The 55,976-nt window shown below is 67.7% G+C and carries 52 protein-coding genes and 1 riboswitch (2 of these 53 only partly in view); of the genes, 32 read left to right on the top strand and 20 right to left on the bottom strand.

Annotated elements, in window-relative coordinates:
- Window positions 1-1,084, bottom strand: partial view of a YjgN family protein gene (locus BM115_RS03950; protein ID WP_092290756.1) — the 5' portion only. The gene continues 5 nt to the left of window position 1, outside the view; 1,084 of the gene's 1,089 nt are visible here — the first part of the coding sequence; the start codon lies at window positions 1,082-1,084; the stop codon falls past the left edge of the window.
- Window positions 1,085-1,854: 770 nt separating this feature from the next.
- Between BM115_RS03950 and BM115_RS03945 the strand changes: the two genes are divergently transcribed.
- The 5 genes from BM115_RS03945 (at window position 1,855) to BM115_RS03925 (ending at window position 7,561) form a co-directional block, all read left to right on the top strand.
- Window positions 1,855-2,580: a GntR family transcriptional regulator gene (locus BM115_RS03945; protein WP_255370682.1), complete on the top strand. Its 726-nt coding sequence runs from the start codon at window positions 1,855-1,857 to the stop codon at window positions 2,578-2,580.
- Window positions 2,577-4,028, top strand: a complete 1,452-nt coding sequence (locus tag BM115_RS03940; protein ID WP_092290754.1) for a malonyl-CoA decarboxylase domain-containing protein — start codon at window positions 2,577-2,579, stop codon at window positions 4,026-4,028. Before BM115_RS03945 ends, BM115_RS03940 begins: the two co-directional genes overlap by 4 nt.
- A gap of 96 nt (window positions 4,029-4,124) precedes the next feature.
- Window positions 4,125-5,135: a Bug family tripartite tricarboxylate transporter substrate binding protein gene (locus BM115_RS03935; protein WP_092290752.1), complete on the top strand. Its 1,011-nt coding sequence runs from the start codon at window positions 4,125-4,127 to the stop codon at window positions 5,133-5,135.
- Entirely contained in the window at window positions 5,135-5,917 is a 783-nt protein-coding gene (locus BM115_RS03930; RefSeq protein ID WP_092290750.1) for an enoyl-CoA hydratase/isomerase family protein, read from the top strand. Before BM115_RS03935 ends, BM115_RS03930 begins: the two co-directional genes overlap by 1 nt.
- A 90-nt stretch (window positions 5,918-6,007) precedes the next feature.
- Window positions 6,008-7,561 (top strand): malonate--CoA ligase, encoded by a 1,554-nt coding sequence (locus BM115_RS03925; protein ID WP_092290748.1) that lies wholly within the window; start codon window positions 6,008-6,010, stop codon window positions 7,559-7,561.
- A gap of 54 nt (window positions 7,562-7,615) precedes the next feature.
- On the opposite strand, the gene BM115_RS03920 is transcribed toward BM115_RS03925, so the two are convergent.
- The 5 genes from BM115_RS03920 to BM115_RS03900 form a co-directional block, all read right to left on the bottom strand.
- On the bottom strand, window positions 7,616-8,308 hold the full coding sequence (locus tag BM115_RS03920; RefSeq protein ID WP_092290746.1) for an SIMPL domain-containing protein: 693 nt from the start codon (window positions 8,306-8,308) through the stop codon (window positions 7,616-7,618).
- Between the two features lie 119 nt (window positions 8,309-8,427).
- Window positions 8,428-9,240 (bottom strand): sulfite exporter TauE/SafE family protein, encoded by an 813-nt coding sequence (locus BM115_RS03915; protein WP_092290744.1) that lies wholly within the window; start codon window positions 9,238-9,240, stop codon window positions 8,428-8,430.
- Window positions 9,241-9,250: 10 nt separating this feature from the next.
- Window positions 9,251-9,691: an EVE domain-containing protein gene (locus BM115_RS03910; protein ID WP_092290742.1), complete on the bottom strand. Its 441-nt coding sequence runs from the start codon at window positions 9,689-9,691 to the stop codon at window positions 9,251-9,253.
- 653 nt (window positions 9,692-10,344) lie between these two features.
- Window positions 10,345-10,683: a cell division protein ZapA gene (locus tag BM115_RS03905; protein ID WP_092290740.1), complete on the bottom strand. Its 339-nt coding sequence runs from the start codon at window positions 10,681-10,683 to the stop codon at window positions 10,345-10,347.
- Window positions 10,680-11,015, bottom strand: a complete 336-nt coding sequence (locus BM115_RS03900; protein ID WP_092290738.1) for a hypothetical protein — start codon at window positions 11,013-11,015, stop codon at window positions 10,680-10,682. Before BM115_RS03900 ends, BM115_RS03905 begins: the two co-directional genes overlap by 4 nt.
- Before the next feature lie 202 nt (window positions 11,016-11,217).
- A riboswitch (cobalamin riboswitch) is annotated at window positions 11,218-11,481 on the top strand.
- Between the two features lie 73 nt (window positions 11,482-11,554).
- On the opposite strand from BM115_RS03900, the gene BM115_RS03895 reads away from it, so the two are divergent.
- Genes BM115_RS03895 through cobC form a run of 7 tightly spaced genes read left to right on the top strand, consistent with a single transcriptional unit; the run spans window position 11,555 to window position 18,493 of the window.
- Entirely contained in the window at window positions 11,555-13,513 is a 1,959-nt protein-coding gene (locus tag BM115_RS03895; protein ID WP_092290736.1) for a TonB-dependent receptor plug domain-containing protein, read from the top strand.
- A 36-nt stretch (window positions 13,514-13,549) separates the two neighbouring features.
- Window positions 13,550-14,557, top strand: coding sequence for a FecCD family ABC transporter permease (locus BM115_RS03890; RefSeq protein ID WP_092290734.1), 1,008 nt, complete (start codon window positions 13,550-13,552; stop codon window positions 14,555-14,557).
- The gene (locus BM115_RS03885; protein ID WP_092290732.1) at window positions 14,554-15,369 is read left to right on the top strand and encodes an ABC transporter ATP-binding protein; all 816 of its coding nucleotides are present in this window, start codon (window positions 14,554-14,556) and stop codon (window positions 15,367-15,369) included. Before BM115_RS03890 ends, BM115_RS03885 begins: the two co-directional genes overlap by 4 nt.
- The gene (gene cobO / locus BM115_RS03880) at window positions 15,370-16,029 is read left to right on the top strand and encodes a cob(I)yrinic acid a,c-diamide adenosyltransferase (protein WP_092290730.1); all 660 of its coding nucleotides are present in this window, start codon (window positions 15,370-15,372) and stop codon (window positions 16,027-16,029) included. It abuts the gene before it with no gap.
- 19 nt (window positions 16,030-16,048) lie between these two features.
- Entirely contained in the window at window positions 16,049-17,113 is a 1,065-nt protein-coding gene (cobT, locus tag BM115_RS03875; RefSeq protein ID WP_092290728.1) for a nicotinate-nucleotide--dimethylbenzimidazole phosphoribosyltransferase, read from the top strand.
- A 22-nt stretch (window positions 17,114-17,135) separates the two neighbouring features.
- Window positions 17,136-17,912 carry an adenosylcobinamide-GDP ribazoletransferase gene (locus tag BM115_RS03870; protein ID WP_092290727.1) on the top strand — a complete coding sequence of 259 codons (777 nt, stop codon included), beginning with the start codon at window positions 17,136-17,138 and terminating at the stop codon, window positions 17,910-17,912.
- Window positions 17,897-18,493: an alpha-ribazole phosphatase family protein gene (gene cobC, locus BM115_RS03865; RefSeq protein ID WP_092290725.1), complete on the top strand. Its 597-nt coding sequence runs from the start codon at window positions 17,897-17,899 to the stop codon at window positions 18,491-18,493. The genes BM115_RS03870 and cobC overlap by 16 nt, the downstream gene beginning before the upstream one ends.
- A gap of 32 nt (window positions 18,494-18,525) precedes the next feature.
- Here cobC and BM115_RS03860 read toward each other — a convergent pair whose 3' ends face one another.
- Genes BM115_RS03860 through cobU form a run of 4 tightly spaced genes read right to left on the bottom strand, consistent with a single transcriptional unit; the run spans window position 18,526 to window position 22,147 of the window.
- Entirely contained in the window at window positions 18,526-19,425 is a 900-nt protein-coding gene (locus BM115_RS03860; RefSeq protein ID WP_092290723.1) for a cobalamin-binding protein, read from the bottom strand.
- 1 nt (window position 19,426) lies between these two features.
- Window positions 19,427-20,455: a threonine-phosphate decarboxylase CobD gene (gene cobD / locus BM115_RS03855; RefSeq protein ID WP_092290721.1), complete on the bottom strand. Its 1,029-nt coding sequence runs from the start codon at window positions 20,453-20,455 to the stop codon at window positions 19,427-19,429.
- On the bottom strand, window positions 20,452-21,420 hold the full coding sequence (gene cbiB / locus BM115_RS03850; protein WP_092290719.1) for an adenosylcobinamide-phosphate synthase CbiB: 969 nt from the start codon (window positions 21,418-21,420) through the stop codon (window positions 20,452-20,454). The genes cobD and cbiB overlap by 4 nt, the downstream gene beginning before the upstream one ends.
- Before the next feature lie 10 nt (window positions 21,421-21,430).
- Complete coding sequence (cobU, locus tag BM115_RS03845; RefSeq protein WP_092290717.1) at window positions 21,431-22,147, bottom strand: bifunctional adenosylcobinamide kinase/adenosylcobinamide-phosphate guanylyltransferase; 717 nt, start codon at window positions 22,145-22,147, stop codon at window positions 21,431-21,433.
- Window positions 22,148-22,316: 169 nt separating this feature from the next.
- Here cobU and BM115_RS03840 point away from each other — a divergent pair, with 169 nt between their 5' ends.
- Together BM115_RS03840 and BM115_RS03835 are read left to right on the top strand one after the other, a co-directional pair.
- Window positions 22,317-23,789 carry a cobyric acid synthase gene (locus tag BM115_RS03840; protein ID WP_092290911.1) on the top strand — a complete coding sequence of 491 codons (1,473 nt, stop codon included), beginning with the start codon at window positions 22,317-22,319 and terminating at the stop codon, window positions 23,787-23,789.
- Window positions 23,790-23,850: 61 nt separating this feature from the next.
- Window positions 23,851-24,516 (top strand): ParA family protein, encoded by a 666-nt coding sequence (locus BM115_RS03835; RefSeq protein ID WP_092290715.1) that lies wholly within the window; start codon window positions 23,851-23,853, stop codon window positions 24,514-24,516.
- Here the strand turns inward: BM115_RS03835 and BM115_RS03830 are convergent.
- Window positions 24,505-25,065, bottom strand: a complete 561-nt coding sequence (locus tag BM115_RS03830; RefSeq protein ID WP_092290713.1) for a GNAT family N-acetyltransferase — start codon at window positions 25,063-25,065, stop codon at window positions 24,505-24,507. The two genes, BM115_RS03835 and BM115_RS03830, sit on opposite strands and share 12 nt — an antisense overlap.
- Window positions 25,066-25,271: 206 nt before the next feature.
- Here BM115_RS03830 and BM115_RS03825 point away from each other — a divergent pair, with 206 nt between their 5' ends.
- Window positions 25,272-26,468 (top strand): PepSY-associated TM helix domain-containing protein, encoded by a 1,197-nt coding sequence (locus tag BM115_RS03825; RefSeq protein ID WP_092290711.1) that lies wholly within the window; start codon window positions 25,272-25,274, stop codon window positions 26,466-26,468.
- Between the two features lie 8 nt (window positions 26,469-26,476).
- Here the strand turns inward: BM115_RS03825 and BM115_RS03820 are convergent, their stop codons facing one another.
- The 5 genes from BM115_RS03820 to BM115_RS03800 all read right to left on the bottom strand — a co-directional run bounded on the left by BM115_RS03820 (window position 26,477) and on the right by BM115_RS03800 (window position 29,625).
- Window positions 26,477-26,995 carry a type II toxin-antitoxin system YhaV family toxin gene (locus BM115_RS03820; protein WP_092290709.1) on the bottom strand — a complete coding sequence of 173 codons (519 nt, stop codon included), beginning with the start codon at window positions 26,993-26,995 and terminating at the stop codon, window positions 26,477-26,479.
- The gene (locus BM115_RS03815; protein ID WP_092290707.1) at window positions 26,995-27,348 is read right to left on the bottom strand and encodes a type II toxin-antitoxin system PrlF family antitoxin; all 354 of its coding nucleotides are present in this window, start codon (window positions 27,346-27,348) and stop codon (window positions 26,995-26,997) included. Before BM115_RS03815 ends, BM115_RS03820 begins: the two co-directional genes overlap by 1 nt.
- A 130-nt stretch (window positions 27,349-27,478) precedes the next feature.
- Window positions 27,479-28,321 carry a pantoate--beta-alanine ligase gene (panC, locus tag BM115_RS03810; RefSeq protein ID WP_092290705.1) on the bottom strand — a complete coding sequence of 281 codons (843 nt, stop codon included), beginning with the start codon at window positions 28,319-28,321 and terminating at the stop codon, window positions 27,479-27,481.
- 156 nt (window positions 28,322-28,477) lie between these two features.
- On the bottom strand, window positions 28,478-29,380 hold the full coding sequence (locus tag BM115_RS03805) for a segregation and condensation protein A (RefSeq protein WP_092290703.1): 903 nt from the start codon (window positions 29,378-29,380) through the stop codon (window positions 28,478-28,480).
- A gap of 53 nt (window positions 29,381-29,433) precedes the next feature.
- Window positions 29,434-29,625 carry a DUF3460 family protein gene (locus tag BM115_RS03800; RefSeq protein ID WP_092290701.1) on the bottom strand — a complete coding sequence of 64 codons (192 nt, stop codon included), beginning with the start codon at window positions 29,623-29,625 and terminating at the stop codon, window positions 29,434-29,436.
- Window positions 29,626-29,967: 342 nt separating this feature from the next.
- On the opposite strand from BM115_RS03800, the gene BM115_RS03795 reads away from it, so the two are divergent.
- Genes BM115_RS03795 through bamE form a run of 3 tightly spaced genes read left to right on the top strand, consistent with a single transcriptional unit; the run spans window position 29,968 to window position 36,469 of the window.
- Window positions 29,968-31,731: an autotransporter assembly complex protein TamA gene (locus BM115_RS03795; protein ID WP_092290699.1), complete on the top strand. Its 1,764-nt coding sequence runs from the start codon at window positions 29,968-29,970 to the stop codon at window positions 31,729-31,731.
- Window positions 31,731-35,879: a translocation/assembly module TamB domain-containing protein gene (locus BM115_RS03790; RefSeq protein ID WP_369823369.1), complete on the top strand. Its 4,149-nt coding sequence runs from the start codon at window positions 31,731-31,733 to the stop codon at window positions 35,877-35,879. The genes BM115_RS03795 and BM115_RS03790 overlap by 1 nt, the downstream gene beginning before the upstream one ends.
- A gap of 44 nt (window positions 35,880-35,923) precedes the next feature.
- A complete protein-coding gene (gene bamE / locus BM115_RS03785; RefSeq protein WP_092290907.1) occupies window positions 35,924-36,469 on the top strand; it encodes an outer membrane protein assembly factor BamE domain-containing protein in 546 nt (181 codons plus the stop codon).
- Window positions 36,470-36,524: 55 nt separating this feature from the next.
- On the opposite strand, the gene metG is transcribed toward bamE, so the two are convergent.
- Both metG and BM115_RS03775 read right to left on the bottom strand, forming a co-directional pair.
- Complete coding sequence (metG, locus tag BM115_RS03780) at window positions 36,525-38,603, bottom strand: methionine--tRNA ligase (RefSeq protein ID WP_092290697.1); 2,079 nt, start codon at window positions 38,601-38,603, stop codon at window positions 36,525-36,527.
- Between the two features lie 262 nt (window positions 38,604-38,865).
- A complete protein-coding gene (locus BM115_RS03775; RefSeq protein ID WP_092290695.1) occupies window positions 38,866-39,501 on the bottom strand; it encodes a YiaD family glycine zipper/OmpA-like lipoprotein in 636 nt (211 codons plus the stop codon).
- A 375-nt stretch (window positions 39,502-39,876) separates the two neighbouring features.
- On the opposite strand from BM115_RS03775, the gene apbC reads away from it, so the two are divergent.
- The 14 genes from apbC to BM115_RS03705 all read left to right on the top strand — a co-directional run bounded on the left by apbC (window position 39,877) and on the right by BM115_RS03705 (window position 55,483).
- Entirely contained in the window at window positions 39,877-40,965 is a 1,089-nt protein-coding gene (gene apbC, locus BM115_RS03770) for an iron-sulfur cluster carrier protein ApbC (protein ID WP_092290693.1), read from the top strand.
- A 14-nt stretch (window positions 40,966-40,979) separates the two neighbouring features.
- Window positions 40,980-41,525 (top strand): DUF3305 domain-containing protein, encoded by a 546-nt coding sequence (locus BM115_RS03765; RefSeq protein ID WP_092290691.1) that lies wholly within the window; start codon window positions 40,980-40,982, stop codon window positions 41,523-41,525.
- 18 nt (window positions 41,526-41,543) lie between these two features.
- Window positions 41,544-42,167 (top strand): DUF3306 domain-containing protein, encoded by a 624-nt coding sequence (locus tag BM115_RS03760; RefSeq protein WP_092290689.1) that lies wholly within the window; start codon window positions 41,544-41,546, stop codon window positions 42,165-42,167.
- Window positions 42,168-42,270: 103 nt separating this feature from the next.
- A complete protein-coding gene (locus BM115_RS03755) occupies window positions 42,271-44,412 on the top strand; it encodes a 4Fe-4S binding protein (protein WP_092290687.1) in 2,142 nt (713 codons plus the stop codon).
- A gap of 44 nt (window positions 44,413-44,456) precedes the next feature.
- On the top strand, window positions 44,457-45,098 hold the full coding sequence (locus BM115_RS03750; RefSeq protein WP_092290685.1) for a TorD/DmsD family molecular chaperone: 642 nt from the start codon (window positions 44,457-44,459) through the stop codon (window positions 45,096-45,098).
- Window positions 45,099-45,272: 174 nt separating this feature from the next.
- Window positions 45,273-45,494 carry a formate dehydrogenase gene (locus tag BM115_RS03745; protein ID WP_092290683.1) on the top strand — a complete coding sequence of 74 codons (222 nt, stop codon included), beginning with the start codon at window positions 45,273-45,275 and terminating at the stop codon, window positions 45,492-45,494.
- Window positions 45,495-45,566: 72 nt separating this feature from the next.
- Window positions 45,567-48,635 (top strand): molybdopterin-dependent oxidoreductase, encoded by a 3,069-nt coding sequence (locus tag BM115_RS03740; protein WP_092290681.1) that lies wholly within the window; start codon window positions 45,567-45,569, stop codon window positions 48,633-48,635.
- Between the two features lie 21 nt (window positions 48,636-48,656).
- Window positions 48,657-49,334: a formate dehydrogenase FDH3 subunit beta gene (fdh3B, locus tag BM115_RS03735; protein ID WP_092290679.1), complete on the top strand. Its 678-nt coding sequence runs from the start codon at window positions 48,657-48,659 to the stop codon at window positions 49,332-49,334.
- Entirely contained in the window at window positions 49,331-49,567 is a 237-nt protein-coding gene (locus tag BM115_RS03730) for an EexN family lipoprotein (protein ID WP_092290677.1), read from the top strand. The genes fdh3B and BM115_RS03730 overlap by 4 nt, the downstream gene beginning before the upstream one ends.
- A gap of 14 nt (window positions 49,568-49,581) precedes the next feature.
- Window positions 49,582-50,784 (top strand): formate dehydrogenase subunit gamma, encoded by a 1,203-nt coding sequence (locus BM115_RS03725; RefSeq protein WP_092290675.1) that lies wholly within the window; start codon window positions 49,582-49,584, stop codon window positions 50,782-50,784.
- Window positions 50,785-50,865: 81 nt separating this feature from the next.
- Complete coding sequence (locus tag BM115_RS03720; protein WP_092290673.1) at window positions 50,866-51,456, top strand: superoxide dismutase family protein; 591 nt, start codon at window positions 50,866-50,868, stop codon at window positions 51,454-51,456.
- A 109-nt stretch (window positions 51,457-51,565) separates the two neighbouring features.
- Window positions 51,566-52,399 (top strand): formate dehydrogenase accessory sulfurtransferase FdhD, encoded by an 834-nt coding sequence (locus BM115_RS03715; protein ID WP_092290671.1) that lies wholly within the window; start codon window positions 51,566-51,568, stop codon window positions 52,397-52,399.
- A 117-nt stretch (window positions 52,400-52,516) separates the two neighbouring features.
- Complete coding sequence (dcd, locus tag BM115_RS03710; RefSeq protein ID WP_092290905.1) at window positions 52,517-53,083, top strand: dCTP deaminase; 567 nt, start codon at window positions 52,517-52,519, stop codon at window positions 53,081-53,083.
- Between the two features lie 135 nt (window positions 53,084-53,218).
- Window positions 53,219-55,483 (top strand): arginine/lysine/ornithine decarboxylase, encoded by a 2,265-nt coding sequence (locus BM115_RS03705; protein ID WP_092290669.1) that lies wholly within the window; start codon window positions 53,219-53,221, stop codon window positions 55,481-55,483.
- An 83-nt stretch (window positions 55,484-55,566) separates the two neighbouring features.
- Here BM115_RS03705 and BM115_RS03700 read toward each other — a convergent pair whose 3' ends face one another.
- Together BM115_RS03700 and BM115_RS03695 are read right to left on the bottom strand one after the other, a co-directional pair.
- The gene (locus BM115_RS03700; protein WP_092290667.1) at window positions 55,567-55,971 is read right to left on the bottom strand and encodes a hypothetical protein; all 405 of its coding nucleotides are present in this window, start codon (window positions 55,969-55,971) and stop codon (window positions 55,567-55,569) included.
- On the bottom strand, window positions 55,965-55,976 hold the end of the coding sequence (locus tag BM115_RS03695; RefSeq protein WP_092290665.1) for a peptidoglycan recognition protein family protein. The gene runs 579 nt beyond the window's last position; only the last 12 of its 591 coding nucleotides appear in the window; its start codon lies beyond the right edge, outside the window — the gene reads right to left on this strand; its stop codon occupies window positions 55,965-55,967. The genes BM115_RS03700 and BM115_RS03695 overlap by 7 nt, the downstream gene beginning before the upstream one ends.

The following is a 55,976-nucleotide window of genomic DNA, read 5'->3' as shown; positions in this document are numbered from 1 at the left end:
GCGCGATGTCGATGTCGTACCAGTCCACGGTGGCGTCGCCCAGCGCGCTGACCTGCTCGGCTTCGCCGGCCACGAAGGCGTCCAGCGGACCGGCGGCGAACATCGTCACCGATTCCACGCGGTAGCGGGTGGAGCGGACTTTCGCGAACGGCAGGAACAGGCCGCAGGTGAGGGCGATGGCGATCCAGTTGGTAATCGTGATGAAGATCATGCGGCCCGCGCCCACGCGGCTCTCGAAGCGGTGCGGGGCCAGCGTGGTGTGGCTCCAGACCAGGTTCTGGAGCTTGGCCGTGAAGTAGGGGCCGGTCAGCATGATGCCGAAGTAGGTGAACGCGACCGTCCCACCGAGCACGATGGCCACGCCGCCCTTGGTATCGGCCCCGGCCGGGATGGCGATGGCGCTGAGCACGGCGCCGACGATCATGAACAGCGCCGTCACCATGCCGGTACGCAGGTACACGCCATAGAAGTCACCAGACGTGGCATCGAACGCGAACGGTGCCGTGCCAAAGCGCGTGTGGTTGTGCTGGTACTGCTTGAAGCGCTGGTGCGCCAGCGGCGCCAGCAGGCCGAGCGTCAGCGTCGACAGGATCGGCCACAGCAGGAACACCTTGTAGGCTTCCTTGTCGCCGCCGGTGAAGGCAAAGCGCAGTCCGCGATAGCTCGAATTGGCCATGCGGAAGCGCAGCGAGCGCACCAGCAGGTACGGCCACACGGCGGCAAAGACCACCGCGAACACCAGCGGCAGCACCGGGCTCACCACGCCGCTGAACTGGACCACCATGGCCAGCACCAGCACGATGGCGCGGCCCTTGAGGATGGCGCCCGGTTTGCCGTGATAGTCGAACGCGGCGTCATCGAGCCGTGTGTTGCGATAGAAATACTGGAGCGTGCGGACCTTGGCCCACGCGGAGTAGATGCCGAGCGTGACCACCGTGAGCAGCGCGTTGACGATCCAGATACGGAAGTATTCCGAGCCCGATCCGGTAAACGAGAGCTGAAGCGGTGCCGGCGGCGGGGGCGTATGCCCAAAATCCGATGATCCCGCACCGATGAAGTGCTCGCCCTTGTGATCCCATGCCATGTTTTGACCTCCCTGGTCGTCGGGGCGTCGTGGGTCGGCATTCTGGCGCCAACCGCCCTCGTTTCATATTTGCAACCGATTTGCCCGGGCCTTTCGTGCGCCGGGCGACACATTGTGGCACTGCGCTGACGGCTGTCCATCACAAAACGCCGGAATAGACGAGTCAGAGAGTGTTGGCGCGTCGAGGTCAGTCGTAACGACGGAGAAACATCCTGTTACATGCTCCATGAAATGTAACAAGTCGTCAATCGTCCACCTCAATAAAATCAATGACTTAAGTAGGATGGCACGGTATTCGCTTTATGACTTGTTACAAAAAGACGGGTGGCATGGCGAAGCTGCCCGCGGCGATGGACCGAGGGAGGACATCGACCGGGATGACGCCACGCAGCAGAAAAGCAACGGGAAAGTCCGCGTCCCAACGGGACGCTTCAGCGGGGGCAGGCGCGGGCCAGCGCCAGGTAATCACTCTGGTCCACGCACGTCGGCAACGAGCGCCGGCAAGCGATGAGATGTCCGACGGCGGTTCTTTCAGGCGCGGACGATTTCCCCGGCAGGGAGGCCTGGGGAAGTCGTCCGCTGCACCTATTTGTACTCCCCGAATGTCTCCGAAACGGCTGGCGAGGTTTGCGCGCCACGCCTTTTGTCGCTTTCCGCATTGCAGCATCGAAACCGCTTGCCACGCTGCCGGCGCTCCCCATAATTATGAATTATTGCGGCGCATACGCCGCGTGGGCAGTCTTCCCCGGCATCCCGGGACCGGAGGCATCGTGCGAATCATCCGGCAGGCGCTGTACCTCGAAGTGGCAGACCGTTTGCGGGCGATGATCGACGATCACACGCTGATGCCCGGCGCATGGATCGACGAAGTGGCGCTGGCCGCCTCGCTCGGCACCTCGCGCACGCCGTTGCGTGAGGCGCTCAAGGTGCTCGCGGCCGAAGGGCTGGTGCGGCTGGAGCCCCGGCGCGGCTGCTTCGTCAACGCGCTGACCGAGCAGGATCTCGATGAGATCTTCCCGCTGATGGCGCTGCTCGAAGGCCGCTGCGCCTACGAGGCCGCGCGCAACGTCACGCAGGCCGATCTCGACGCGCTGGAGGGCCTGCACGCCGACCTCGCGCGCTACGCCCAGGCTGGCGACATCGACGCCTATTACGAAACCAACTATCAGATCCACGAGGCGCTCCAGCGCCTGGCCGGCAACCGCTGGCTGTCCGGCGTGGTCAGCGACCTGCGCAAGGTGCTGCGCCTGTCGCGCCACAAGAGCCTGAAGCTGCCGGGCCGGATTCACGAATCGTGCGCCGAGCACATGTCGGTGTTTTCCGCGCTCAAGGCGCACGACCCGGAAGGGGCCGAGGCGCTGATGAAGACCCACGTGCTGCGCCAGCGCGGCGCGCTGCGGGCGCTGGATCGTGCCGATCCGGCCCCGGAGCCTGCCGAGTCCGCAGCCGCCGCCTCACCCGTTCTCCGCAACGTTCTCGCCGCAGGAGTCTCATGAGCGCCCTCGATCCCGCCGAACAGAAAGTCAGCGCCCCGCTGGAAGCCACGGAACCGGTCGGCGATACCTTGTTGTCGCGCTTCGGCCGCTGGTGGAGCCGCAAGGGCGAAGGGGAAACCGCCCCGGCCAAGCGTGCCAAGGCGGAGGAGGCTGACGCCCCGGCGCTGTCCACGCGCGCGATGAAGCGCCAGCGCGAGCAGCTTCGCCCCTGTTTCGATGCCCGGCTGACCGATGGCGCCGCCAATGCCGCCGCGCAGGCCTGGCAGGCCGAGTACGAGGCCGCGCCGGAGCCGGTGCGCCAGGCGATGCTGACGGTGCTGGCCGAAGTGGCGGCGGGTGCCGATGGTGCTGGCGCGAAGTCGGGCAGCGCGCAATCGGCCTCCCAATCTGGCGCGGCGTCCGGCCTGTCGCAGGCGCTGTCCAACGCACGCATCCGCTTCTTCAAGCGGCTGGCCGCGCACCATGGCAAGAGCGACAACAGCGCGTGCGGCCTGCACTTCCTGATCCAACTGCGCGCGGACATGCTCCGCTGGCACAAGCGCGTGCCGGGCCTGCGTGTGCTCGACGAAGATCTGGAAGCGCTGTTTTCGAACTGGTTCGATGTCGGCCTGCTCGAGTTGCAGCCCATCACCTGGGACTCGCCCGCCTCGCTGCTGGAAAAGCTGATCCGCTACGAGGCCGTGCACGAAATCGCCTCCTGGACCGACCTGCGCAACCGGCTCGATTCGGACCGCCGCTGCTACGCGTTCTTCCATCCGCGCATGCCGCGCGAGCCGCTGATCTTCGTCGAGGTGGCCTTCGTGCCCGAGATGGCGGCCAACGTGCAGGCGCTGCTTGACGAGGCCGCGCCGCTGGAAGACCTGCGCCGGGTCAAGTGGGCTATCTTCTATTCGATCTCCAACACGCAGGCCGGGCTGCGCGGCGTGAGCTTCGGCAATTTCCTCTTGAAGCGTGTCATCGAGGAATTGCAGCGCGAGTTCCCCAAGCTGAAACAGTTCGCCACGCTGTCTCCGCTGCCCGGGTTTGCCGACTGGCTGCGCAAGCAGCACGGCGACGCCATCGTGACGATCCTGGGCGAGAAGCGCCTGGCGCGCTGGACCGAGCGCCAGGGCACGCCGCCCACGGATGGCGCCGGCTGGCTGGCCGCGCTGCCCGCCGACGCGCCGGACCCCGTGGTGCGCGATACCGCGCTGACGCTGGCCGCCCACTACCTCGTGCGCGAGGGCGCGCCGGGGCAGCCGGCGGACCCCGTGGCGCGCTTCCACCTGGGCAATGGCGCCTGCGTGGAGCGGCTGAACTGGGCTGCCGACCTGTCGCGAAAAGGCCGCGCCCAGTCGTGCGGCATGATGGTGAATTATCTTTACGTGCCGGAGGCGCTGGATGACAATCTGGCACGCCTTGGCGATGGCAATCCCCGCATGAGCCGTGCGGTGGGCAAGCTGCTGTGACCCCTGGGTCGGGCACGGATGACGCCAGGCATTTTTGTCGGGTGAATGTAGTACTTCGATTGACTTTCCGCAGCAAGTAGAGAGAGGAGACAGTACATGAAACGTCGTCAGTTCCATCTGACCGCGTGCGCGCGTGCGTTCGCGGTCGTGGCGGGTGTAGCCGCCGCGTCGGCAGGGTCGATGTATGCGCCGGCCGCGCTGGCCGATACGTGGCCGAGCAAGCCGGTCACCGTGATCGTGCCGTTCCCCGCCGGCGGCGGCACCGACGCCTTCGCGCGTCCGCTGACCGCCCAGTTGTCCAAGCAGCTCGGCAAGCAGTTCGTGATCGACAACCGCGGTGGCGCGGGCGGCACCGTGGGCGCCAGCATCGCCGCCAAGGCCGCGCCGGACGGCTACACCATCTTCATCGGCGGGGCGCACCACGCCATCGCCCCGTCGTTCTACAAGAAGCTCGATTACGACATCGAGAAGGACTTCATCCCCGTCACCGTGATTGCCCAGCCGCCGCAGGTGGTGGTGGTGAATCCGACCAAGGTGCAGGCCAACACGCTCAAGGAGCTGATTGCCTACGCCAAGGCCAATCCGGGCAAGCTGAACTATGGTTCGGCCGGCAATGGCTCGTCGCACCATCTGGCGGGCGAGCTGTTCAAGCTGCAGACGCAGACCTTCATCACGCACATCCCCTACAAGGGCGCCGGCCCGGCGCTGTCGGATTTGATCGCCGGCCAGGTGGACATGCTGTTCGACGGCCTGGGCTCGTCGGCGCAACACATCCGCGCGGGCCGTATCAAGGCGCTGGCGGTGGCGGCGAACAAGCGCTCGCCGGCCTTCCCGAACGTGCCGACGGCGGCCGAGGCGGGCGTGCCAAACTACGAGGTGTCGACGTGGTACGCGCTCTGGGCGCCGAAGGGCACGCCGAAGGAAGTGATCGACCGGCTCTACACCGAGACCACCAAGGCACTGAACTCGCCGGAAATGAAGCAGATCTGGCTCCAGAACGGCTCGGAAACGCCGGCGTTCACGCCTGACCAGTTCGCCACGTTCCAGCATGCCGAAATCAAGCGCTGGGCCGAGGTGGTGCAGCGCTCCGGCGCCAAGATCGACTGATGGGCGGCACCGTCACGTTCGCGCGGGACGGCGCCGTGGCCACGGTCACGCTGTCGCATCCGGGCAAGCTCAACGCGATCTCGACCAGCATGTGGCAGGCGCTGACCACGGGCTTCGCGGAGCTGGCGGCGGATACGTCGCTGCGCTGCGTGGTGGTGCGGGGCGCCGAAGGCAATTTTGCCGCCGGCGCCGACATCGCCGAGTTTCCGGTCGTGCGGGGCGACGAGGCGTCGGTGCGCCGCTACCACACGGAGATCCTCGCCCCGGCGCTGGCGGCCATCGCCACGTGCCCGCATCCGACGCTGGCGATGATCGAGGGTGTCTGCGTGGGCGGCGGGCTGGAAATTGCCTGCCACTGCGATCTGCGCATCGCCGCGGCGGGCAGCCGCTTCGGCGTGCCAATCAACCGGCTGGGTTTCCCGATGGCGCCCGGCGAGTTGGGCGGGCTCCTGGCGCTGGCCGGGCGCGCCGTCACGCTGGAAATCCTGCTGGAAGGCCGTGTGTTCGATGCGGCCGAGGCGGAGCGTAAGGGCTTGCTCACACGCGTGGTGGCCGAGTCCGCGCTCCACGACGAGGTAGCCGCCACCGTGCAGCGCCTCTGCGCCGGCGCGCCGCTGGCCGCCCGGATCAACAAGGCGACGATCCGTCGCCTGTCGCCCGATCCCGCGCCGCTCACGGCGGCCGAGATCGACGCGCATTTCGCCTACGCCGGCAGCCGCGATCACGCCGAGGGCGTGGCCGCCTTTCTGGCGCACCGGCGGCCCGAGTTCACCGGGGAGTAAGATGGCGGCCGGCCGGCACGTCCGCGTGCCGGTTTCGCCACCGCAATCCCGTCTTATTCGCCGGCATCCTATTTCCTTCGATTCCGTACCATGAACGCCAATCTGTTCGCCCTGTTCGAATCCCGCTTTCCCGTCGACCGCAGCGCGTGCTGCATAGAGACACATGACGGGCTGTACTACAGCTGGGATGACCTGGACCGTGCCACCGCCAAGATCGCCAACCTGCTCGCCGCGCTGAAGCTGCCGGCCGGCGCGCGCGTGGCGGTGCAGGTGGAGAAATCGCCCGAGGCGCTGTTCCTGTACCTGGCCACGCTGCGCGCGGGCTATGTGTACCTGCCGCTGAACACCGCGTACCAGGAATCGGAAATCGACTATTTCGTGGGCAACGCCGAGCCCGCCGTGGTGGTCTGCGGCAGCAAGAACTTCGGTTGGGTGTCGAAGGTGGCGTTCCGCCACAACACCGCGCACGTGTTCACGCTGGACGACGACCGCAGCGGCTCGCTGCTGGCCCGCGCGGCCGCCCAGCCGGACACCTTCCAGACCGTGACGAAGGGCGACGATGACCTCGCGGCCATCCTCTATACCTCCGGCACCACGGGCCGCAGCAAGGGCGCGATGCTGACGCACCGCAACCTGGCTTCCAACGCCCAGACGCTGCACGAATACTGGGGCTGGCGCAGCGACGACGTGCTGCTGCACATGCTGCCGATTTTCCACGTGCACGGGCTGTTCGTAGCTTCCCACGGCGCGCTGCTGGCCGGCGCCAAGATGATCTGGGCGCCCAAGCTCGACATGGCGCAGATCCTTGCCTTCCTGCCGCGCGCGACGGTGATGATGGGCGTGCCGACCTACTACGTGCGCATGCTGCAGGAGCCGCGCTTCAACCGCGAGGTGTGCGACAACATGCGGCTGTTCGTGTCTGGCTCGGCGCCACTGCTGCTGGAGACGTTCGACGGTTTCCGCGAGCGCACCGGCCACACCATCCTGGAGCGCTACGGCATGAGCGAGACCGTGATGCTGGTCTCGAACCCGTACGATCCCAAGCTCGGCGAGCGCATCGGCGGCACGGTGGGCATGCCGCTGCCGGGCGTGTCGGTGCGCGTGATGGATGGCGAGGGCAACCCCTGCGCGCCGGCCGCGATCGGCAATGTGGAGGTCAAGGGGCCGAACGTGTTCAAGGGCTACTGGCGCATGCCGGAGAAGACCGCCGAGGAATTCACCGCCGACGGCTGGTTCAAGACCGGTGACGTGGGCCGCTTCGGCGGAGCCATCGTCAGCCAGGCCGGCGAGCGCAAGGTGCCGGACGACTACCTGACGATCGTGGGCCGCAGCAAGGACCTGATTATCTCGGGCGGCTACAACGTCTATCCGAAGGAAATCGAGAGCTTTATCGACGAACTGCCGGGCGTGGTGGAATCGGCCGTGATCGGCGTGCCGCATGCCGATTTCGGCGAGGCCGTGGTGGCCGTGGTGGTGCGCAAGCCGGGGGCGGAGATCGACGAGGCGGGGATGATCGGCACGCTGCGTGGCCGTATCGCCAACTTCAAGGTGCCCAAGCGCGTGCACGTGGTGGACGAGCTGCCGCGTAACACGATGGGCAAGGTGCAGAAGAACGTGCTGCGGGAGCAGTTCGCCGCGCTGTGATGGATTTCCCCCTCGCCCTGTAGAACTGGGGGAGGGGGAAGCCGAACTACCTGTTTACTTCACCATCTGGACCGACCCATTGACCGACACGGTCACATGGGCTTTGCCGCCTTCCATGGGGATCGGCGCGCCGGCGTCTGCGGACATTGCCTTGGCGGCATACATGCGCGGCGTCGGCGGCACCACGCCGCCGCTGTCGTTCATCGACACTTCACGAATCGTATAATTGCTATAGCCGAACAGCTTGGTGCTGGTCTGGGCCTTGTCGCGGAACGCTGACACGGCCTGCTCGGCCAGCTTCGCCTCGGTGGCCTGGCGTGCCTCGCGCGAGAGCGAGAAGGCGACGTTCTGCACCTGCATCTGGTTGGCCAGTTCGCCGGCCAGCTTCGACACCGCCGCGAAATCCTTCGACTTCAGGATCACTTCTGAGCGCCCGCGCCACGTGCTGATGCGGCCGTTGCGGTCCGTGCTCGGATGGATGGTGAAGCCGCCCGACTGCGCTTCCACGCCCGAGGTGCGCTTGGCCTGCGCCAGCACGGCCTGCGTGCGGGCCGACAGCGCGGACGAGATCGCCGACGGCTCGGCGCCTTCCTGTTCCGCGGCCAGCGTCAGTTGCACCACGTCCGTGGGTACTTCGGTGACCGCCTCGGCGGACAGCGACAGTACGCCGGCGGGTGGCGGCAGGGTCTGGGCCGATGCCACGACAGCGGTGGTACTCAGCAAAGTGGCCGCAAGCAGTTGTTTCATTGTTGTTCTCCCGATCAAAGTGGTGGCTTTCAGACGCCTTTCCGCGCACTTCGTTCCGTGCGCGGCTGCAATGACTGTATCCGGGTGTTTCGCCGTGTAATACGGAGGGAGCGGCGCGCTCAGAACGTCCGCCACGCCTTCCAGAGCATGTACGAGGCGAGGCAGGCCAACAGCACGGCGAACACGCGCCGCAGCGCGTTGACGTCCATGTTGTGCGCCGCCCGCGCGCCCAGCGGCGCGGTGAGCACGCTGGCGATGGCGATGATGCCCAGCGCGGGCAGGTACACATAGCCGAGCGAGCCGGCCGGCAGGCCGCCCACGTCCCAGCCGCCCCAGACGTAGCCGACCACGCTGGCGAGCGCAATCGGGAAGCCGAGCGCTGCCGACGTGGCCACGGCGTTGTGGATCGGCACGTTGCACCAGGTCATGAACGGCACGGAGATGAAGCCGCCGCCGGCGCCCACCAGGCTCGAGATCAGGCCGATGACCGACCCCACGCCGACCATGCCCGGTGTGCCCGGTAGCCGGCGCGCGGCCGGTGGCCGGCGGCTGCGCAGCATCTGGAGCGCCGAGAAGCCGACGAAGACCGCGAACAGCAGCGACAGCCAGCCGGTCTTGAGCACGCTGAAGATCTTGCCGCCGCCGATCAGGCCACCCACCAGGATGCCCGGCGCCAGCGCCAGCACAATGCCCCAGCGCACCGCGCCGCGCTTGTGGTGGGCGCGCACGGAGGAGAGCGAGGTGAACAGGATGGTCGCCATCGACGTGGCGATGGCCATATGGACGATGTGGCTGTCGGAGACCTGCATGGCTGTATAAAACAGCGTCAGGAAGGGCACCATCAGCATGCCGCCGCCCACGCCGAGCAGCCCGGCGCAGAAGCCGGTGAAGGCGCCGAGGATCAGCAGCCCCGGAATCAGGACAGGACTCATGGTCGCCCCGTCACTTCATCAGCCGTTCGGTGATATAGCGCCATTCGGCCGGCGTGACCGGCGTGATGGAGAGGCGGTTGCCGCGCCGGAGCACGACCATGTCCGCCAGCGCCTCGTGCTCGCGCAGCGCGGGCAGCGGGACCAGCGCGCTCTTGCGCACGAAACGCACGTCCACGAGCGACCAGCGCGGCTCATCGGGCTTCGAGGCCTTGTCGTAGTAATCGCTCTTGGGATCGAACTGCGTGGGATCGGGGTAGGGCTGGGAGCAGACCTCGGCCAGTCCGGCGATGCCAGGCTCGGGGCAGGAGGAGTGGTAGAACAGCACACCATCGCCGATGCGCATCTGGTCGCGCATGAAGTTGCGCGCCTGGTAGTTGCGCACGCCCGTCCACGGCAGCGTGCCGCGCCTGGCAAGATCGTCGATGCTGGCTTCGTCCGGCTCGGACTTCATCAGCCAGTACTGGGGGGCGCGTTGGCCCGATTTGGCGGCGGGTGGCGTCACGGTACCAGTATCCGTCGATCAAAGAAAAAAGGCGGTGGTTCTGAAAACCACCGCCTTCTGAGGGGTCCCCGCCTCGGCCGCTGGGTCGGCATCCTGAACCCAAGTGAGGTTCAGAGTGGCTGCGGAAGTCGCATTTTGGGTACATCACCCACTCAGGGAGTCCAGGCAGAACCAAGACTATGAATGCGGTGACGCGCTCGCCCACACGACATAATCCCGCACCATGCAATGCATATCGGTTCAAGGAGTTATGACCCTCACGAACCAGGCAGGGAAACTGTCAAACGTCTGACTTTATATTCACCTTACGCTGCGAGCAGCTGGGGTGATGTCAGACGTTTGCCGTTTCGAAACAGGATGGGATGAAAACGGCGGTCGGGCGCGATAACCTGACCTGTATGCTGCACCGGTAAGGCGTTTGTGCAGTCTGGCTACACTATACACCGCGTCGTCAGGCATACCAAGTTCGGCATGTCGCATCGTTACATTTTCAACACCGGACATCGGCCAAATCCGACATTGCGCCATCGGCTTCACATGCCTGTCATGTGCGGCCGATGCGGTGTGATTTCAAGTCCGGCCAGATCCGTCCGATGTCGATGTCAGCCCGGCGCGCGCGGGTCGGTGCCCACGTGCGCGTACTGCCGCAGTGCCTCGTCGGCGCGCTCGTTCAGCTCGCGGATGCGGGCGCGCACGGCGTCCACGGGAATCTGCCCGTCCTCCTCCTGCTTGCGGCGCATGGCCAGCAGGTCCGAGGCGATGCTGATGGCCGCCATCACGGCCACGCGCTCCACGCCCTTGGCGGAGACGTTGCCCTTGAGCTTGTTCATCTGGTTGTCCACCAGCGCCACCGCCTCCAGCAGCGCGGCTTCGTTGTCTGGCGCGATGGCGAAGCGGTAGGGCTGCCCCGCGATGTTCACTTCGACTTGCTTATTGCTCATGCGTGTTCTCCGGGGGCGGGGTGCGCGCCGCTGGCATCGGGGTCCGAGCCGGTGGCCGGGGCGCCTTCGCCCAGCAGGTCGAGCTGGCGCGCATCGCTGGCCGTGGGCAGCTTGTCCAGAATCGACTGGATGCGCAGCTGGGCTTCCTCGATCTTGATATTGAGCAGTTCGCGGTCGGCCGCCATGGATTCGCGGTCCGTGCGCAACTGGCTCGCCTCGGCCCGCAGGCGGTCGATCTCCGCGCGCAGCCGCTGGTTTTCCGCCGCCAGGGTGTCTGCGTGATGCAGCACGCGCCCGATCTTGGCGGCCAGTTGTTCGAGTTCGTTGAGCATAGTGCCTGTCTGTCCGATGGAATGTGGGTCAGGTTTCGGGATTCTAGCCGATGCCGGATCGGCCACGTCGTCAACGAGACGTTTCTGACTGCAGCGTCGCCAGGAAGTTGCATCGATCGTCACGCAACGTGCGGGTAACCGGCCCCGGAGTGGACGGTTCCGCACCACGTCCGCCAGATTGACGGCCCCGGTGAAACTGCCTACACTCGCGCACGTTCCAGGTGCTCGCGACCCTGCCCACAGGGCCGCAGTTCAACGGGAAACAGGGAGTCCGGGGCGCGCCGCGCGCTGGGCCAACCTGTGCTGCCCCCGCAACGGTAAGCGACCGCGCGCGCGCCATGCGCCGCGCAAGGGCCTGCCAGCATGCCACTGATCCACCCCGCCATTTGACGGGGATCCAGCGATCGGGAAGGCGGCCGGCCTGATGTCGTCAGCCCGGATACCGGCCTGAACGCGGGCGCACCGCTCCACAGCGGCGCGCCACTTCGCCACAAGGCCCGCGGGGACGGGCCCGGCCGTACTTCCATCCATCCAGCAACATGCGTTCCTCGCTCCACAGGCAGACCGCCGCGACCCAGCCGCCGGTCCGCCCGCGCGTGCCCGCCATCCTGGCGGCCATCGCCGCCTTCGTGCCCGCCCTTGTACCCGCTTTCCACCCCGCCATGGTCCACGCGCAAGCCGCGCCGGATGCCAGCGGCGCCGCCCCCGGCCAGACGCTCGCGCCGGTGGTCGTCACCGCCTCGCGCACCGCGCAGGCCGTGACCGAGGCGCTGCCGCACACCACGGTGGTCACTCAGGAAGACATCGTCAACACCCAGGCGCCGGACCTGCGCTCGCTGCTGCGCGGCCAGGCGGGCGTGGAGTTCGCCACCACGGGCGGCATGGGCGCCAACACCACGCTGTTCATGCGCGGCGCCAATTCCAACCAGGTGCTGATCCTGGTGGATGGCGTGCGCATTGCCGGCGCCAGCGGCGGCACCGCGCAGCTCGCCAATATCCTGCCGGACCAGATCGACCATATCGAAGTGGTGCGCGGCAACGTCTCGGCGCTGTACGGCTCCGACGCCATCGGCGGCGTGGTGCAGATCTTCACCAAGAGCGGCGCCGGCCAGGCCCCGGCGGCTAACGCTTCGGTGGAGTACGGCAGCAACAATACGCGCCAGGGCACCGTCGGCTATGGCGGGCAGGTGGGCGATACCTCGTTCAACGTCACCGGCTCGATGTTCAAGACCGACGGCTATTCGTCGATCGACGCCGCGAAATGGAATCGCGACAACCCCACGCGCGCCCGGCAGGGCATCGGCCCGAACCCGGCCGACAACCCGTACGAGAACAAGAGCGTCTCCGGCCAGGTGAAGCACAAGTTCAGCCAGGACTGGGACGCCGGCGTGGCCGCGTACTACTCCAACAGCCAGCTGTCGTACGACAGCACCAGCGGCAAGCCGACCGACGACCTGCGTATGGATAGCGAGCTGTACACGCTGTCCGCCTTCGTCAACGGCAAGCTGCTGCCCGACTGGCGCACCCATTTCAAGGTCGCCCAGAGCGAGGACCGCGCCGAAACCACCAAGAACGGCCTGTTCGACAGCCTGTTCAGCACGCGCTCGCGCCAGTTCAACTGGCAGAACGAGTACGCGCTGACGCCTGACCACACGCTGCTGTTCGGCACCGACTACCTCCAGCAGGAACTGTCGTCCAGCGCCTACAACGCGCCCATCCGCAATGTGTTCTCGGTCTACGGCGGCTACGAAGGCAAGATCGGCCGCCACCAGCTGCAGCTGAACGCGCGCAACGACCATTATTCGGACTTCGGCAACCAGGGCAGCTTCTTCGCCGGCTATGGCTTTCACCTGACCCAGGCGGTCAAGCTGATCGCCAACGTCAGCAACGCCTTCCGCGCGCCGACCTTCAACGAACTCTATTACCCGAACTTCGGCCAGCCGAACCTCCAGCCGGAGCGCGCGAAGTCGGCCGAGCTGGGCGTGCAGGTGGAGACTGCCGCCACCGGGTTGCTGCGCGTGACCGCGTTCGAGACCCGCTACAACGACCTGATCGTCTCCACGCAGCAGGCCAACGGGCTGTTCCTGGCGCAGAACGTCAACAAGGCCAAGGTGCAGGGGGTGGAGGCGTCCTGGCGCGCCAACCTGCTCGGCACCGATGTCGGCGCCAGCGTGACCTTCCAGAATCCGGTCGATGAAACCAACGGCACCCAGTTGCTGCGCCGCGCGCGCCGCCATGCGTCGTTCGATGTGGGCCGGAATTTCGGCGATTTCCGATTCGGGGGCGAGTGGCTGGTGTCGTCGTCGCGGATGGACAACGGCTCGCGCCGGCTGGGCGGATACGGTATCTTGAACCTCACCGCCCGCTACAACATCGACAAGCAATGGTTCGTCGCCGCCCGCGTGGAAAACCTGTTCGACAAGAACTACCAGCTCGCCTATCCGTACGCCACGCAGGGCCGGGCGGGGTTCGTCACGCTGGGATGGCGCCAGAAATGAGGCCCGGCAAGGCGCCGCGCCCGGGCGGGGTCCGCCATGGCTGAGGCGCGCCGCGCGCTGGCCGTCTGGCTGGTCCTCGCCCTGGCGGGGCTGGCCGTGTTCGGCCTGTCGCTCGCGCTGGGCAGCGTATCGCTCGATGCCTCGCAGCTCTGGCAGGCCCTGACCGCCACCGATGCCGGCATGGCCGGCGCGATTGTCAGGGAATTGCGACTCCCCCGTGCCGTCGCCGCGTTCGCGTGCGGCGGCCTGCTGGCGCTCTCTGGCGCGCTGATGCAGGTGCTGCTGCGCAACCCGCTGGCCGAGCCCTATGTATTAGGCGTCTCGGGCGGCGCCGCCACCGGGGCGCTGCTGGCGATGCTGCTGATGCTGCCGCTGTGGACCGTGCAGGCCGGCGCCGCCGGGGGGGCGTTGCTGTCGATGGTGCTGGTGGCTTCGCTGGCGCGCCGGGACCTGCTGCACCCGCGCGTGCAGGGCGGCCACCACGAGGCGGGCGCCCGCCTGCTGCTGACCGGCGTGATCCTGGCCGCCGGCTGGGGCGCGCTGATCACGCTGATCCTGGCCATCGCGCCGGAATCGCGGCTGCGCGGCATGCTGTTCTGGCTGACGGGCGACCTCGGCGGCACCGCCAGCTACGGCGCCGCGCTGGCCACGCTGGCCGTGGCGCTGGCGCTGGCCATGCCGATGGCCCGCTCGCTCAACGTGATGCTGCTCGGCGAGACCGTGGCGCAATCGCTGGGCGTGCAGGTGGGCCGGGTACGGCTGGCCACCTTCCTGATCGCCTCGTTCGCCATCGCGGCGGCGATCACCACGGCGGGGTCGATCGGCTTCGTCGGCCTGGTCGTGCCGCATATGGTGCGGCTGGCCTGGGGCAACGACCAGCGGCTGCTGCTGCCGGCCTCGGTGCTGCTGGGCGGCACATTGCTGATGGCGGCGGATCTGATCGCCCGTACCGTGATCGCCCCGACCCAACTGCCGGTGGGCGTGATTACCGCGCTGCTCGGCGTGCCGACCTTCCTTTATCTGTTGCTGCGGAGGCCGCGATGAACCATTGGTCTACGCCGCTCGCGCCTTGTCCCAGCCTGCACCTGCGCGATGTCGCCCTGCGCACCGGGTCGCGCGTGCTGGTGGAGCATCTGTCGATGGCCATCGCGCCGGGCGAGTTCTGGTGCGTGGTCGGCCCCAATGGCGTGGGCAAGTCCACGCTGATGGGCGTGCTGGCCGGCCTGCGCGCGCCCGAGGGCGGCGAGGTCTGCATCGACGACATCCCGGTCACCCGCGCCGCGCCAGCCGCGCTCGCCCGCCAGCGCGCCTACCTGCCGCAGGCCGTGCACGACACCTTCTCGATGGCCGTGCAGGACGCCGTGCGCGTGGGACGTCATCCGCACATGAGCGGCTGGGGCTGGGGCCAGGGCGACGATGACCGCGTGGTGCGCGACGTCATGACCGAACTCGACCTCGACGCCCTGACCACGCGCGATGTCCTCACGCTCTCCGGCGGCGAGCGCCAGCGCGTGTCGCTGGCCGCCGCCATGGCCCAGCAGGCGCCGCTGCTGCTGCTGGACGAGCCGGTGGCCCACCTCGACCTGCGCCACCAGATCCTCGTGCTGGAACTGCTGCGCCGCCTGACCACGGCAGGCCGCCACGCGGCCGTCGTGATCCTGCACGATCTCAACCTGGCGCGCCGCTACGCCACGCATGCGCTGCTGATGTCCGAAGACGGTCAGGCGCTGCACGGCTCCGCGCCGGAAGTCCTCACCCCCGCGCAGTGCTCCCGCGCGCTGCGCACCCCCATCGTCAGCGTCAGCGACGGCCTCCATACGGCGCTGATTCCCGATGGGATGACTGGAAATTCGTAAATGAGCGATATCGACAACAACCCGCCGGACACCCCGGAAACGCCCGACACCCCAGACGATGCCGGCCGCGACGCCCGCCACAAGGCCCGCATGGCGCGCAAGAAGGAAGTGGTGGACGCCAAGATCTCCGCCGCGCAGACCGAGCGCGGCGTGATCGTGATCACCACCGGCAACGGCAAGGGCAAGTCCAGCTCGGGTTTCGGCATGGTCGTGCGCGCGATGGGCCACGGCATGCGCACGGGCGTGGTGCAGTTCATCAAGGGCGCCATCCCGAGCGGCGAGGAGATGTTCCTCCAGCGTTTTCCGGAAGCCTGCGAGTTCCACGTGATGGGCGAGGGCTACACCTGGGAGACCCAGGACCGCGCGCGCGACGTGGCCAAGGCCGAGGCCGCCTGGGAAATCGCCCGGCGCATGCTGCAGGATCCGGCCATCGGGCTGGTCCTGTTCGATGAACTGAATATCGCGCTGAAGCTGCACTACCTCGACGTGGAGCAGGTCATTGCCGACCTGCGCGCCCGTCCGCCGATGCAGCACGTGGTCATTACCGGCCGCGGCGCGCCGCCGGCGCTGGTCGAGGCCGCCGACACCGTGACCGAGATGACCCCGGTCAAGCACGCGTTCCAGCAGGGCATCAAGGCCCAGCGCGGCGTAGAAATGTAAAGACACTGCGGAAATGACGATGTCCACCTTCACCGACACCCCCCTGCAACTTCCCCCGATCGCCCCGCTCGATGACTCGCTGCGTGCCGCGCTCCAGGCCGCCATCGATGACAAGACCAAGCCGCCCGGCTCGCTGGGCCGGCTGGAGTCGCTGGCGATGCAGATCGGCCTGATCCGGGGCGAGACCCAGCCGGTGCTGACCCGCCCGACCATCATCGTGTTTGCCGGCGATCATGGCGTGGCCGATGCCGGCGTGAGCGCTTTCCCGCCCGAAGTCACGGCCCAGATGGTGCTGAACTTCCTCGGCGGCGGCGCGGCGATCAATGTCTTCACGCGCCAGCACGGCATGGTGCTGGAAGTGGTGGATGCCGGCGTGCGCGCGCCGCTGCCGGCCGCGCCGGGTCTGGTCAACTGCCGCGTGGCGGACGGCACGCGCAATTTCGTCGAGGAAGCCGCGATGACGCCGGCGCAGGCTGGCGCGGCCATCCAGGCCGGCATGGCGCGCGTGCTGCGCCATGCGGAGCAGGGCACCAATGTGATCGGTTTCGGCGAGATGGGTATCGCCAACACCTCCGCCGCCGCCTGCCTGATGAGCCGGCTGACCGGCCTGCCGCTGGCCGACTGCGCCGGGCGCGGCACCGGGCTGGACGACGCCGGCGTGGCCCGCAAGCGCGAGATCCTCGAGCGCGCGCTGGCCCGCCACGCCGAGGTCACCGCGCCGCTGGACGTGCTGGCCACCTTCGGCGGCTTCGAGATCGCGGCGATGACCGGCGCCTACCTGGCCGCCGCCGCCTGCCGCATGGTGATTCTGGTCGATGGCTTCATCGCCTCCGCCGCGCTGCTGGTGGCGGCACGGATCGACCCGACCGTGCTCCAGTACTGCGTGTTCTCGCATTGTTCCGATGAGCGCGGCCACAAGGCCCTGCTGGCCGAGTTCGGCGCCGAACCGCTGCTGGCCCTGAACCTGCGCCTGGGCGAAGGCACCGGTGCGGCGCTGGCGTGGCCGCTGGTGGCGTCGGCGGCGGCGTTCCTTAAGGAAATGGCGACGTTCAGCGGTGCCGGCGTGAGCCCCGGCGCGGCCTGATCTGAATCCGGAAAACCCGACCATGGCCGACGAACTGCGCTTCTTCCTGACCGCCCTCGGCTACTTCACGCGCGTGCCGTTGCCGCAGCGGCTGGCCGGCTGGGTCGGCTTCCAGCCGCACTATCTCAACGCGGCGGCGCGCTACTTTCCGCTGGTGGGGCTGTTGGTGGGCGTGGCCGGCGCGCTGGTCACCTGGGGCGCGCTGGCCTTGTGGAGCGCGCCCGTGGCGGTGGCGCTGGGCATGATCGCCACGCTGCTGCTGACCGGCGCATTCCATGAGGATGGTCTGGCCGATTGCGCGGATGCCTTCGGCGGCGGCTATCGGCGCGAGGACGTGCTGGCCATCATGCACGACTCGCGCGTGGGCGCCTTCGGGGCCATCGCCATCGTCATGGCGCTGCTGCTCAAGTGGCAATTGCTGCTGGCCACGGGCGAGGCGGGCGGGCTGGCCGTGCTGCTGGCGGTGCTGGTGGCCGGCCATGGCGCGAGCCGGGCGATGGCCATCTCCTTCCTCGCCACGCACGACTATGTGCGCGCGGAGGGCAAGGCCAAGCCGGTGGCGCAGCGGCTGGCCGGGGCCGGGTTGCTGTTCGCGCTGGTCTGCGGCGTGGCGCCGCTGGTGCTGCTCGGGCCGATGTTCGCGGGCGTGGCCATCGTCGTGCTGGTAGGGGTGCGCGCCGCGCTGGGCGCGTACTTCGTGCGCCGGCTGGGCGGCTATACCGGCGATTGCCTCGGCATGGCGCAGCAATGCGGCGAACTGTCGATCTACCTCGTGGCGGCCGCATGGACGTGGTCCTGATCCGCCACGCCCGGCCGGAAGTGGCGCCGGGCATCTGCTACGGCGCGCTGGACCTCGCGCTGGCGCTGCCCGTCTCGCCGCCCGCCGAGCGGATCGTCGCCACGCTGGACGGTCTGCGGCCGGACCGCATCCTGACGAGCCCGGCGGCCCGCGCGCGCGACACGGCGTCGGCCTTGTCCCACGGCATCGACACCCGCATCCATCCGGAAATCGAACCGCGCCTGCGGGAGCTGGACTTCGGCCAGTGGGAAGGGCGGGAGTGGGCGACCATCGACCGCGCCGATCTCGATCACTGGGCGGCCAACCTGATGGCGGCGCGTCCGCACGGCGGCGAGAGCGCCGCGCAGGTCATGGCGCGCGTGGTGGACTGGGCCGGATCGCTGCCGGCCGACGCCGGGGGCTGCCTCTGGGTGGTGACCCACGCCGGCCCCATCCGCATGCTGGCTGCGCACTGGCTGGGCCTGCCGCTGGCGCGCACGCTGGGGTGGGAATTGGGCTTTGGGGCCACGTGCCGCTTCCATCTGGATGGTGCGGATGGCATGGGCGCACGGCTCGGCTGGTGGAACCGGCTGTCGAACTAGATCGAATTCGGTCGAACGAGTACGAATCTGAGTCAGGACGGCCGGCGCGAGCGCGCGATATCGAGATCCTTGCAGATCTCGGCCGCGCCCTGCACCACGCGCGGGCCGGCGCGGTTGACCAGGTCACCGTCGATGATGAACAGGTTGTTGCGCGCCACCGCCGTCACCGACTTCCATTTTTCCCACATCGAGAAATCCGCCAGCGGCTTGTCCGGCCGCGTGGCGCCGATGCCCGCCGTCATCATCGCCTCGGGGTTGCCGGCCACCACCGCTTCCACGGACACGGTCGGCACCAGCGGCGGCTCGCTCCCGAACAGGTTGCGCCCGCCGCACAGCGCCAGCATGTCGCTGACCATATGCTGGCCGTTCAGCGTCATCAGCGGCTGCTGCCAGACCTGATAGAAGACCGTCACCGGCGGCCGGTTGGCGTAGGTCTTGCGCAGCGTCTCCACCTGCTGGCGGAAGTCCGCGGCGGCGCGCGTGGCCACCGGGCCGGTATCCATCAGCTTGCCGAGCTTCTCCAGGTTTTCCGGGATCGATTCGAGCTTGCGCGGCTCGCTGTAGAACAGCGGAAGGCCCAGCGCGCGCAGGCGGTCGGTCTGCTTCTGCGCGTTGCCGTGGCGCCAGACCACGATCAGGTCCGGCTTCAGCGCGGCAATCCGTTCGAGGTCCAGCGCCTTGTTGTCGCCCACGCGCGGCAGGTCGCGCGCCTGCGGCGGGTAGTCGCTGTAGGAGACCGTGCCGACGATGCGGTCGCCGCCGCCAGCGGCGTAGAGCAGCTCCGTTACATGCGGCGCCAGCGAGACGATGCGGCGCGCGGGCTGGGCCAGCGTCACGGTGTTGCCGGCATCGTCGATGACCGAAACGGCCGCGTGGGCGGTGGAGGTCAGGAGCGCGGCAAGCAGGGCCAGCGCGGCGGTGGACTTCGTCATGTCAGGGTGCGAGAGAGGAGGTGGCGTCGGCCAGCGCGCGGTCAAGCCGGCGCCAGCAGGGTTCGTCATCGGGCGGCAGGCCCAGGCGCAGGCTGGCGGGGCAGCCGCCGGCCGCATCGAACAGCCGGGTCCACACGCCTTGCTGCGCCAGCGCCGCGTGCAGGGCCGGCGCGCGGGCATCGGGGATCCAGCTGAACAGCGGCTGCGACACCGGGGCCAGCCCGTGCTCGCGCAGCAGCATGGCCAGCCGCTGGCCAGCGGCGGCGAGCCTGACGCGCGCGGCGTGCTGCCAATCGGCATCGGTGAGGGCATGCTGGGCGACGGCGCGCGCCGGTCCGGAGACGGTCCAGTGGCCGAGCTGATCGCCAAGTGCCGCGAGCAGGTCCGGCGCCGCGAACACGAAGCCGCAGCGCACGCCCGCCAGCCCGTAGAACTTGCCGAGCGAGCGCAGCACGACGAGGCCCGGCGCGGCGGCGTCCGCCACCAGCGACGGCGCGGCCAGCGCATCCATGAAGGCTTCGTCCACGACCAGCGTGCCGTGCCGGGCCGCCACTTGCCGATGCCAGTGGCGCAGCGTCTGCGCCGGCAGCAGCCGTGCGGTGGGGTTGTTCGGATTCACGACCACCAGATGGTCGAGGTCATCGGCCAGATCGACCCGGGCGAAATCGGCTTCATCGAGCGGCACGACCGTGTGCCCGGCCAGCGCGAACGCCGGGGCGTACTCGCTGTACCCGAGCGCGGCAATGCCCACCCGCCCGGGCCGCAGCAGGCGCGGTAGCGTGCGGATGGCCGCCTGCGAGCCGGCGACCGGCAACGCGTGCGCACCGCCGTAGGCGCGCGCGGCGATGTCCGCCAGGGCGTCGTCATCCTGCGGCAGCCGTTGCCAGACCTCGGCGGGCAGCGGCGGCACCGGGTAGCCGTCCGGATTGATGCCCGTGGACAGGTCGAGCCATTCGGCCACGGGCCGGCCATAACGGCGCGCGGCGGCGAGCAGGTTGCCGCCATGGCGGATCGGGGCGATGGCGGTCATGGGGCCATCCCCATCGTCATCGCCGGCGGCACGCTCAGCATCGCCAGCCCGAGCCAGAGCCACAGTGTGCGTTGCACCAGCCGCAGGCAGGCATCGACATGGGCCGCGCCGGGCCGCTCGCCCAGGCCGAGGGGCGGCCGCTCCTCCCACTCGCCGTGATAGCGCGCGCCGCCACCGAGCGCCACGCCCACCGCGCCGGCGCCGGCCGCCATCACCGGACCCGCGTTGGGGCTGGACCACGCGGGCGCCTGCGTGCGCCAGCAGCGCAGCGCCTGCCCGGTAGCGCCGAGCAGCGCATAGGTCAGCGCGGTCAGCCGGGCGGGGATCAGGTTGAGGCCATCGTCGATCCGCGCGGCGGCCCAGCCGAAATGCAGCAGGCGCGGCGTGCGATAGCCCCACATCGCGTCGAGCGTATTGGCGAGCCGGAACACGATCGCCGCCGGGGCGCCGCCGATAAAGAACCAGAACAGCGCGCCGAAGATCGCATCGTTGCCGTTTTCCAGCGCCGATTCGCAGGCGGCACGGGCCAGCGCCTCGGCGTCGGCATCGGTGGTGTCGCGGGAGACGATGCGCGCGGTCAGCCGGCGGGCATCGGCCAGGTCATGGCGCGCCAGCGCGGCGGCAATCGGCGCGATGTGCTGCGTCAGACTGCACGCGCCCAGCGCCGCGTAGAGCGCCACCGCGTGCAGCGCCCAGGCCAGCGCCGGGTGCGCCTGCTGCGCAAGCGCGACCAGCCCCCAGGCCAGTGCGGCCGGCACGAGCACCATCGTCGCCCAGGCCAGCAGTCCGGCGGTGCGTTGGCGTAGTGAGGAACATGCGGGGCGATTAAGACGCGCTTCCAGCGCGGCGGCCAGACGGCCGAAGCCGACCAGCGGATGCCAGCGGCGCGGCTCGCCCAGCCAGCGGTCCAGCAGCACGCCGGCGAGCGCGGCGGCCACGCAGGCCGCCCAGGACATCATCAACATGGTGGGAAGATCACGCGGGGTCGGCGCCCTTGACCGCAACCGGAATGCCGGCCACGAGCAGGCGCACGCGGTCTGCGGCGGCGGCCAGCTTCTGGTTCAGGCGGCCCAGTTCGTCCACGTAGAAACGGGTGATGGCGCCCGTGGGCACCACGCCGAAGCCGATCTCGTTGGAGACCAGGATCACGTGGCCCGGCAGCATCGGCAGCGCGGTGAGCAGCGCGTCGATTTCCTCGGTGAAGGCGGGCGGCGGGGTAATCACGCCGTACTCGGGGTAGGCGCGGTTCTCGTCGAAGATCAGGTTGTTGAGCCAGAGCGTGACGCAATCGACGAGGATGCAGCCGTCATGGCGCGCGTGCGCGTAAAGGGCGTCGGCTAGGTGTACCGGCTCCTCCACCAGCGCCCAGTCGGCCGGGCGGCGGGCGCGGTGCAGCGCGATGCGCAGCTCCATTTCCTCGTCGGCCGGCTCGGCGTCATGGCGCGCGGTGGCGATGTAGGTCACCGGGCCGCACGTCAGCGTGGCGTGGTCCGTGGCGAGCTGTTCGGCGAAATGGCTCTTGCCCGAGCGCGCCCCGCCCAGCACCAGCGTGAGCATGCGCGGGACCGCCGTACCGGCCTGCGGCTGCGGCGCGGTCTCCGTCTCGGGCGTGCTGGCAACGGCGGCGCCGGCCGACGCGGGGTCGGCGGGTCCGGTGATGCCGAGTGACTTGGCGATGGCCTTGGTTTCCATCCGGCGTATTGTAGCGGCGGCATGCGGTGCCCGCACGCATGGAACTTGCAGGGCCACCGCGCGTGGCGCACCGGCCGGGCAACGACGCTGCGATAATCGCGCCATGCAATCGAAAACTATTTCCAGCGCTGCGCCGCTGGCCGGCGGGCGTGCCCTGCGCGGCACCCTGATGGTCCAGGGCACCACCTCCGATGCAGGCAAGAGCACCATCGTCGCCGGCCTGTGCCGCGTGCTGGCGCGCGCCGGCGTGGCGGTGGTGCCGTTCAAGCCGCAGAACATGGCGCTGAACAGCGCGGTGACCGTCGATGGCGGCGAGATCGGCCGCGCGCAGGCGTTGCAGGCGCAGGCGGCGGGGCTCGCCCCCCATACGGACATGAACCCGGTGCTGCTCAAGCCGAGCAGCGACATCGGCGCGCAGGTCATCATCCACGGCCGCGCGCGCATGGATCTGGACGCCCGCGCCTATCACGCCTACAAGCCGCAGGCGATGGCCGCCGTGCTGGAGAGTCACGACCGCCTGAAACAGGCGTACGAAGTGGTGCTGGTGGAGGGCGCCGGCAGCCCCGCCGAAATCAACCTGCGCGACCGCGACATCGCGAACATGGGGTTTGCCGAGCGGGTGGACTGCCCGGTGGTGCTGGTGGCCGATATCGACCGGGGCGGCGTGTTTGCCCATCTGGTGGGTACGCTCGATTGCCTGTCCGAGACCGAGCGCGCGCGCGTGACCGGTTTCATCATCAACCGCTTCCGGGGGGATATCCGCCTGCTGGAGCCGGGGCTCGACTGGCTCACCGCGCGCACCGGCAAGCCGGTGTTCGGCGTGCTGCCTTACCTGCACGGGCTGCACCTCGATGCCGAGGACGCGATCATCGACGCCCAGCCCGCCCGGGATGGCGACGACGTGCTGCGCGTGATCGTGCCGGTGCTGCCGCGCATCTCGAACCATACGGATTTCGACGCCCTGCGCGCCCATCCCGGCGTGGACCTGCGTTTCATCGGCCCGGGCATGCCGGTGCCGCCGGCGGACCTCGTGATCCTGCCCGGCAGCAAGAGCGTGCGCGCGGACCTGGCCTTCCTGCGCGCCAACGGCTGGGACCACGCGCTGGCGCGGCATCTGCGCTATGGCGGCAAACTGATCGGCATCTGCGGCGGCATGCAGATGCTGGGCCGGCGGATTCATGACCCGGATGGCCGCGAAGGCCCCGCCGGCAGCAGCGATGGCCTCGGCTGGCTCGACTTCGACACCACGCTGGCCCCGGAAAAGCAGTTGCGGCAGGTCGGCGGCCGGCTGGCGGGCGATGACGCGGCGCCGGTACGCGGCTACGAGATCCACCTCGGCGTGACCGAGGGGCCGGCGCTGGATCGGCCCGCTTTGTGGCTGGAAGACAACATTTCGGGCGATGGGGCCGGGCGGCCCGATGGCGCCCGTTCGGACGACGATCAGGTGCTGGCGACCTACGTCCACGGCCTGTTCGACGACCCCGCCGCGTGCGGCGCGCTGTTGCGCTGGGCCGGTTTGCGGCACGCGGAGGGGGTGGACCTCGACGCGCTGCGGGAGGCATCGATCGACCGGCTGGCGGACACCATGGCCGCCCATCTCGACCTGGCTGCGTTGCTCGGACCGCTTTCCAGGCAGTCCTGACCGTTCAGTCCGGGGCGCCGAGCCGGTAGACTATCGCAGCCATCGGTTCCTGGAGCTTTTCATGCCGGTAGTCGTGATCGCGAATCCCAAGGGCGGCGTGGGCAAGACCACGCTGGCCACCAATCTGGCGGGCTATTTCGCCCGCCACGGCCATGCCGTGATGCTGGGCGACACGGATCGCCAGCAGTCCTCGCGCGCCTGGCTGGGGCTGCGTCCGGCCGCCGCGCCGCCCATCCGCACCTGGGAAATCAATGGCGATCACATCGCCCGGCCACCCAAGGGCACCACCCACGTGGTGCTGGACACCCCGGCCGGCCTGCACGGCTGGCGCTTCGGCGATGTCATGAAGCTGGCGCACCGCGTGGTGGTGCCGCTGCAGCCGTCGATGTTCGACATCCTCGCCACCCAGGACTTCCTCACCAAGCTGGCCGATGAAAAGCGCGTGCGCCACGGCGAGGTAGCCGTCGGCGTGATCGGCATGCGCGTGGACATGCGCACGCGCGCGGCCGAGCAATTGCAACGATTTGTCGAAGGTCTTGGCTTGCCGGTGCTCGGCTACCTGCGCGATACGCAGAACTACGTGCAACTGGCCGCGCACGGGCTGACGCTGTGGGACGTGGCGCCGTCACGCGTGGCGCGGGATTGGGAGCAGTGGCAGCCGATTTTGCACTGGCTCGATGGGGGTTCGGCGATGCAGCCTGCCGCGCCTTCCCCTTCAGCCACCTGAACTCCCGGTCAGCCGCCGCAACAGCGCGTCCACATCGACCCACGTCACCCGGCGGATCGGCACCATCAGGTCGGTGCCGGGGAACGGGTCGTCGAAACTCGCCGATTCCTCGCCGCCCAGCGCCTGGTAGAACGCCCGCGCCTGGGCGTTGCCATCCAGCACATAGAGAAACAGGGGCTTGCCGGGCCATTCGTAGGCCACGCGCGCGGCGCAGTGCGTCATTAGCCGCTTGCCGAGGCCGAAGCCCTGGTAATCGGCCATCACATGGAGGTTGTCGAGGTAGATGCCGTAGCCCGGTTCGGCCAGCGGCATCAGGCAACTGAAGCCGGCCGGCTTGCCGTCCACGCGCAGGATGGTGACGATCAGCGGCGCCTCGGCGTCCTCCAGCATGCGTGCGCGCCAGGTGGCGAGGCGCTCGGCCGGGGCGTGGTCTTCGAGGTATTCGGTGGGAATCAGGTCGCCATAGGCGCGGCGCCAGCTGTCAGTGTGCAGCGCGGCCAGCAGGTCCGCGTCAGCGGCCGTGGCGGGGGTGAGTTCGATATCGGACATGGCGGGGCAGGTGTGGGCGGCGCACGACGGCAACGCCACCGCACGACCACCGATCTTAACGTGCCACTGTTAGAATCGCGAATTCTTCGCATTTGCATTTGCGGGCTGCCCCACAGATGCCGAGCGATCGCCTCTGGTGTGGTGAATCGGCACGTTATTTAGTGACTGATGCGGCACTCTACAATCCCCAATCCGCCCCTGACACCATGGTCTCCGGCCGTCTTCGTACCGTCTTCCTCAAGCTCCATCTCTATATCGGCCTGACTTTCGGCCTGTTGTTCGTGCTGATGGGCCTGACCGGCACCATGATTGCGTGGCGCGAGGAACTGGACACCTGGCTCAACCCGGACCTGCTCGTGGCGTCCTCGTCGGCGCGGATTCCGGTGGGTGCGGCCACGGTGGAGACGGTGACCGCCAAGCTGATGGCCGACCCGCAGTACGGCAAGCCGAACCTGCTGATGCTGCCCACGCACGAGCACGGCGTGTTCACCGCCTATTACCCGCTCAAGGGGCCCGAGGCCGGGCTGGGGCGCTCCCGGCAGGTGATGATCGATCCGATCACGCTGACCGTGAAGGGTGAGCGGTTCTGGGGCATTCCGGGGCTGTCGCGCCAGCAACTGATGCCGACGCTGTTCCACCTGCATCGCTACCTGCTGAGCGGCGAGACCGGCAAGACCATCACCGGCGTGGGCGGCATGATGCTGCTGATCCTGGTGCTGGTGGGGATCGTGCTGTGGCTGCCGAAGCTGACGGCGCGCGGGCTGAAGCAGTCGGTGCGCATTGCGCACGGCGGCTCGTGGTCGCGCTTCACCTACACGCTGCACCGGGCGGGCGGCATCTTCATGGCGCCGGTGCTGGCCACCATCGCGTTCTCGGGCTGGTACCTGAATTTGCCGAAGTGGGTCACGCCGATCATCAGTAGCGTGATGACGGTGAGCCCCAACGACAAGCCGCAGTCGGCCACGCCGCCGGCTGGCGTGCACGCGATCACCCCGGCCCAGGCCATGACGGCCGCCCAGCGCGAGTATCCGAACGCGCTGGTCACGCGCATCGGCCTGCCCCGCAAGCCGGGCGATTCCTATGAGATGCGCGTGCGCCAGCCCGGCGAAGTCCGTAACGACAGCGGCTCCACGCGCCTCTGGCTGGACGCTTACACGGGCCAGCGCCTCGGCGCCCGCGACCCGCTGGCTGCGGAAACGCCGTCCGGCGACACCCTCATCACCTGGCTGTACCCGCTGCACTCCGGCGAAGCCTTCGGCACCCCGGGCCGCGCCTTCATCACCGCCTTCGGCCTGATCCCCCTGATCTTCGCCATCACCGGCGTGCTGATCTGGTGGAAACGCCGCAGCGGCCACCGCCGCCATCTGGCGCGGGAACGGGAGAGGATGCTGCGGGCGGGGTGAGCGGGGGGTTAGTTCATCGAGACACTGCGCAGCGGCGTGACGAGGCCAGCAAGCTCTCGCTCGGCCAGTTGCGCCGCGGCCAGCAGGCTGTCCCAGTCGTCGGGCGGATTGCCGTTCGCCAGCATCTTCGCGAACACGCGGTACGCATCGGTCTTGCTTTCGTAGGCGCGCTTGGTGGTCTCGTCGTTGACCCAGCCAAACACGATGACCTTCTGCTGCGCGTTGAAGCGGTAGAACAGCCGGTACTGCTGGAAGAACCGCGCGCGGCACCAGTGCTTGTGCGTGTCGCCCAGCGTCCCCCCGAGCCGGTATTCGGCGTTCGACGGGTCGGACGGAATCCTGTTCATCATCAACTCGAAGATCGCCCTGAGCCGCTTCGCGGCGTTCTTCTGCCGATAGCCTTCCGGATCTTTTCTTGCCAGCCCCTCGACGGTGATGGTCAGCGACGTCAGTTGATCGATGAACAACGGATGGGCGTACAACCGCCACCCGTTGACGACCGGGGTCTCGGTTTGCGGCTCTGCCATCAGTCTTCGTCCGGCAGCGGGGCGTCGAGGTCGATCTCGATTTGACGCGTGAGTTCGTCGATCCGGGCCAGCAGATCCACGCTCAGCGCACGCAGGCGTTCCGGATGCTGGGCGATGTCGCGCTCCAGCAGGTCCAGGAAGGGGGCGAGTGCCGGGTCATGGGATACCGTCGCGCCCGTTGCTCGCTGCATGACGACTTCGCCACTTGGCCGCACCACGTAACGGATCTTGTCGCGGCGCTCAAGTTTCAACGCGCGCCGGATGACGTCGGGCACGGTGGTCTGGAATCGGTCGGTCAGCGACGATTCCGCCTCGACAACGGCCTCCTCGGGCGCGTGGTACACGAGCGGCATGGTGGAACTCCTCAACACAATGCCGTCATGGTAATGCATTTGCATTACACGAGCAATGCAAATGCATTACCGATGGGCCGAAAAAAAGCCCGCGCAATGGCGGGCTCTCTTGCAGCAAGAAGCTGAAACCTCAAATCTCGAGGTTATCGATCAACCGCGTCGCGCCCAGTTTGGCGGCGGTCAGCACGACCAGCGGTTCGCCGGCGGCGAATTCCTCGCGGGTGGGGGCTTGCAGGTTTTCGCGTTTGCGGATGGACACGTAGTCGGGCTTCCAGCCGCGCGCGGCCAGCTTGGTGACGGCATCGGCTTCCACCTGGAGCAGGTCGACCTTGTCGCCCGCGAGTACCGTATCGCGCACTTCATGGAGAGACTTATAGAGCGTCGGTGCTTCGGCGCGCTCGGTCTCGGTCAGGTAGCGGTTGCGCGACGACAGCGCGAGCCCGTCCTCGGCGCGGATGGTTTCCGCCGGGATGATGTCGATGGGCAGCGCGAACTGCTTGACCATGCGGCGCACGATCATCAGCTGCTGGTAATCCTTCTTGCCGAACACGGCTACGCGCGGTTGGGCGCACGAGAACAGCTTCATCACCACCGTGCACACGCCCTTGAAGAAGCCGGGGCGGAACTCGCCTTCGAGGATGTCGCCCAGGTCGTGCGGCGGCTCCACGCGGTATTCCTGCGGCTCCGGGTACATGTCGCGCTCGGTGGGCGCGAACAGCACGTAGACGCCTTCCCTCTGCAGCTTTTCGATGTCGTCCTGCAGCGTGCGCGGGTACTTGTCGAAGTCCTCGTTCGGGCCGAACTGCAGCCGGTTGACGAAGATCGATGCCACCACCGGGTCGCCATGCTGGCGGGCCAGGCGCATCAGCGACAGGTGGCCTTCATGCAGGTTGCCCATGGTGGGGACAAACGCCGCGCGATTCTGCCCGCGCAACTGGTCCCGCAGCTCTTGGATAGAGGAAATGACTTTCATGTACGTGGTGTGCTGTCGTGGTAGGAGAGCGCCCGGGTGCGTGCCCGGGGTGCACCGGCTCTTGAAATCGCTGAAACGGGGGATGGCCGGTTGTCGGCGGATTGTAGAGCATCCGCGCCATTCGAAATGCCGCCTCGGCGGCTTGACCCGTGGGAATCAGGTCGGCGTGTACGTCAATCGCACATAAATTGGTGCGAACGGCTCGGCCTGCGTGATCTCGACGAGGGCCTCGCGCGACAGTTCCAGCATGGCGATGAAGTTCACCACCACCACCGGCACGCCCTTGCCGGAGCGGATGGCGTCGTCGAACAGTTCGGTGAACTCCATGAACCTTGAGTGCTGCAAACGCCGCAGGATCTGGCTCATGTGCTCGCGCACGGAGAGTTCCTCGCGCGAGATCTTGTGATGCTGGTTGAGCTTGGCGCGCCGGAGCACGTCAGCCCAGGCGGACTGCAGGTCAATCGTTTCCACGTCCGGGAAACGCGGCGACAGGCTCTGCTCGATATAGACCTGCGAGCGCAGGAAGTCGCGGCCGAGTTGCGGCACGGTGTCCAGCCGCTGCGCGGCCAGCTTCATCTGCTCGTATTCGAGCAGGCGGCGGACCAGTTCGGCGCGGGGATCCTCGGCTTCGTCGTCGCTGTCGGCCTTCTTCACCGGCAGCAGCATGCGCGACTTGATCTCGATCAGCATCGCGGCCATCAGCAGGTATTCGGCAGCCAGCTCGAGGTTGGTCTTGCGGATCTGCTCGATGTACAGAAGATACTGACGCGTCACCTGGGACATCGGAATGTCCAGCACGTTGAAGTTCTGCCTGCGGATCAGGTACAGCAAGAGGTCCAGCGGCCCTTCGAATGCTTCCAGGAAGATCTCGAGCGCGTCGGGCGGGATGTAGAGGTCCTGCGGCAGCTTGAACAGCGGCTCGCCGTACAGGCGCGCGAAGGCCATGCCGTCGACCATGTCGCCGGGGCTGGTCGAGGCCGCACCGCCGGCGGGCGCCACGGTTGGCAGCTCCACGGGCAGCGTCAGCTTTTCCTGCGCGTCTTTCTCGCTCGGATGCATCCGGGTCAGGTCGGGTTCGGGATCGGGCGGGCCGGGATCGGGCTCAATCGGGCTTAGTTGCCCGACGAGTACACATACGGCTTCTGGGCCACGCGCGAGTCGTTGGCGCGGGCGCGTTCCTCGAGGTCGATCGGGGTCTTGTCCCACAGCAGGGCGCGGCCTTCGCGCTGCTCGGCTTCAAGGGCAGGACGTTCCTGCTTGAGCGTCTTGATGAACTGGGTGATTTCCGATTCGTACATGGCCATGATGAAACTCGCCGCCCGGTGGCGGAGTGGGGGAATAGTGGGGCACGATTTTACCGTATCGGCGACCGGGCAAGGAGGAATCGGCGGACGATGTCCGGGGCGCGAACCGGGAAGCGGCCCCGGGCGCCGGTTTCCGGTGTAATTTGACGCGATTCCGGCGTCGGACGCGGGGCCGGGTGTGGTCAAATAGCGACTTTGCCGGATCGACACGGACGGATGAGGATCGACTTGGGTCACGTGGCCACAAGGAGCGCCGCAAGCCGGGCGTTGCAATGCCCCCCACAGCCCCCCCAAGCCGGGGACGGTTGCCGCGCGCGCCTGCGCCGGGCAGGGCTGGCCCTGATGCTCGGGCTGGCCGGGCTGCTGATCCAGCTGCTGGCGTCCGAGGCGCTGGCCGCCCGCGCCGCCTACAAGGTGGAGATCGAGGCCCCCAAGGTCCTCAAGGACATCCTCGAGGAACACCTCGACCTCGCGCGCTACACCACCCGCACCGACATTTCCGAAGACCAGTTCGCCTACATGGTGGAAACCGTGGGCGAGCAGGTGCGCCAGTTCGCCTCCACTGAGGGCTGGTTCGATCCCGAAACCAAGGCCACCGTGACCGGCGAGGGCGACAGCCGCGTGGTCCATATCAGCGTGGACGCCGGTGCGCGCACGCTGATCCGGCGCGTGGACCTGGAGGTGACCGGCCCGGCCGCCACGCAGAACCCGCAGCAGGTGAACGAGATGCGCGCCAAGTGGGGCCTGCCCGTGGGCGACCCGTTCCGCCAGGCAGACTGGGACAAGGCCAAGGAAGACGCGCTGGTCGCCCTGCAAAGCCATACCTACTATGGCGCGAAGCAGACGGCGTCGCGCGCGCGGGTGGAGCCGGACGAGCATGCCGCCGATTTGTCGGCGCGCTTCGAGAGCGGGCCGGCCTACGTGCTCGGGCCGCTCGAGGTGGAGGGCACGCGCCGCTATCCCGAACAGATCGTCCGCAACGTGAACCCGCTCCGCGAGGGCGAGCCATACCGCGTAGAGCGGCTGCTGGAGTTGCAGCGGGCGATCCAGAACCAGCCGTACTTCTCCAATGTGCAGGTGGATCTGGCCGAGCCGACGCCGGCCGAATCGGCCGAGGCCGCCGCGAAGGACGAGACCGTGGTGGCGCCCGTGAAGGTGCGCGTGCGGGAATATCCGACGCACCGCGTCAGTTCCGGTGTCGGCTTCACCACCGATACCGGCGCGCAGGTGGAAGGCCGCTACTCGTACTACAACCTGTTCAACCGCGCGTGGGTGCTCGACACCCAGGCGCGCATCGAGCAGAAGCGCCAGTACGGCTTTATCGAGGCGGCCATGCCGCCGGACTCGCATACCTACCGCAACAGCATCTACAGCAGCTACGAGCGCACGATCGACATCGAGAGTACCGACCTGACCAGCTGGCGCGCCGGCCTCAAGCGCTCGCGCTCGCGCGAGAAGTACGACACCACCGTGTCGCTCGATTTCTACTACGACAACCTCGTGCCGTTCGGCCAGCCGGAGCAGATCTCGAAGGCGCTCGTGCCGGCCTTCGCCTGGACCCGCCGCGACGTGGACAACCCCGTGTTCCCGCGCCGGGGCAACGTCATCAGCACGCAGATCGGGGTGGCGGCCAAGAATATCCTGAGCGATGCCACCTTCCTGCGCATGTATGGCCGGATTCGCCAGTACGTGCCAGTGGGCAACCGCGACCTGTTCATCGCCCGGCTGGAACTGGGTGCCAATATGACCTCGGCCGATCCGGCGCTGATTCCGGCCTCGCTGCGCTTCCGCGCGGGCGGTACCGATTCCATCCGCGGCTACAGCTACCAGTCGATCGGCACGCCGAACGGCGCCAGCGTGCTGCCGGCGCGCTTCCTGGGCACCGGCAGCCTGGAATACCAGTACTGGTTCAAGCCCGAATGGGGCGTGGCGGCGTTCTGGGACATGGGCACGGCCACCAACGACCTGCACGGCGTGAAGCTCTATCACGGCGTGGGCGTGGGCGCGCGCTGGCGCAGTCCGGTGGGCCCGGTGCAGCTGGACATCGCCTATGGCATCCAGCAGAACCAGTTCCGGCCGCATATCTCGCTTGGGGTGGCGTTCTGATGCATATGGACATGCCACCCGTGCCCCGCCGCAATGAAGATGAACCGCGCGCGCCGCGCCCCCCCCGTCCAATACGCCGCCGCGTCTGGCGAGTGCTCGGCTGGACGCTGGCCGTACTGCTGGCGCTGCTGATCGCCGCCATCGCCACCGCCGTGGTGGCGCTGCGCACCGAGGCCGGCACGCGCCAGCTCTGGACGCTGGCCACGCGCTTCTCCGCCGGCATGCTGGCCGGCGCGTTCGAGGGCGGCACGGTCGTCAGCGGCCTGCGGCTGCGCGATGTGGTCTACGCCAGCGGCGACACGCGCGTCAGCATCGACAAGATCGATAGCCGCTGGAGTGCGACGTGGTCGCCGGCGCGCCTGCATGTGGAATGGCTGCGCCTGGGCAAGATCGACGTGCGCCTGCCGCCGTCCGCGCCCACGCCGGACACCGGGCCGGCGCAGATGCCCAAGTCGCTGGAGTTGCCGCTGGCCATCGACGTCGACACGCTGACGATTGCCGAACTGTCGCTGCTGCAGGGCCCGCCCGCAACGGCCACGCCGCAGGTGTTTTCCGATCTTGCCGGCGCGCTCCATTCCGATGGCATGCGTCACCGCGTGGTGGTGGACAAGCTCGTCACGCCGTACGGCAAGCTGCAGGCCAACGCACAGATTGCCGGGCAGGCGCCGTTCGCGCTCTCCGCCGAGGCGCTGCTGGAGGGCCATTGGCAGGACGAATCGTTCGCCGTATCGGCCACGGCCAACGGCGCGCTGGACGCCCTGCGCGCCGAGGCGGAAGCCACCGGCGACCGCATCCGCGCGCGGGCCGGCATCGACGTGACGCCGTTCGGCAAGGTGCCGTTCACCCACCTGCTGATCGATGGGGACCGGATCAACCCGCGCCTGTTCAGCCCCACGGCGCCGCAGGCCAACCTGACCGTGCATGCCGAGCTGCGCCCCGTGGAAGCGGTGGCACCGCCGCCGCAGATCGCCCAGCCGGCGCCGGGGCAGTCCACGGCGAGTGCGGTGGCGGCGGCTTCGGCGGCATCGGCCTCCGCGCCGGTGCCACAGCCGGCGCCGCGCACGCGCAACCCGCTGGCCGTGGCTGGCGAGGTCACCGTGCGCAACCTCGATCCCGGCCCCATCGACAAGGAACGGCTGCCGGTGCACAGCGTGCGGGCGCGCGTGGAGGTCAGCGAGATGGCCCAGACGCTGCGCGACCTGCGCATCGCGCTGCCGGGCAAGGCCGAGATCGTCGGGCAGGGTGCGCTGCACGACGGACGCGGCGGCTTCGACCTCGACGTGCACCGGCTCAACGCGGCCGATCTGTATACAACGCTGGTGCCGACCAATCTCTCCGGGCCGGTGATCCTGCGGCTGGAGCCGGGCCGCCAGAGCGTGGCGCTGGACCTGGCCGGCGGCGAACTGAAGCTGTTTGCCGATGCGCGCGTGGACGAAGACGCCGTGACGCTGTCCGCGCTGCGCGCCGGGCTGGGCGCCGGCACGCTGACCGCCGAGGGCAAGCTCGGCCTCAAGGACACCCAGCCGTTCAGCTTCAAGGGCAAGCTGGCCAATTTCGATCCGGCGCGGCTGGCCAAGGTGGCGCCGGGCCGCATCAATGCCGATTTCTCGACCACGGGCTCGCTGGCCAAGGTGCTCAGGGTGGCGCTCGATTTCGGTCTGCACGAGAGCGAGTACGCCGGGCTGCCGATGACCGGCACCGGCAAGATCCGGCTTGAGGGCGAGCGGCTGCTGCCCAGCGAGGCGTCCCTGCTGATGGCCGGCAATCAGGTCAACCTGCGCGGCAGTTTCGGCGCGCGCGGCGACCGGCTCAAGGTCAATGTCGATGCCCCGCAACTGGAGCGCCTCAAGTTCGGCGTGGCCGGGCGCGCCAAGCTGGACGCCGAGGTCACCGGCACGCTCAAGCGTCCCGAGGTGGTGGGCGACTACAGCGCGCAGGCGCTGGTGATCGGCCCGCACAAGGTGGCCAGCGCCAGCGGGCATGCCGAACTGCGCGGCGGCCTGGACGGCACCGTGTCCGTGCAACTCGCCGCGCGCGACTATCAGGGGCCGCAGGCCACCGTCCATACGCTCGATGCCAACCTGAGCGGCACGCAGGGCAATCACACCTTCGACGCCAAGGCGGCCGGCACGGTGAACCGCCAGCCGATGCAGCTGACGCTGGCTGGCCAGGGCGCGTGGCAAGGTGACAAGGGCTGGAACGGCACCATCCGCACGCTCGACTTGCGCGGCACGACCATCGTGCGGCTGGCGGCGCCGACGCAGCTGCTGGTGGCGGACCAGCACATCCGGCTCGGGCAGGCGCGGCTGTTGTTCGAGCGCGCCACGGCCAACATCGACGGATTCGAGTTCGACCATGGCCGCATCCGCACGCAGGGCAATCTCGATGGGGTCGAGGTGGCCAATATCTTGAAACTGATGCAAACGCTGACCGGGGAGCCGCCGCCGCTGCGCTCGGACCTCGTGCTGGACGGCCGCTGGAACCTGAACCTGGCCGAGACGGCGACCGGGTTTGCCGAGATCCGCCGGCGCAGTGGCGACGCCTCGATCAGCGCCGGGCGGGGCTGGACCACGCTGGGGCTGGGCGAGACCGCGCTGCGCGCCGAGTTCGTTGGCAACCGGGTCACGTTGCGCGGCGGCACCACGGCGGCACGGATCGGCAAGATCGACGTCGATGCGTCGGCAGGGCTGGTGCAGGAGCAGGGGCTGCTGACCGTGGGGCCGGCTTCGACGCTGGCCGGCACAGTGTCGGCGGACATCCCCCGGTTGAAGTCGCTGGAATCCCTGACCGGCCCGCAGTACGCGTTCGAGGGCAAGCTGGCCGCCGCGATGCGGCTCGGCGGCACGGTCGGCAATCCGCTGCTGACCGGCACCCTGGACGGCAGCGAGATCGCCGTGACGCTGTATGACCAGGGTATCCGCCTGACCGACGGCGTGGTCCATATCGTGCTCGACCAGAACACGGTGGAAATGAAGGAAGTGCGATTCCGGGGCGGAGACGGCACGCTGGTGGCTACCGGCAACGTCAAGCTGGGCGAGACCGACCCGAACCTCACCGCCAAGATCGTGGCCGACAAGCTCCAGCTATTTGCCAGCCCCGAGCGCACGCTGATCGTCTCGGGCGAGGCCGGCATCGCCAACGAGAACAAACAGATTGCGATACGCGGCAAGTTCCGCGTCGATCGTGGCCTGTTCGACCTGCCCAAGTCCGGCGCGCCGGTGCTCGGCGACGACGTGGTGGTGGTGCGCCGCAGCGACCAGCGCGAACTCAAGACCGCCGCCACGCCGGTGGTGCCCGAGTCCCAGCCGGCAAGCCGCTTCAGCCCGCTGATCGACATCACCGTGGATCTCGGCGACGACTTCCGCTTCCGGGGCGCCGGCGCGGACATCAAGCTCGCGGGCCAGCTCGGCGTGAGGAGCGAGCCGCTGGCGCCGATGCGCGCCACGGGAACGGTGCGCGTGGTGGATGGCACGTACGAGGCGTTCGGCCGCAAGCTCAACATCGAGCGCGGCATCATCAACTTCAACGGGCCGATCGACAATCCGAACATCAACATCCGCGCCATGCGCCGCAACCAGGAGGTGGAGGCGGGCGTGGAGGTTACCGGCACGGTGCGGATTCCGCGCGTGCGGCTGGTGTCGGAGCCGAATGTGCCGGAGGAAGACAAGCTGTCTTGGCTGATGTTCGGCTACGGGGCGGAGAGCGCCGGGGCGGGCCAGCAGCGGCAGTTGAGCGGCGGCGCGCTCGGTGGCGCGGCGCTGGGCATGATCGGCGGCCGGGCGGGGAAGGGCATCGTCTCGCACCTCGGCATCGACGAATTCTCGATCGGGCCGTCCACGGCGGGCCTGAACGACCAGCAGGTGGTCAGCGTCGGCAAGGCCGTGACCGAGCAGATCTCCGTGGGCTACGAGCAGAGCCTGACGTCGGCGTCGAACGTGGTGAAGCTGACCTGGGCGTTCTCGCGCCGCTGGTCGCTGATTGCCAAGGGCGGGTCGATCAACGGGCTGTCGGTGCTGTTCAACCGCCGCTTCAATAACTGGAGTAGCCTGTTTGCCGCCGACCCACCGCGCCGGTCCACGGCTGCCGACGCTGGCACCGCGTCGGCCAGCGAGCCGGCCGGCGACCCTGTGGAAGCCATCAAGCGATAACCACCATGACCTTCACTTACGCGTCGCGCAGACGCCTTGCCACCATGGGACTGATTGCCTCCTTGCTTGCGCTGGTCGGCTGCGACCAGCAGAAAGTGGACGAAGCGATGAAAAAGGCCGGCAACGTGGCCCGCGACACGTGGAACAGCGTGAAGCCGGACAGCCAGCTATTCAAGGGCATCGAGATCGGCAAATCGACCGAGGATGACGTGCGCCGCCAGGCCGGCAAGCCCGAGATCGTGTGGGAGGAGGCCGATGGCGGCAAGCGGCTGGAGTACCCGCGCGGGCCCGAGGGCGTGACCACGTGGATGGTGACCACCGCGCCGGACGGCACCGTGCGCACCATCGAACAGGTGCTGACGGCCGAGAACTTCCAGCGCGTGCGCCCCGGCATGAGCCAGGACGGCATCCGGCGCATGCTCGGCAAGCCGACCAAGGTGGAGGCGTTCGCGCTGAAGCAGGAGGAGGTGTGGGGCTATCGCTGGCAGGAGTCGCCCGCGGACCGGGCGTTCTTCAACGTCCACTTCAACAGCCAGGGCGTGGTGACCACCACGTCACGCAGCGACGACCCGTCGCGGCAGGGGGGATGAAGTCTTTTCTCCCCTCTCCATTGGGAAGAGGGGAGCGAACACACGGTAGGCGAACTTAGCCGATCCGCATGCCCGGTACCGCGCCGCTGTGCGGTTCCAGGATGTACAGGCCCGGATTGGCCTTCTCGTCGGCCGCCGAGGCTGCCAGCACCATGCCTTCGGACATGCCGAACTTCATCTTGCGCGGCGCCAGGTTGGCCACCATCACGGTCAGCTTGCCCACCAGCTGCTCCGGCGTGTAGGCCGACTGGATGCCCGAGAACACGTTGCGGGTCTTGCCTTCGCCCACGTCCAGCGTCAGTTGCAGCAGCTTGCTGGAGCCTTCCACCTTCTCGCACGCCACGATCTTCGCCACGCGCAGGTCGATCTTCGCGAAATCATCGATCGTGATGGTGTCGCCGATCGGCTCGATGCCGGCCGGGGCGCCTTGGGCACCATCAGCGCCAGCCGGGGCGGCGGTGGCCTGGAGCGAGTCGCGGTTGGCAGCCACCAGCGCCTCGATCTGCTTGGTGTCGACGCGGGTCATCAGGTGGGCGTACGGCTGCACCGGACGGTCGGCCGACAGTTGCTTGTCGATGGCGCGCCAGTCCAGCGGCTCGATGTTCAGGAAGCGCTCCACGCCGGCGGCCATGGCCGGCACCACGGGCTTCAGGTAGACCGTCAGCAGGCGGAAGGCTTCGAGCGAGACCGAGCAGGCTGCGTGCAGCGCATCGCGCTTCGCCTCGTCCTTGGCCAGCTCCCACGGCTTGTTGGCGTCCACGAAGCCGTTCACGGCATCGGTCAGCTCCATCACCAGGCGCAGTGCCTTGCTGTACTCGCGGCCCTCGTAGAAGGCGGCGAGCTGCGGCGCGGCCTGGCGCAGCTGCACCAGCAGCGGGTTGCCGAGCGCGGCCTCGTTGACCTTGCCGTCGAAGCGCTTGACCAGGAAGCCCGCCGCACGGCTGGCGATGTTCACGTACTTGCCGATCAGGTCGCTGTTCACGCGGGCGACGAAGTCGTCCAGGTTCAGGTCCAGGTCTTCCATGCTCGCGTTGAGCTTCGCCGCGAAGTAGTAGCGCAGCCATTCCGGGTTCATGCCGGTGTCGATATAGCTCTGCGCGGTGATGAAGGTGCCGCGCGACTTGCTCATCTTGGCGCCATCCACCGTCAGGAAGCCGTGCGCGAAGACGTTGGTCGGCGTGCGGTAGCCCGAGAAACGCAGCATGGCCGGCCAGAACAGCGTGTGGAAGTACAGGATGTCCTTGCCGATGAAGTGGTACTGCTCGGCGGTGGAGTGCGGGCCGACCCAGGCGTCGAAGTCGATGCCCTTCTTTTCCGCCAGGTTCTTGAAGCTGGCGTAGTAGCCGATCGGGGCGTCCAGCCAGACGTAGAAGTACTTGCCCGGGGCACCCGGGATCTCGAAGCCGAAGTACGGGGCGTCACGCGAGATGTCCCAGTCGCTCAGCGTGGAGGCCTCGCCTTCGCCGCCCAGCCATTCCTGCATCTTGTTGGCGGCTTCCGGCTGAGCCAGGTCGGCCACCCACTCGCGCAGGAAGCTCTCGCAGCGCGGATCGGACAGCTTGAAGAAGAAGTGCGTCGACGTCTTGCGCACCGGCGTGGCACCGGAGACCACCGAATACGGGTTCTTCAGGTCGGTCGGCACGTAAGTTGTGCCGCATACTTCACATGAATCGCCATATTGGTCCTTGGCGCCGCACTTCGGGCACTCGCCCTTGATGAAGCGGTCCGGCAGGAACATGTTCTTGACGGGGTCGTAGAACTGCTCCACCTCGCGCTCGGCGATCAGGTCCTCGGCCTTCAGGGCCAGGTAGATCTTCTCGCAGAGCTGGCGGTTTTCCTCGGCGTCGGTGCTGTAGTAGTTGTCGAAAGAGACCAGGAAGCTGTCGAAATCGCGCTTGTGCTCGGTCCAGACGCGGTCGATCAGCTGTTTCGGGCTGATGCCTTCCTTCTCGGCGCGCAGCATGACCGGCGTGCCATGGGTGTCGTCGGCGCCCACGTAATAGACCTCGTTGCCCATCATGCGCTGGAACCGGACCCAGATGTCGGTCTGGATGTATTCCACCAGATGGCCGATGTGGATCTGGCCGTTGGCGTACGGCAGGGCGGATGTGACGAGGATGCGACGTGCGGTCATGAAGGAGGCCGGGGAATGATGATGAGGTCCGGCGGGCCGCCGGAGGGCGGGCGCGAGGACGGAAAGCGGCTATTTTAGCAAGCGGGGCGCCGGCGCGTCCGGAATCGGCATTGCAAACCGTTCGACCAAAAAAAAGCGCCGGTTGGTACCGGCGCAGCTTTCCACAACGGAAAAGGAGGAGAAATCAGATACCGCCCGGGAGGTCAGCCACCCATCGCGAGCCAGCAACGGTGGCAAGCGGTATCTGAACGGTATGACCCGCTCACCCCTGAATTGGTTTCAAGAAAATTTCGACTCGTCGATTTTGGGCCCGGCCAGCCTCGGTGGCGTTGTCCGCCACGGGCTGCGTCTGGCCCCGGCCCTCGGCGCTCAGGCGGTTCCGGGCGACGCCGCGGTCACCCAGGTACGACGCCACGCTCTGGGCGCGGCGCTGCGAGAGCTGCATGTTGTAGTTCGGGTTGCCGGTGCTGTCCGTATGGCCCACCACGTTGGCGACCACGTCCTGGTGCTGGCCCAGGGTCTGCGACACCTGGTCGAGCACCGAGCGGAACGACGGCTTGATGCTCGCGCTGTCCGTATCGAACGTCACCTGGCTCGGGATATTCACCTTGAGCGAGCCGTCCGGCTGCTCGGTGATCTGGGTGCCCGTGCCCGCCGTGTCCTTGCTCAGCTTGCCGCGGATGGCATTCCAGTTGTAGCCGGTGGCCCCGCCCACGGCACCGCCCACCGCCGCGCCCACGAGCGTGCCAGTGGTGTTGCCGCCGATCAGGTTGCCCAGGCCGGCACCCACGGCCGCGCCCACGCCAGTGCCGACCGCGGTATGGGTCTGCTGCTCCGTGGCGCAACCGGCCAGGGCTGCGGCAACGGCGAGCGAGACGGTGACGAGCTTGAATCTCATGCTTTCTCCTTCTGATGACATGCTGGGATATTTCACAAATGTTCGGCCAACGGCATACCGCATGGTAACTGCATCCGCCGGATTGACGCATCGAGCGCCCACAAGTTTCATCATGCGTTTGAAAACAAGCAGGACGATCGGGGCCGGGCGCCTTGCCGGCGTTGCCCCAGGCGGGTGGCCGGGCACTGGCGCACTACAATAGGGACATGGCAGCACCCGCACAAGGGCAAAGGTGTCAGAGATGTAAATGTCTGTAATTCCACACTCGATGGAGGGGATCTCGCCCGGCGCTATCGCGCCCCTGGCTGCTCCTTCATACTTTGATACATTACGCGCCTAATCCCCACCGACCTATATAAAGAAGCGGAGTCTGCCTTGAGCCTCACCATTGAACAGGTAACCGATGCCCTGCGCACCGTGATCGATCCCAACACGGCCCGCGACCTGGTGTCCACGCGCTCCGCCCGCAACGTGCGGGTGGACGGCGGCGATGTCTCGGTGGAAGTGGAACTGGGCTATCCGGGCAAGAGCCAGATCGAACCGATCCGCAAGCTCGTGATTGGCGCGCTGCGCACCCTGCCCGGCGTGACCAACGTCAGCGTGACCGTGACCATGAAGATCGTGGCCCACGCGGTGCAGCGCGGCGTGAAGCTGCTGCCGGGCGTGAAGAACGTGATTGCGGTGGCCTCGGGCAAGGGCGGGGTGGGCAAGTCCACCACGGCCGTGAACCTGGCACTGGCGCTGGCCGCCGAGGGCGCCCGCGTGGGCATGCTCGATGCCGATATCTACGGCCCGAGCCTGCCGATGATGCTGGGCATCGACGGCCGCCCCGAGTCGGCCGACGGCCAGACCATGGAGCCGCTGGAGGGCCACGGCCTGCAGGCCAACTCGATCGGCTTCCTGATCGAGCAGGACAATCCGATGGTGTGGCGCGGCCCGATGGTCACGTCCGCCCTGGAACAACTGCTGCGCCAGACCAACTGGCACGACCTGGACTACCTGATCGTCGACATGCCGCCGGGCACCGGCGACATCCAGCTGACCCTGTCGCAGAAGGTGCCGGTGACCGGCGCCGTGATCGTGACCACGCCGCAGGACATCGCGCTGCTGGACGCCCGCAAGGGGCTCAAGATGTTCGAGAAGGTCGGCATTCCGATCCTCGGCATCGTCGAGAACATGGCGGTCTACTGCTGCCCGAACTGCGGCCACGTCGAGCATATCTTCGGCGAAGGCGGCGGCGACAAGATGAGCAGCGAGTATGGCGTGGACCTGCTCGGCAGCCTGCCGCTGAACCTGTCGATCCGCGAACAGGCCGATTCCGGCCGCCCCACCGTGGTGGCCGAGCCGGATAGTCCGATTGCCGGGATCTACCGCGAAGTGGCGCGCAAGGTCGCCATCAAAGTGGCTGATAAGGCGCGTGACATGACGAACAAGTTCCCGAGCATCGTGGTGCAGAACACCTGAGGCCGGCCGCCGCCATGGACGAAACCCTTCCCGCATCGCCTGTCTCGCCCGAGACCCCGCCGGCTGGCCGGCCTGGGGTCACCATGGCCGTGGTGATGCGCAAGGTGCCACTGGCCAACCGTTGGCAGCCCTGGAAGTGGGAGCTGGACGCGGTGCTGCCGGACCTGGGCGAGTACGGCGCCGCGCCGCTGCGGCTCGATGCCGACAGCCACGGCGCGCGCTGGCTCTATCCGGGCCATCCCGTGACGCTGTATCGCGACGAGGGCGAGGGCTACTACCTGAACCTGACCTCGACCACGCCGTGCTGGTTCGTGCTGTGGCGCATGGCCGAGGAGCCCGATGCCGATGGCGAGACCCGCGCGGTGCCGGTGACGGTGACGCTCTCCTACAACGAGGCCGGGCGCTGGCTCGATGCCGGCGAAAGCGTGGAGAACGTGCCGCTGGAACCCGCGCAGCGCGAGTGGCTCGAAGCGTTCACGCAGGAAAACTATCGCCCCGAGCCCAAGAAACGGCGCCGTCCGGAGTCCTTCAAGGCGCCGGAAGACCGCGCGCGGTACTGACCGGCCCCGGACCCTGCCATGAGCGACGCCGATTCCTCCTTCCTCTCGCGCTGGTCGCGCCGCAAGACCGCCGTGCGCGAGGGCCAGCCGGTGCCCGCCGAGCCGGCGCTGGTGCCTGAAGCCACCCCGGCGGCGTTAGCGGAATCCCCCGCTGCGCCACCTGCCGACACCCAGGAAGCCGCGCCGCTGCCCACCCTGGCCGACGTGGCGCTGCTGCAGCCGGGCGACAACATCGCCCGCTTCGTGGCGCGTGGCGTGGACGAGACGGTCAAGCGCGCCGCGCTGAAGACCCTGTTCGCCGATCCGCACTTCAATGTGATGGACGGGCTGGACACCTATATCGACGACTACGGCAAGCCGGACCCGATTCCGCTCGATGTGCTGCGCCGCATGACCCAGTCGGAGACGCTCGGGTTGTTCGACCCGATCGAGGAAGAGGAAAAGGAAGGGGAAGCGAAAGAGAAAAAGGAAACGGAGGGGGAGGGCGAGATGGCGGCCGATTCCAAGGCGCTGGAAGCCGAGGAATCCCCGGAAACCGAGGTCGCGCAAGCCCAATCCGCGCCCGACCTCCCCGCCGACCTCCCCGCCGACCTCCCCGCCGACATCGCCATCTCGCCCCTCCCTGCGGATAAACGCGCGTAGCCCTGCGCCGCGTGTGGGCCTAGAATGGGCCACCCCTACAAATCCGCCGACCGGACGATCCTCCACCACGAAGAGGCGCCGGGCCGGCAAGCAGTCTTGCCCCATGCCGACGCTGATCTGCAATTGCAACGACACCATGCCGCTTGACGGGGCGGCACTGTCCGATGCCTCTGGTTCCCTGAAGGTCCACCGCCTGCTGTGCCGGCGTGAAATCGGCGATTTCCGCCGGGCGCTCGATGGCGCGGAAGACGTCATCGTAGCCTGCACCCAGGAAAGCCCGTTGTTCACCGAGGTGGCTGGCGCTGCGCGCGAGGGCGGTGTTGTCACCGCGCCGGTGCGCTTCGTCAATATCCGCGAGACCGGCGGGTGGTCGCAGGGCGCGCGCCGTGACCCGGCCACCGCCAACGCCAAGATCGCCGCCCTGCTGGCTGCCGCCGCGCTCCCCGAGCCCGACCCGGTGGCGGTGGTGGACTACCGCTCGCACGGCGCCGTGCTGGTACTGGGCCCGGCCGCGCGGGCGCTGCCCTGGGCGGGCCGGCTCACCGAGGCCGGCCTCGAAGTCACCGTGCTGCTGACCGGCGCATCGATCAGCGATGTGACGCCGCCCGCCAGCCGCGCGTGGCCCGTCCACAGCGGCACGCTGGCCGGCCTGACCGGCTGGCTCGGCAACTTCACGGCCAGCTGGCGGACCGGCGCCGGCCAGAGCAACCCGATCGACCTCGACCTCTGCACGCGCTGCAACGCCTGCGTCGATGCCTGCCCGGAAGGGGCGATCGACTTCAGCTACCAGATCGACCTGGACCGCTGCCGCGACCATCGCGACTGCGTGAAGGCCTGCGGCGCGGCGGCGGCGATCGACTTCGACCGGCCTGCCGCCACTACCGAGGCGCGCTTCGACCTAGTGTTCGACCTCAACGACGCCCCGGCCTTCGCCATGCACCAGCCCCCGCAGGGCTACCTGCACGCGGGCGCCGACGTGGCGCGCCAGCATGCCCACGCGCTGCAACTGCAACAACTGGTGGGTGAGTTCGAGAAGCCCAAGTTCTTCCGCTACAAGGAAAGCCTGTGCGCCCACGGCCGTAACCAGACCACCGGCTGCACCGCATGTATCGACATTTGCTCGACGCAGGCGATTGGCTCGCGGTGGCGCGATGGCAAGGGTTCCATCGAGGTCACGCCCAATCTCTGCATGGGCTGCGGCGCCTGCACCACGGTCTGCCCGACTGGCGCCATCAGCTACGCCTATCCCGGCCCCGAGGCGCTTGGCGAGCGGCTGCGCACGCTGGTCTCGACTTACAACGCCGCCGGCGGCCGTGATGCCGTGCTGCTACTGCATGGCGAGGAGTATGGAAATCCGGCCATCCTGGCGCTGGGCCGCGCGGCCCGGGCCGGGCAGGCGCGCGGCGTGCCGCCCAACGTGATTCCCGTGCCGCTGTTCCACCCGGCTGCCACCGGCATCGAACTCTGGCTGGCGGCGCTGAGCTGGGGCGCGGGCGGCGTGGCCGTGTTGCTGACCGGCGACGAGGCCCCGCAGTACCGCGCCGCACTGGTCGAACAGATGGATGTGGCGCGCGCCATTGTCGAAGGGCTGGGCTATCGCGGGTTGCGGCTGACGCTCGTGGAAGCGGGCGACGTGGGCGGGCTGGATGCCGGCCTCGCCGCGCTCGCCAGTCCCCCGTCGCGCGTGACCGCGCCGCCGCCGGCCAGCTTCCGCGCGGCGCTGGCCAAGCGCGAGACGCTCGACTTCGCCATCGACCATCTCGCCCGCCATGCCCCGGTGCCGGCCGAAGTGGTGCCGCTGCCCGCCGGCGCGCCGCTGGGCGCCATTACCGTGGACACGGGCCGCTGCACGCTGTGCATGGCCTGCGTGGGCGCGTGTCCGTCCAACGCGCTGCGCGACAACGCCGAGCGCCCGGTGCTGGCCTTTATCGAACGCAACTGCGTGCAGTGCGGGCTGTGCGAGACCACCTGCCCGGAGGACGCCATCGCGCTGGTGCCGCGCCTGCTGACGGGCGAGGGCGCCCGCCGCACGGTGACGCTGAACGAGACGCAGCCGTTCCATTGCATCCGCTGCGCCAAGCCGTTCGGCACCGCCCAGATGGTGCAGTCGATGCTGGTGCGACTGGCCGGCCACCCGGCCTTCGCGGGCGCCAACGCGGACCGGCTGAAGATGTGTGCCGATTGCCGCGTGGTGGACATGATCGAAAAAGACACCGGCGCGACGCGCGGGGCCACGCTCCAGTAACGCCAGTCGCCCCGCAGGGTGCGGCCGACCAGACCTATCAAGACATGACTGATTTCCAGCCGATTCAGCTGATCCCGCCCGCGCCGGCCCCCGGCGAGCCCGACGCCGAGGACATGGCCCGCGCGGACCTCTACGGCCTGCTGGCCACGCTGTTCTTCCAGCCGCCCGATGCCGCGCTGCTCCACCATATCGCCGCCAACCGCGCCAATGCCGAGGACGCCCGCACGGTGCTGGGCCAGGCCTGGAACGCATTGTGCGACGCAGCATCGACGACCACCGCCGAGGAAGCCGCCGACGAGTACGCGCGCCTGTTCGTCGGCGTGGGCAAGCAGGAGGTCTTCCTGTACGGCTCCTATTACCTGGCCGGCTTCCTGAACGAACGCCCGCTGGTGGCGCTGCGCGACGACCTGGCCCGCTACGGGCTGGCGCGGCACGAGGGCATCAGCGAGACCGAGGACCACATCGCCACACTGTGCGAGGTCATGCGCTTCCTGGTGGCGGGGGATGATGTGGCGGTCTGCAACGCCGGCGAGCAGCAGCGCTTCTTTGCCCGCCATATGCAGCCGTGGATGGAGCGACTCTGCGACGCGCTGGGCGAGCACCCGCAGGCGCAGTTCTACCGCAGTGCGGCAGAACTGCTGCGCGCGTTCACCGGCGTGGAGGCGGTGGCGCTGGAGATGCATTGAGGCAGGGCGATTGTGTGAAAGCCGTGTGAAAGGCCAACGCAAGCACCGGGTTTATCCGCAGTTTGAGGATTTTCCGATTGACAGTGTGGTCTTTCATTTCGCTTCAATCTAGAATATGCAAGACAAGGCATAAATAGATCATCCATCGGTCACGCAAAGCCGACAGGAGCCCCCATGAAAGACAAGCAATCCCGGGTCGCACGCCGGACCTTCCTGGCCGGGGCTGGCGTGGTTGCCGCTGCCGGTGCCGCCGCTGTGGCCACGCGCGGGCAATCGGCGCTGGCCGATGCCCTCGCGCCGCCCACCACCGCCGATGCGGCCGATCCCGCGCCCGACAGCCAGGGCTACCGGGTCTCCGCCCATATCCGCAAGTACTACCGCACCACGCTGATCTAGACCTGGGCGCCCGCACGGCGTGCCGGCTGGCGCGCCTTGTCTCTCGTCCCCCCTCTTTCGCCGAGGCAAGACATGATCCTGACCCGCAAGCGCGCGGACCAAGGCCAGACCGACCGGGTTGCGAACCGGCTCGCCGACCCAACTGCTCCGCAGGCCCATCCTTCCAGTCATGGCAATAGTCATGGCAATGGCAATGGCAACGGGCGCCTGGCGTCCCGCCTGGCCGCAGGGCTGGCCGGGGCGATGCCGACGATGGATCGGCGCAGCTTTCTCAAGCGGTCGGGCATCGGCGTGGGTGCCGGGCTGGCCGCCACGCAACTGACGCTGATCCGCAAGGCCGATGCCGACGACGGCAAGACCGGCGCCGGGGCCGGCAAGGGCGAGATCGTGGTACGGCGCACCGTGTGCGGCCACTGCTCGGTGGGCTGCGCGGTGGATGCCGTGGTGCAGAACGGCATCTGGATACGCCAGGAACCGGTCTTCGACTCCCCGATCAACATGGGCGCGCACTGCGCCAAGGGTGCCGCGCTGCGCGAGCACGGCCATGGCGAGTACCGGCTCAAGTACCCGATGAAGCTGGTCAACGGCAAGTACCAGAAGATCAGCTGGGACCAGGCGCTGGACGAGATCACGGCGAAGATGAAGGCCATCCGCCAGGAGACCGGCCCCGATTCGATGTTCTTCGTCGGCTCTTCCAAGCACAGCAACGAGCAGTCGTACCTGCTGCGCAAGTGGGTGTCGTTCTTCGGCACCAACAATACCGACCACCAGGCGCGCATCTGCCACTCCACCACCGTGGCCGGCGTGGCGAACACCTGGGGTTACGGGGCGATGACGAACTCGTACAACGATATGCAGAACGCCCGCGCGGCGCTGTATATCGGCTCCAACGCCGCGGAGGCGCACCCGGTGTCGATGCTGCACCTGCTGCACGCCAAGGAGAACGGCTGCAAGGTGATCGTGGTGGACCCGCGCTACACCCGCACGGCGGCCAAGGCGCATCACTACGTGCGCATCCGTTCGGGCACCGACATCGCCTTCCTGTTCGGCGTGCTGTATCACATCTTCCAGAACGGCTGGGAAGACCCCAAGTACCTGAACGACCGCGTCTACGGCATGGACAAGGTCAAGGCCGAGGTCCTGGCCAAGTGGACCCCGGACAAGGTCGAGGAAGTCTGCGGCGTGCCCGAGGCCCAGGTGAAGCTGGTGGCCGAGACCATGGCGAAGAATCGCCCGTCCACGCTGGTCTGGTGCATGGGCCAGACCCAGCACACCATCGGCAATGCGATCGTGCGCGCCTCCTGCATCGTGCAGCTGGCGCTGGGCAATATCGGCGTGTCGGGCGGCGGCGCCAACATCTTCCGTGGCCATGACAACGTGCAGGGTGCCACCGACGTGGGCCCGAACCCCGACTCCCTGCCGGGCTACTACGGCCTGGCCACCGGCGCGTGGAAGCACTACGCGGCGGTGTGGGGCGTGGATTACGAATGGATCAAGAAGCAGTTCGTCTCGCAGACGCTGATGGAAAAGTCCGGCACCACGGTATCCCGCTGGATCGACATCGTGACCGAGAAGCGCGACCTGATCGACCAGGACAACAACGTCCGTGGCGTGTTCTTCTGGGGCCACGCCCCGAACTCGCAGACGCGCGGCCTGGAGATGAAGCGCGCGCTGGACAAGCTCGACCTGCTGGTGGTGGTGGACCCGTACCCCTCCGCCACGGCCGCCATGGCGAACATGACGCCGACCGACGGCGACAAGATCAATCCGAACCGCGCCGTCTACCTGCTGCCGGCGGCCACCCAGTTCGAGACCTCGGGGTCGTGCACGGCCTCGAACCGCTCGCTGCAATGGCGCGAGAAGGTCATCGAGCCGCTGTTCGAGTCGATGCCCGACCACACCATCATGCAGGCCTTCGCCGAGAAGCTCGGCTTTGGCAAGGAGCTGTCGAAGAACTACAAGATGATCGAGGTCAAGCGCGCCGGCCGTACCTGGCAGGAGCCCGAGACCGAATCGATCTTGCGCGAGATCAACGCCAGCAACTGGACCATCGGCTACACGGGCCAGTCGCCGGAGCGGCTCAAGTCGCATATGCGCAACATGCAGATGTTCGACGTGAAGACGCTGCGCTGCAAGGGCGGCAAGGACCCGGTCACCGGCTACGACCTGACCGGCGACTACTTCGGCCTGCCGTGGCCGTGCTACGGCACGCCCGAACTCAAGCACCCGGGATCGCCGAATCTTTATGACACCTCGAAGCACGTCATGGACGGCGGCGGCAACTTCCGCGCCAACTTCGGCGTGGAGCGCGACGGGGTGAACCTGCTGGCCGAGGATGGCTCCTGCTCGGCCGGGGCGGAGATCACCACCGGCTACCCCGAGTTCGACCACGTGCTGCTGAAGAAGCTGGGCTGGTGGGACGACCTGACCGACGCCGAGAAGAAGGCCGCCGAGGGCAAGAACTGGAAGACCGACCTCTCGGGCGGGATCCAGCGCGTGGTGATGAAGAACCACGGTTGCCATCCGTTCGGCAACGCCAAGGCGCGCGCCGTGGTCTGGAACTTCCCCGACCCGATCCCGCAGCACCGTGAGCCGCTGTACTCCACGCGGCCGGACATGGTCGCCAAGTACCCGACCCACGACGACAAGATGGCCTTCTGGCGCCTGCCCACGCTGTACAAGTCGGTGCAGCAGCGCAACATCGAGAACAAGATCTACGAGAAATTCCCGATCATCCTGACTTCGGGCCGGCTGGTGGAATACGAGGGTGGCGGCGAGGAAACCCGCTCCAACCCGTGGCTGGCCGAGCTGCAGCAGGAGAACTTCGTCGAGATCAACCCGCAGGCAGCGTCCGCGCGGGGCATCCGCAACGGCGACTACTGCTGGGTGCGCACGCCGACCGGTGCCCGCCTCAAGGTGCGCGCGCTGGTGACGGAGCGCGTGGGCGTGGATACGGCGTTCATCCCGTTCCACTTCTCGGGCTGGTGGGAAGGCAAGGATCTCAAGCAGTTCTATCCCGATGGCGCGTACCCGATCGTCCGGGGGGAGGCCGTGAACACGGCCACCACCTACGGCTACGACTCGGTGACGATGATGCAGGAAACCAAGACCACCGTTTGCCAGATCGAGCGGTTTGCCTGAGCCTGAGAAGCGGAGAGACACATGGCACGCATGAAATTCATCTGTGACGCCGAGCGCTGCATCGAATGCAACAGCTGCGTCACTGCCTGCAAGAACGAGCACGAGGTGCCCTGGGGCGTCAACCGGCGCCGCGTGGTGACGATCAACGACGGCATTCTCAACGCCGAGAAGTCGATCTCGGTGGCCTGCATGCACTGCTCGGACGCGCCCTGCATGGCCGTCTGCCCGGTGGATTGCTTCTACCGCACCGACGACGGCGTGGTGCTGCACGACAAGGACGTCTGCATCGGCTGCGGCTACTGCTCCTACGCCTGCCCGTTCGGCGCCCCGCAGTTCCCCAGCGAGGGCACCTTCGGCGTGCGCGGCAAGATGGACAAGTGCACGTTCTGCGCCGGCGGCCCGGAGAAGAACGGCAGCGAGGAAGAATTCGAAAAGTACGGCCGCAACCGGCTGGCCGAGGGCAAGCTGCCGCTCTGCGCGGAAATGTGCTCGACCAAGGCCCTGCTCGGCGGCGATGGCGACGTGATTGCCGACATCCTGCGCAACCGCGTGATCAAGCGCGGCACGGGCGGCGATGTGTTCGGCTGGGGCACGGCCTATGGCAAGCCGCAGGCGCCTGCCAACGGCACTCCGGCGGCCCCCAGCACCCCGCAGGGCACCGCACCCGGCGCCCCGGCCGGCGGAGGGCAGCCGTCATGACCCGCACCGCGTTGATCGTATCGATGCTCGCCACCGTCGCGCTGCTGGCGGCGTGCAGCGAGAAGCCGCAGACCGTCTCGGCCACGCACAAGAAGTCGGATTCCATCGCCTGGCAGGGCGCCCCCGGCGACCCGTTCGTGGCCAAGGGCTGGACGGCGGGCGACAAGGACAGCTGGCAGCGTCAGATCCATCAGCGCAACCAGTACCAGAACGAGTACAACCGCATCCAATGAGCGGGGGAGGCGCCATGACCGTCATCCAGACCCTCAAGACCTTGCTGGCCGGGGTGGTCCTTGCCGCCGGTGTGGCGGGCGCGGCGCTGGCCCAGGCGCCGGCCTCGCCGCCTGCCGCGCAGCCTCCGGCGCAGGCGCAGGCCCCGACGCAGGCCCAGGCGGACGCCAACAATCCCGCCACGCACCCGGTGCAGCCGTTCGCGGGCGTGGCCAGCGAGAACATCTTCAACGTGCCCCGGCGCGACGTGGCCGCCGAGGCCCGCTCGCAGCAGGAGCGCTCGGTGACCCAGCCGGGCAACAACGCGCCGGTCTGGCGCGAGGTCAACTCGGACCAGCATCACTACAGCAGCCTGCCCGCCAAGGAAGCCGGCGTGCTGATCCAGCGCACCGGCCAGAAATGGCGGCTGTTCCGCAATGGCGTGCTGACGGTCTGGGGCGGCTGGATCCTGATCCTGGTGCCGGCGGCCATCCTGGCCTTCTTCGCCTGGCGCCGCACCATCCCGCTCAAGTCCCCGCGCACGGGCCGCATGATCGAGCGCTTCACGCCCACCGAGCGCTTCGTGCACTGGGCCGTGGCCATCTCGTTCGTGATCCTGGCGATCTCGGGCATCGTGATCCTGTTCGGCAAGCACTTCCTGCTGCCGATCATGGGCCACACGCTGTTCGGCTGGCTCACCTACATTCTCAAGAACCTGCACAACCTGACCGGGCCGGTGTTCACGCTGTCGATCATTGCCACCTTCGTGGTGTTCGTGCGTGACAACGTGCCGAACCGTGGCGACGTGGTCTGGGTGCGCAAGCTCGGCGGGCTCGCCTCCGGCGCCCACGTGCCCAGCGCGCGCTTCAACGCCGGCGAGAAGATGTGGTTCTGGGGCGGGATGGTGCTGCTCGGGCTGGTCCTCTCGGCCTCCGGCTGGGTGCTCGACATGATCGTGCCGGGCCTGGACTACTACCGCGCCACGATGCAGATCGCCCACGTGATCCATGGGGTCTCGGCCGTGGTGATGATCGTGCTTGCCTGCGGCCATATCTATATGGGGACGATCGGCATGGAGGGCGCCTACCGCGCCATGCGCGATGGCTACGTGGACGAGGCCTGGGCCCGGGAGCACCACGAGATCTGGTACGACGACATCCAGTCCGGCAAGATTCCCGCCCAGCGCTCCACGCCCCGTGACGACACGCCGCGCGTGCGGCCGCGTCCCGGCGAAGTGTGAGGGTTTACCGCAGCGCACCATGCACCCGACCGGGGCGGCGTTACAATCGCCACGGCAGTCAACTCTAGAGGAGGGTTTGGCATGAAACGTGTACTTTGCGGTTTGGCAGTGGGCACCGCCGTGGCAGTGATGGCGGGTTGCGGAACCTCGGGCACCAGCAGCGATGCGGCCAGCGCCAGCGCGGCCCCGGCTGCCGCGCCGGCGGCGGCACGGGTCGCCGTGGGCGCCAAGGCGGCGGCACCGTTGCAGTCCAAGAGCGGCACCAATACCGCGGGCCGCGTCACCTTCGACCAGCAGACGGCCGGCGTGATGGTGGTGGTGGCGGTCACGGGCCTGCCTCCGGGCACCTCGCATGGCTTCCATGTCCACGAGAAGGGCGATTGCTCGGCCCCTGACGCGATGAGCGCCGGCGGCCATTTCAACCCTGCCGGCAAACCGCACGGCCAGATGACCATGCCCGAGCACCATGCCGGCGACATGAACAACCTGACCGCCGACGCCAGCGGCAACGCGCGCGTACAGTTCCTGATGCCGGACGTCACCGTCGGCCCGGGCCCGAACAGCGTGATCGGCAAGGCCGTGATCGTCCACAAGGACCCGGACGACTATCGCACCCAGCCGACCGGCAACGCTGGCGGCCGGATCGCGTGTGGCGTGGTCGCCGCATCCTGAGTGTCGATAGTTTTTGGCTATAAACCGTAGTTCCGCAGTAACAAAACGCCCCTGAAACCGGCCCGATGGCGCCCCCGCCACGGGCCGGCACCTTCCCGCCCCCGCCCCCATGCCCCTGCGCCCCGAGTTGACCCATGCCGCCGTCCCGCTGATCGAGGAGGTGGAGGTCGTTGACGAACAGGGCCGCGTGCGCCCGGCCTGGCTGCCGGGCGAGCGGCCGCTGACGGTCTACCTCGACAAGCGCGAGCTGGTGACCCTGATGACGCTGGGCGGCGCGCCCGAGCACCTGGTGCTGGGCTACCTGCGCAACCAGCGGCTGGTGGACGACATCGAGGACATCGCCGCGATCCAGGTGGACTGGGAGACCGAATCGGCTGCCGTGACCACCCGCACCGGCGTGGACCGCATCGAGGAACGCACCGCGCGCCGCGTGGTGACCACGGGATGCGGGCAGGGCACGGTGTTCGGCTCGCTGCTGGACGAGGTCGACAACATCCGCCTGCCCGGGGATGCCACGCTGACCCAGGAAACCCTCTACGCAATCATCGACACCATCCGCCTGCAGCAGTCGGTCTACAAGCAGGCCGGCTCGGTGCACGGCTGCGCGCTGTTCCGGGGCAGCGAGCTGCTGATGTTCGTGGAGGATGTGGGCCGGCACAACGCCGTGGACGCCATCGCCGGCCGGATGTGGCTGGAAGACATGACCGGCGAGGACAAGGTTTTCTACACCACGGGCCGGCTGACCTCCGAGATGGTGATCAAGGGCGCGCAGATGGGCATTCCGTTCCTGCTGTCGCGCTCCGGGGTGACCCAGATGGGCTACCAGATGGCCCAGCGGGTCAACCTGAGCCTGTTCGCGCGCTGCACCGGCAAGCATTTCCTGTTGTATACCGGGCGGGAGCGGTTCCGCCACAGCCAGCCCGAGGCGGCCGCGCCGGCCTGAAGGCACGCCGGGGGGGCCGCCGGAGGCGGTTCGCAGGCGGATTGGTTGTACAATGCGCCCCATTCCAGCGGCACCGGCTCGGCCGGGCGCCGCCCATCGTCCATTCCGCCAGCCAATATGAGCATCAAATCCGACAAGTGGATCCGCCGCATGGCGGAACAGCACGCCATGATCGAGCCGTTCGCGCCCGGCCAGGTACGGGAGGAGGACGGCCGCAAGATCGTCTCCTACGGCACTTCGAGCTACGGCTACGATATCCGCTGCGCGGACGAGTTCAAGATCTTCACCAATATCAACAGCACCATCGTCGACCCGAAGAACTTCGACGAGAAGTCCTTCGTGGACTTCAAGGGCGATGTCTGCATCATCCCGCCGAACTCGTTCGCGCTGGCCCGCACGATGGAGTACTTCCGCATTCCGCGCAGCGTGCTGACCATCTGCCTGGGCAAGAGCACGTACGCGCGCTGCGGCATCATCGTCAACGTGACCCCGTTCGAGCCCGAGTGGGAAGGCTACGTGACGCTGGAGTTCTCGAACACCACCCCGCTGCCCGCCAAGATCTACGCCGGCGAGGGCTGCGCCCAGGTGTTGTTCTTCGAGAGCGACGAAATCTGCGAGACCTCGTACGCCGACCGCGGCGGCAAGTATCAGGGCCAGCACGGTGTCACACTGCCGAAGACCTGACCGCATTACAATGCCGGCGTCCGGACCGACGGCCGCCCAATTCTGACGAAAGAGCCACATGACGCCGCCCGGGGGAGCCTTCCGGCGGCCATGTGGCTCAAGTCTTTCCAAAGCCTTCTCATCAAGGATCGACCGATGAAATTCCGCTTCCCCGTCATCATCATCGACGAAGACTTCCGCTCCGAGAACATTTCCGGCTCGGGCATCCGCGCGCTGGCAGAGGCCATCGAGCGCGAAGGCATGGAAGTGATGGGCTTGACCAGCTACGGCGACCTGACCTCGTTCGCCCAGCAGTCCAGCCGGGCATCGTCGTTCATTGTCTCGATCGACGACGACGAGTTCGTGCGCGCCGATGACCAGCCCGAAGCCGCCGCCATCGAGAAGCTGCGCGCCTTCGTGAACGAAGTGCGCCGCCGCAATTCGGACCTGCCGATCTTCCTGTACGGCGAGACGCGCACCTCGCGCCATATCCCCAACGATATCCTGCGCGAGCTGCACGGCTTCATCCACATGTTCGAGGACACGCCCGAGTTCGTGGCGCGTCACATCATCCGCGAAGCCCGCGTCTACCTTGACACCCTGGCGCCGCCGTTCTTCAAGGCCCTGATCGCCTACGCGCAGGACAGCTCGTACTCGTGGCACTGCCCGGGCCACTCTGGCGGCGTGGCGTTCCTGAAGAGCCCGGTGGGGCAGGTATTCCACCAGTTCTTCGGCGAGAACATGCTGCGCGCCGACGTCTGCAACGCCGTGGACGAGCTGGGCCAGCTGCTGGACCACACCGGCCCGGTGGCGGCATCCGAGCGCAACGCCGCGCGGATCTTCAACTCGGACCACATGTACTTCGTGACCAACGGCACGTCGACCTCGAACAAGATGGTCTGGCACGCCAACGTGGCCCCGGGGGACATCGTGGTGGTGGACCGCAACTGCCACAAGTCGATCCTGCACGCGATCATGATGACCGGCGCGATTCCGGTGTTCCTGATGCCGACGCGCAACCACTACGGCATCATCGGCCCGATCCCGAAGAGCGAATTCGACCCGGAGACGATCCGCCGCAAGATCGCCAACCATCCGTTCGCCAGCAAGGCCAAGAACCAGAAGCCGCGCATCCTGACGATCACCCAGGGCACCTACGACGGCGTGCTGTACAACGCCGAGCAGATCAAGGAGATGCTGGCGAGCGAGATCGACACGCTGCACTTCGACGAAGCCTGGCTGCCGCACGCCGCCTTCCACGACTTCTACCGCAACATGCACGCCATCGGCCGTGACCGGCCGCGCAGCAAGGACGCGCTGGTGTTCGCCACGCAGTCCACGCACAAGCTGCTGGCCGGGCTGTCGCAGGCGTCCCAGATCCTGGTGCAGGACTCGGAGACCCGCAAGCTGGACCGCTACCGGTTCAACGAGGCCTACCTGATGCATACCTCGACGAGCCCGCAGTACTCGATCATCGCCTCGTGCGATGTGGCGGCGGCGATGATGGAAGCCCCGGGCGGCACCGCGCTGGTCGAGGAAAGCATCCAGGAAGCGATGGACTTCCGCCGCGCCATGCGCAAGGTGGAGGGCGACTACGAGGCCGGCAACAACGGCGACTGGTGGTTCAAGGTCTGGGGCCCGGACGCGCTGATCGAAGACGGCATCGGCGACCGCGAGGCCTGGATACTGCAGGCCAACGAGCGCTGGCACGGCTTTGGCGACCTGGCCGACGGCTTCAACCTGCTCGACCCGATCAAGGCCACGCTGATCACCCCGGGCCTCGACGTGGACGGCGAGTTCAGCGAGCGCGGCATCCCGGCGGCCATCGTCACCAAGTACCTGGCCGAGCACGGCATCATCATCGAGAAGACGGGCCTGTACTCGTTCTTCATCATGTTCACCATCGGCATCACCAAGGGCCGCTGGAACTCGCTCGTCACTGAATTGCAACAATTCAAGGACGATTACGACCAGAACCAGCCGCTGTGGCGCGTGCTGCCGGAGTTCGTCGGCAAGTACCCGCAGTACGAGCGCATGGGCCTGCGGGACCTGTGCGACGCGATCCACAGCGTCTACAAGGCCAACGATGTGGCGCGCGTGACGACGGAGATGTACCTGTCGGACATGGAGCCGGCCATGAAGCCGTCCGACGCCTGGGCGATGATGGCCCATCGCGAGATCGAGCGCGTGCCCGTGGACGAACTGGAAGGCCGCGTCACCGCCATCCTGCTGACGCCGTACCCACCGGGCATTCCGCTGCTGATTCCGGGCGAGCGCTTCAACCGGACCATCGTCCAGTACCTGAAGTTCGCACGCGAGTTCAACAAGCTGTTCCCGGGATTTGAAACCGACATCCACGGTCTGGTGGAAGATGAGGTGGACGGACAGAAGGCTTATTTTGTGGACTGCGTGAAGCAGTAGGGATGTCCGTTTCGGATTCCTCTCGGAGGTTCCGCCATGACGGATCGACAAAAAACCGGCGCCTTGGCGCCGGTTTTTCTTGTTTAGACCGACTCGTCGTAGCCGGACCCAAAGGGATCTTGCCAACCATTATTCTTGAAATACAAGATCACCTCGCCTGAATGACTCCATTCGAGGTAGGCCGCCCCACCGGAACTCAGCCGCCATTTCCCGCGATTTCCATCTGCGTACTCGATGGTTCCCGACGCCCAACAAGGGGACCAGAACTTTTTGGAGTAGTAGATGGCATCTACTGGATAGGCGCGCGAGAAATAGCGTTTTACCAGTTTCACAGAAGGCCGGAATTTCTTGCATTCTTGCGCCATCTCCTCGAGCCTGCTGAGTCCTACGGCATCTATCGTCACCGCCTTTACAGCACGGGCATGTGCGACCGGCGACATGACAAGCCACAACATCGCGCACAGCGCGAGCAACAGGTTTCTCACCATTTTGC

Origin of the sequence: Cupriavidus sp. OV096, from assembly GCF_900115455.1 — a bacterium.
Taxonomy (GTDB): Bacteria; Pseudomonadota; Gammaproteobacteria; order Burkholderiales; family Burkholderiaceae; genus Cupriavidus.
The sequence above is the reverse complement of the archived record's forward strand: the minus strand, read 5'-3'. Positions and strand labels throughout refer to the sequence as shown.

Excerpts from the sequence above, each read along its gene's own strand:
- BM115_RS03840 (WP_092290911.1), top strand. The coding sequence starts at position 22,317 with ATGGTCCAGGGCACCACCTCCGATGCAGGCAAGAGCACCATCGTCGCC.
- BM115_RS03915 (WP_092290744.1), bottom strand. The coding sequence starts at position 9,240 with ATGAGTCCTGTCCTGATTCCGGGGCTGCTGATCCTCGGCGCCTTCACC.
- BM115_RS03910 (WP_092290742.1), bottom strand. The coding sequence starts at position 9,691 with ATGAAGTCCGAGCCGGACGAAGCCAGCATCGACGATCTTGCCAGGCGC.
- BM115_RS03790 (WP_369823369.1), top strand. The coding sequence starts at position 31,731 with ATGCATATGGACATGCCACCCGTGCCCCGCCGCAATGAAGATGAACCG.
- BM115_RS03935 (WP_092290752.1), top strand. The coding sequence starts at position 4,125 with ATGAAACGTCGTCAGTTCCATCTGACCGCGTGCGCGCGTGCGTTCGCG.
- cbiB (WP_092290719.1), bottom strand. The coding sequence starts at position 21,420 with ATGTTGATGATGTCCTGGGCGGCCTGCGTGGCCGCCGCGCTCGCCGGC.
- BM115_RS03720 (WP_092290673.1), top strand. The coding sequence starts at position 50,866 with ATGAAACGTGTACTTTGCGGTTTGGCAGTGGGCACCGCCGTGGCAGTG.
- cobD (WP_092290721.1), bottom strand. The coding sequence starts at position 20,455 with ATGACCGCCATCGCCCCGATCCGCCATGGCGGCAACCTGCTCGCCGCC.
- bamE (WP_092290907.1), top strand. The coding sequence starts at position 35,924 with ATGGGACTGATTGCCTCCTTGCTTGCGCTGGTCGGCTGCGACCAGCAG.
- BM115_RS03895 (WP_092290736.1), top strand. The coding sequence starts at position 11,555 with ATGCGTTCCTCGCTCCACAGGCAGACCGCCGCGACCCAGCCGCCGGTC.
- BM115_RS03800 (WP_092290701.1), bottom strand. The coding sequence starts at position 29,625 with ATGGCCATGTACGAATCGGAAATCACCCAGTTCATCAAGACGCTCAAG.
- BM115_RS03920 (WP_092290746.1), bottom strand. The coding sequence starts at position 8,308 with ATGAAACAACTGCTTGCGGCCACTTTGCTGAGTACCACCGCTGTCGTG.
- BM115_RS03700 (WP_092290667.1), bottom strand. The coding sequence starts at position 55,971 with ATGGTGAGAAACCTGTTGCTCGCGCTGTGCGCGATGTTGTGGCTTGTC.
- cobU (WP_092290717.1), bottom strand. The coding sequence starts at position 22,147 with ATGGAAACCAAGGCCATCGCCAAGTCACTCGGCATCACCGGACCCGCC.
- BM115_RS03725 (WP_092290675.1), top strand. The coding sequence starts at position 49,582 with ATGACCGTCATCCAGACCCTCAAGACCTTGCTGGCCGGGGTGGTCCTT.
- BM115_RS03835 (WP_092290715.1), top strand. The coding sequence starts at position 23,851 with ATGCCGGTAGTCGTGATCGCGAATCCCAAGGGCGGCGTGGGCAAGACC.
- cobO (WP_092290730.1), top strand. The coding sequence starts at position 15,370 with ATGAGCGATATCGACAACAACCCGCCGGACACCCCGGAAACGCCCGAC.
- cobC (WP_092290725.1), top strand. The coding sequence starts at position 17,897 with ATGGACGTGGTCCTGATCCGCCACGCCCGGCCGGAAGTGGCGCCGGGC.
- BM115_RS03930 (WP_092290750.1), top strand. The coding sequence starts at position 5,135 with ATGGGCGGCACCGTCACGTTCGCGCGGGACGGCGCCGTGGCCACGGTC.
- BM115_RS03705 (WP_092290669.1), top strand. The coding sequence starts at position 53,219 with ATGAAATTCCGCTTCCCCGTCATCATCATCGACGAAGACTTCCGCTCC.
- BM115_RS03905 (WP_092290740.1), bottom strand. The coding sequence starts at position 10,683 with ATGAGCAATAAGCAAGTCGAAGTGAACATCGCGGGGCAGCCCTACCGC.
- metG (WP_092290697.1), bottom strand. The coding sequence starts at position 38,603 with ATGACCGCACGTCGCATCCTCGTCACATCCGCCCTGCCGTACGCCAAC.
- dcd (WP_092290905.1), top strand. The coding sequence starts at position 52,517 with ATGAGCATCAAATCCGACAAGTGGATCCGCCGCATGGCGGAACAGCAC.
- cobT (WP_092290728.1), top strand. The coding sequence starts at position 16,049 with ATGTCCACCTTCACCGACACCCCCCTGCAACTTCCCCCGATCGCCCCG.
- BM115_RS03940 (WP_092290754.1), top strand. The coding sequence starts at position 2,577 with ATGAGCGCCCTCGATCCCGCCGAACAGAAAGTCAGCGCCCCGCTGGAA.
- BM115_RS03740 (WP_092290681.1), top strand. The coding sequence starts at position 45,567 with ATGATCCTGACCCGCAAGCGCGCGGACCAAGGCCAGACCGACCGGGTT.
- BM115_RS03860 (WP_092290723.1), bottom strand. The coding sequence starts at position 19,425 with ATGACGAAGTCCACCGCCGCGCTGGCCCTGCTTGCCGCGCTCCTGACC.
- panC (WP_092290705.1), bottom strand. The coding sequence starts at position 28,321 with ATGAAAGTCATTTCCTCTATCCAAGAGCTGCGGGACCAGTTGCGCGGG.
- BM115_RS03825 (WP_092290711.1), top strand. The coding sequence starts at position 25,272 with ATGGTCTCCGGCCGTCTTCGTACCGTCTTCCTCAAGCTCCATCTCTAT.
- BM115_RS03805 (WP_092290703.1), bottom strand. The coding sequence starts at position 29,380 with ATGCATCCGAGCGAGAAAGACGCGCAGGAAAAGCTGACGCTGCCCGTG.
- BM115_RS03765 (WP_092290691.1), top strand. The coding sequence starts at position 40,980 with ATGGACGAAACCCTTCCCGCATCGCCTGTCTCGCCCGAGACCCCGCCG.
- BM115_RS03775 (WP_092290695.1), bottom strand. The coding sequence starts at position 39,501 with ATGAGATTCAAGCTCGTCACCGTCTCGCTCGCCGTTGCCGCAGCCCTG.
- BM115_RS03745 (WP_092290683.1), top strand. The coding sequence starts at position 45,273 with ATGAAAGACAAGCAATCCCGGGTCGCACGCCGGACCTTCCTGGCCGGG.
- fdh3B (WP_092290679.1), top strand. The coding sequence starts at position 48,657 with ATGGCACGCATGAAATTCATCTGTGACGCCGAGCGCTGCATCGAATGC.
- BM115_RS03900 (WP_092290738.1), bottom strand. The coding sequence starts at position 11,015 with ATGCTCAACGAACTCGAACAACTGGCCGCCAAGATCGGGCGCGTGCTG.
- BM115_RS03925 (WP_092290748.1), top strand. The coding sequence starts at position 6,008 with ATGAACGCCAATCTGTTCGCCCTGTTCGAATCCCGCTTTCCCGTCGAC.
- BM115_RS03715 (WP_092290671.1), top strand. The coding sequence starts at position 51,566 with ATGCCCCTGCGCCCCGAGTTGACCCATGCCGCCGTCCCGCTGATCGAG.
- BM115_RS03815 (WP_092290707.1), bottom strand. The coding sequence starts at position 27,348 with ATGCCGCTCGTGTACCACGCGCCCGAGGAGGCCGTTGTCGAGGCGGAA.
- BM115_RS03885 (WP_092290732.1), top strand. The coding sequence starts at position 14,554 with ATGAACCATTGGTCTACGCCGCTCGCGCCTTGTCCCAGCCTGCACCTG.
- BM115_RS03820 (WP_092290709.1), bottom strand. The coding sequence starts at position 26,995 with ATGGCAGAGCCGCAAACCGAGACCCCGGTCGTCAACGGGTGGCGGTTG.
- BM115_RS03890 (WP_092290734.1), top strand. The coding sequence starts at position 13,550 with ATGGCTGAGGCGCGCCGCGCGCTGGCCGTCTGGCTGGTCCTCGCCCTG.
- BM115_RS03830 (WP_092290713.1), bottom strand. The coding sequence starts at position 25,065 with ATGTCCGATATCGAACTCACCCCCGCCACGGCCGCTGACGCGGACCTG.
- BM115_RS03750 (WP_092290685.1), top strand. The coding sequence starts at position 44,457 with ATGACTGATTTCCAGCCGATTCAGCTGATCCCGCCCGCGCCGGCCCCC.
- BM115_RS03795 (WP_092290699.1), top strand. The coding sequence starts at position 29,968 with ATGCTCGGGCTGGCCGGGCTGCTGATCCAGCTGCTGGCGTCCGAGGCG.
- BM115_RS03755 (WP_092290687.1), top strand. The coding sequence starts at position 42,271 with ATGCCGACGCTGATCTGCAATTGCAACGACACCATGCCGCTTGACGGG.
- BM115_RS03730 (WP_092290677.1), top strand. The coding sequence starts at position 49,331 with ATGACCCGCACCGCGTTGATCGTATCGATGCTCGCCACCGTCGCGCTG.
- BM115_RS03870 (WP_092290727.1), top strand. The coding sequence starts at position 17,136 with ATGGCCGACGAACTGCGCTTCTTCCTGACCGCCCTCGGCTACTTCACG.
- BM115_RS03760 (WP_092290689.1), top strand. The coding sequence starts at position 41,544 with ATGAGCGACGCCGATTCCTCCTTCCTCTCGCGCTGGTCGCGCCGCAAG.